We start from the raw sequence: 57,009 nt of genomic DNA on the forward strand, positions 1-57,009 counted from the left end.
ACAATATGTAAAAGTGCAGGTAATCCATGGAATATCACACTTAATGGCCGATTCTTGATCGTAAAAATGCAGGGGCAAACCCTAACAGCAGATGCCTGGTCACTGCCAGTCGCAGGCCGGCATCGACACGACGAGACAACAACAATGAAGACTCAGGTTGCAATCATCGGCGCCGGCCCGTCTGGCCTGCTGCTCGGCCAGCTGTTGCACAAGGCCGGTATCGACACGCTGATCCTCGAGCGCCAGACGCCCGACTACGTGCTCGGGCGCATCCGTGCCGGGGTACTGGAGCAGGGCACGGTCGAGCTGTTGCACGAGGCGGGGGTGGCCGCGCGCATGGCGCGTGAAGGGCTGGTCCACGAAGGGGTCGAGCTGCTGGTCGGCGGCCGTCGCCAGCGCTTGGATCTCAAGGCACTGACCGGCGGCAAGACGGTCATGGTCTATGGCCAGACCGAGGTCACCCGCGATTTGATGCAGGCTCGCCAGGAGAGCGGGGCGCCGATCATCTACTCGGCCAGCAACGTGCGACCCCATGGACTGGAAGGCGTGCATCCGTACCTGACGTTCGAGAAGGATGGCCAGGTGCATCGCGTCGACTGCGACTACATCGCCGGTTGCGACGGCTTTCACGGCGTGTCGCGCCAGAGCATCCCCGACGGTGTGCTCAAGCATTACGAACGGGTCTATCCGTTCGGCTGGTTGGGCCTGCTGGCCGATACGCCACCGGTCAACCACGAACTGATCTACGCCCACCACGAACGCGGTTTCGTACTGTGCAGCCAGCGCTCCCAGACCCGCAGCCGCTACTACCTGCAGGTACCGCTCGGCGAGCGGGTCGAGGACTGGAGCGACCAGCGTTTCTGGGACGAGCTCAAGACACGCCTGCCCGAGGACGTGGCGGCGCGACTGGTCACCGGCCCTGCGCTGGAAAAGAGCATCGCCCCGTTGCGCAGCCTGGTGGTCGAACCGATGCAGCATGGCCGGCTGTTCCTGGTCGGCGACGCCGCCCACATCGTCCCGCCCACCGGCGCCAAGGGCCTGAACCTCGCGGCCTCGGACGTGAACTACCTGTACCGGATCCTGGTCAAGGTCTATCGCCAGGGGCGTACCGACCTGCTGGCGCAGTACTCGCCGCTGGCCTTGCGGCGGGTGTGGAAGGGCGAGCGCTTCAGCTGGTTCATGACCCAGTTGCTGCATGATTTCGGCGAGCACAAGGATGACTGGGACCGGAAGATGCAAGAGGCCGACCGCGAGTATTTCCTGGGGTCGCCGGCTGGCTTGGCGAACATTGCCGAGAACTACGTGGGCTTGCCGTTCGAGGTGGTGGAGTAGGGCGGGGCTTGCCGGCGATGGGCGCGAAGCGGCCCTATCTCTCCAGCACTTGCACCATCTGCTGGTAACCCCGCTGCCGTGCATGCTCCAGCGCAGTGACACCATCCTTGTCGGCGATGGCCGGATCGGCCCCGGCGGCCAGCAGCCGGCGGACGATCTCCACATGGCGCGGGCCGCCATCGCCGAGGATCACCGCCTCCAGCAGGGCCGTCCAGTGCAGGCGGTTGAGGTGGTCCACGTCGACACCGGCGTCGATCAGCATCTGCACGGTCTGCACATGGCCGCGCTCGGCGGCGGGAATCAGCGCGGTACCGCCGTAGCGGTTGGTGCTCTCGAGGTCGGCGCCATGGTCCAGGGTCAGGCGCAAGATCTGGTCCAGGCCACGGGCGCCAGCATACAGGTAGGGGCTGTCGTGGATGTTGTCCTTGGCATTGACGTCGGCACCGGCCTCGATCAGCGCCTTGGCCGCCTGCACCTGGTTGGCCTGGGTCGCCACCAGCAACGCGGTGCGGCCCTGGGCATCGCGTGCCTCCAGGGGCGCGCCCTGGTCGAGCAATTGGGTGATGGCAGCTGTGTCGCCACGCTGGGCGGCCCCGTGCAGCCGGGTATCCAGGGCAGCGGCCCCGGCGTGGGCGACTAGGCTGGTGAACAGGGCAAGCAGAAGAACAGGCAGGCGCATGCGACGGGCTCCAAGGTGACGAGGCTTCATCCTAGGCAACCCGTGCAGCGGCTAGAAGTGAATTATCCGGATGACAGGCAGTGCGCTTTCGAATACCGGCCAGGCCGGTTGCCCGGCAGGGATGGCCGTGCTAGAAGTCAGGCTTGTCATTCAGAAGTTGAATGTGAACATGTCTATCAGCGTTAAATCGAATAGGGCCCTGTTCGACCTCGACCTGCTGCGCGCCATCGTCGTGGTGGCCGACTGCGGCAGCTTCACCACCGCAGCGGCGCGCTTGCACTCGACCCAGTCGACCATCAGCCAGAAAGTCCGCCGCCTGGAGGACATGGTTGGTCACCGCCTGCTGGTACGCGGCAACCGCGACGTGCTGCCCACCGACGCCGGCCAGACCCTGCTCGGTTACGCCCGGCACATGCTGGCGCTGAACGACCAGATGCTCGAGGCGCTGGCCGGGGCCATGGTCGGTGTGACCGTACGCCTGGGCGTACCCGAGGATTTCGTCGGCGGCCGTACCACCAATGCCCTGTCGGCGTTCAGCCGGCGCCATCCGCAGGTCAAGCTGGAAGTCACCAGCGGCCTGTGCCGCGACCTCAGCCAGGCCTACGACAACGGCGAGCTCGACCTGGTGCTGCTCAAGCAGCGGCGCAACAGCCGGGAGGGCGTAGCCTGCTGGCCGGAGCGCCTGCAATGGATCGACAGTGCGCGGATGCCGTCGTTCGAGCTCGACCCCATCCCCCTGGTGACCTTCCCCCCCCGTGGGCTGTACCGCGACGACATGATCACCGCCATCGAAGGCATGGGGCGGCGCTGGCGTATCAGTTTCACCAGTTCGAGCCTCAGCGGCATCCAGGCGGCGGTGGCCGATGGCATGGGCATCAGCCTGCTGCCGCCACGTGCCGCCACCGGTGAGCACCGGGTGCTGGGGGCCCAGCAAGGGCTGCCGGAGGTGGACAGCTACGAGATCGTCGTGGTGCACCGGCCGACGGCCGACGCGATGGTCAAGTCGCTGGCCGAGGTGCTCATGGAGCTGCTTGCGGCGCATGCGATCTGAGAACAGGTAGGAATTGGGGCCGCATAGCGGCCCCAAGACGGCTACAAAGGCTCAGGCCTGAACAGCGGCTTCTTCATCACCCCCTTGATCCAGACCACGGCGATCAACGACACCACCGCCAGCACCAGGCCCGCGGCGCCGAAGATCTGGGCGCTCATGTCCGGGCTGGGCGAGGCATTCCAGATCGCGTACAGCATGCCGCCGATGCCGAACAGCTGCGGCAGCGGGTAGAACGGCGTGCGGAACGGGCGCTCCAGGTGCGGGTAGCGATGGCGCAGGGCGATGACGTCGAGGTGAACGATGATGTAGGCCAGCAGCCAGGCCAGGGCAGCGGAAAGCAGCAGCAGGTTGATCGCGGCGGCATCCTGGCCCATCAGCAGGATCGGCAGGCCGGTGATCGCCGCGACGAACAGCACGGCCACCCAAGGTGTGCGCGCTCGCGGGCTGAGCTGCTTGAACTGAGGAAAGGCCTGGCCGTTGCACGCCATGCCGTAGAGCATCCGCGGGATGGCCGCCAGCGAGGTGTTGAGGGTGCTGCAGGTGGCGGTGACCGCGGCGATCACCAGGAACACCTCGCCGGTCTTGCCGAACACCGTGGTGGCGAACAGGTAATGGGGCAGGGCATCGCTGCCCAGAGCGTGCTGCGGTACCAGGAACAGCGCGCCCAGGCCGTACAGGGCGATGGTGGCGAAGATCACCGTGAGGCCGATGATCATCGAGCGTGGGATGTTGCGCTCGGGCTTGCGCGTCTCCTCCACCAGCGAGCAGACGAACTCGGCGCCGACGAAGCCCCATACCGCCAGGGCCGTCAGGGCCAGTACCCCTGCGCCCATGGGGTTCCAGTCGCCCTGCAGCAACGTGGTGGTGGTGCCGCTGGCATGGCCTTCGGCGATCGCCGCGATGCCCAGGATCAGCAGGACCACGACCATCACCACGGCCATGGCGTTCTGCAGCTTGGCGAAGACGTCGATGCCCATCAGGTTGAGCACGGTGAACAGGCCGAGCACCGCGAAGGCCACGCTGAACGGCGGGAACACGCCGGGGTAGACCTTGCCGACGATCAGGTCGAGCAACAGCAGCTCGGCCGAGAGGGCGAACATGGCCACCACCACATAGCCGGAAAAGGTCGCCAGGATCGCCGGAAAATGCCCCAGGGCCACTTCGGTGTAGCTCGACAGGCTGCCGGCGCGGGGCACCAGCAGGGCCAGTTCGGAGAACGAGCAGGCGTAGCTCAGCGCCAGCAGGTAGGCCAGCCCCAGCGGCACGATGAAGCCCAGGCCGGCGGCGCCGACGCCTTGCAGCATCATCACCATCACCCCCTGGGACACCACCAGGCCGACCGCCACCGCGAGCAGCGACCCCAGCCCCAGGACCCGGCGGAAGCCGGCTTGATTCGCCTGCGCGGTGGCAGGCACGGACGCACTTGCACTCATGATGTTTCCCCGCTCGTTGTTGTTGTAGTCGCGGCAGATACTGGAGCAGGGGGCGGGATCGGAAAATTATTAAAAATGTGTTCGTTGCACAGGAAAAAACTGGGTAGGCAGGGGGCCATTGCGGGCCAGCCCCGATGCCAGGTAGTTAGGCGGCGCTTTGTCATTATTGGGGCTGCAAGGCAGCCCCACCTCCCAAAGGCCCCTACAAGGGTTCAGAAGGTCGCCTTGACCTGCAACCCCACCACCAGTGCGTTGTCGATGCTCTGCCCGGAGAATGCCCCCGGCTCGATGATGTACTGCACATCCGGGCGCAGGTTCAGCCAGGGCGTGGCCTGGTAGCCATAGCTCAGCTCGATCAACTGTTCGGCGCTGTCCAGGTCGGGGAAGTCCTGGCCGGCCTCTAGTGCGGCGTCCTGCAGTACGTCGCGGCTACGCGGGTTGGGCACGGCGCGGCCATAACCCAGCGCCAGGGTATCGCGCGGGCGCCCTGCGAACGGCTGGTACAGCACCACGCCGGCGCCATACCAGCGGGTGAATGGCGAGGCGGCCTTGCTCGAGGCCGAGTACTGGCCGAAGGCATGCAGGCGACGGCCCGGTAAACCTGGATCGTTCCACACGGCCTGGTCGACCAGCAGGTAGTGCCCGCCACGGCCGGCGACCTCCTTGTCGCTGCCGATGCGCTGCACGTTCGAGCTGTCGTAGTAGTAGCCGAGCTTGTACTCGCCCGGCAGTTCGCCCTGCAGCCGGTACACCAGCTCCACCGGGACCACGGTGCCTGTGCTGTGCTTGGGCCCCAGGTGCCAGGCGCGGCTGGAGTTGCCGTTGCTTTCTGGATCGACGTTGAACGCCGCTACGCGCAACTGCCAGGACGGCGAGAAATCGTATTTGACCCGCACGCCCAGGTGGGCGTTGGGGTAGTTGGTCCAACCGCTGCCGCCGGACATGTTCAGCGGATGGCCGCAGAAGCCGGCGTTCATGAAATTGCACAGGATGCCGCTGTCCAGGCCGCCCAGGTCGTTGCCCACGGCCATGTAGCCAAGCTTGACGTTGAGTGCCGGGGTGAAGAGGGTGCGCTCGTAGCTCAGCTCGGTCAGGCGGGTATAGAGGCCGCCGTAGTTTTCCTGGATCGGCAGGCGGTTGCCCACCAGGTCCTCGGAGGCGCTGTTGCCGCGGCGGTCGTTGATGGTCAGCTGGACCTTGCCGCCGTTGTCCAGGCCGTACAGCCTGGAGAGGTCGAACTGCACGCCGAGCTTGAGGTTCTGCGAATAGCGCGCCGAGCGGTGCAGGCCGCCGTGGGCGTTGTAGGCGGTTTCGCCGCTGTAGTCGCCGGTGAAGGTGATACCGTCCTCCACGAGTTGGTGACGCAGGCCGCCCCAGTCGCCGGTCATCGTGCTACGGGTCATGAGGTTGCCGTCGGCCAGGGCGGGGGTGCTGGCCAGGGCCAGCAGAAGGGCGGTGGGGGTATAGCGAAAAGCGCGGGACATTGCGAAATCTCGGGTGATCTGTGAAGGCGCCATCGCCGGCAAACCGCCCCCCCACGAGCTGTGGAGAGCAGGTTTGCCGGCGATGGGGGTAACGCGGTCTATGGCAGTGCGTAGGCCATGACATAGTCGCCACGGTCGGTCGACTGGCGCGCGCCGCCAGCGGTGACCACGACGTACTGCTTGCCGGTCTTCGGCGACACATAGGTCATCGGGCCGCCCTGGCTACCGACTGGCAGGCGAGCCTTCCAGATCTCCTTGCCGTTACCGCTGTCGAAGGCGCGCAGGTAGAAGTCCTGGGTGCCGGCGATGAACACCAGGCCGCCCTGGGTCGACAGGGTACCGCCGAGGGTCGGCAGGCCGATCTTGATCGGCAGGTGCATGCGGATACCCAGTGGGCCGGTGTCCTCGACGGTGCCGACCGGCACCTGCCAGGCGATCTGCCGGGTCTTCATGTCGATGGCGGTGAGGGTGCCGAAGGGTGGTGCCTGGCACGGGATGCCGGCCACCGAGAGGAAGCGGTTCTTGTTCACCGCATACGGGGTGCCTTTGAGCGGCACGGCGCCCATGCCGGTGTTCAGTGCCTCGCCACCGGAGGCGGCCTGGCCCTGGTTCTGCGAGGGGATCATCTGGATCCACAGGCCCAGGCGCATGTCGTTGACGAAGATGAAACCGTGCACCGGGTCGGTGGAGATACTGCCCCAGTTCATGCCGCCCAGCGAGCCGGGGAAGCTCAGCGACAGGTCGGTGCCTGGCGCGGTGTACAGCCCATCGTAGCGCATCTTCTTGAAGTCGATGCGGCACAGCAGTTGGTCGAACGGGGTGGCGCCCCACATGTCCGACTCGGTCAGGGTCTGCGCGCCGATCTGCGGCATGCCCACCGAGCGTGGCTGGGTTGGCGCGTAAGGCTCGTTAGGGATGTTGCCCGGCTTGACCGGCACTTCGTCGACTTGGGTCAGCGGCTGGCCAGTGGCGCGATCGAGCACGTAGATCTGCCCGGCCTTGGTGCCGATCACCAGGGCGGGCACGGTCTTGCCGTCGTCCTTGGTGAAATCGATCAGGCTCGGCTGCATCGGCAGGTCGAAGTCCCACAGGTCGTTGTGCACGGTCTGGTACACCCACTTTTCGTTACCCGTAGTGGCGTCCAGGGCCAGCACCGAGGCGCCGTAGGTGTGGTCCAGTTTGCTGCGCTCCACGCCGTAGATGTCGGTGGACGAGGAGCCCATCGGCAGGAACACGGTGTTCATCGCCGGGTCGTAGGACATCGGTGCCCAACTGTTGGGGGTGCTGCGCACGTAGGTGCTGCCTTCGGCCGGGGCGTTGCGATCGTCCGGGTTGCCCGGGTCGAAAGCCCAGCGCATGGCCCCGGTGATCACGTCGAAACCACGGATCACGCCGCCTGGCATGTCGGTCTGGACGTTGTCGGCGACACGGCCGCCGACCACCACGGTGGTACCGGCCATCAGCGGTGCGGAAGACAGCTGGTAGTAGGAATCCGGCACGTCACCCAGGCCGGCTTTCAGGTCGACCTGGCCGTTGTTGCCAAAGCCCTGGCAGAACGCGCCGGTATCGGCATCGACGGCGATCAGGCGGCCGTCGATGGTGTTGGTCAGCAGGCGGCGCTGGCAGTTGGCGCCGGCCGGTACGCTGGCCACGGTGATCGGCGAGCTGTTCGGCTGGGTCGGCTGGGCGATCGGCGCGGTGGCATCGAAGTAGGCCATGCCACGGCAGCGCTGCCAGACCTTGGACTGGGCATTGATCTCGTTCTTCCACAGCTCTTTGCCAGTGTCGGCATCGAGCGCGATCAGGTTGTTGTGCGGGGTGCAGATGAACACCTTGTCGCCGACCTGCAGTGGGGTCAGCTGGTCCTCGGCGCCATTGCCGTCGCTGATGGCCACGTCACCGGTGTTGTAGGTCCAGGCGACCTGCAGCTTGTCGACATTGCCGCGGTTGATCTGGTCCAGGGCGGCGAAGCGGCTGCCACCTTCGGTATTGCCGTAGTGGGCCCAGTCCTTCTGCGCCTTGCCAGGCTCGACCGGGGTCAGGCCCGGGCCGTTGCCGGTCGGCGCGACGCTCGGGTGAGCGACGAACATGTTGCCCGCGGCAACCACCAGCGCCACCGCCAGCACCCCGGCCACGCCGTAGGCACCCCGGCCGGCGCTGGCGCCGTTGGCGCGCACCAGCATCGGGTAGACCAGCGCCACCACCAGGCCGATCGCGCCGAACATGAACAGCCGCGAGAACAACGGCCAGAACTCAAGGCCGGCGTCGATCACGGCCCAGATCGCCGTGCCGACCAGGAAGGCGGCGAACAGCCAGGCCCCGGCCGGCTTGCGGCGAGCGATGAGGATACCGGCGAGGGCCATGGCCAGGCCGCCGATCAGGAAGTACCAGGAGCCGCCCAGGCCGGCCAGCTTGATGCCGCCGACAGCCAGGAGGAGGCCGAGCAGGGCGATGATAACGCCCAGGCTGACCAGGATGAATGTCGAGGCGCCAGAGGCGCGCGGTGTGTGCTTCATTGCAGGAGTTCTCGCAGGTGGACTGCGCTCAGTTTATGCCCTTAGCAAGCTAATTAACAAGTTGGTACATAATTTCGTGAGGCTGATTGTCGCAGATGGAAAAGGGCTGCGATGATGCTAAAAGCTTGTATCGGGCTGCGAAAAGTATAGAAGACGTTGGGTTCGTGAGTGTCTTGGCGCTGTGAACTATTTGGCCTGATCCGTAGCCAGCGTTTGCTCGTAGAACACAGCCAGCCACACGGTGGTAGTACCGGCTTCGGTCCACTCCACCCGGTGTCGGCAGTGGGCCGGGATGTCCAGATGGTCGCCAGGGCGCAGCAGGCGTACCTCGGTCTCATGCTCCAGGCGCAGCCCCGCGCTGCCGCTGAGCAGCAGCACCCATTCGCCTTCGGGTTGGTCGTACCAGAAACCTGGCGGGCTGGCCTGGCCGCTGGAGACGATACGCTCGATGCGCAGGCCCGGGCGGCGCAGCAGGTCGTCGATCTGTTCGGCGGCCTGCGGATCGGGAGGGGGCAGGGCGGTGAACAGGTTGTCGGGCATGGCGCGGTCCTCGTCTTCCTGTCCTGATTGTAGGAGAGCTTCGTGGGTAGATCTTGGTGTCGGCCCGTCAGGAGATCGATCGAGGCCGCTGCGCGCCTCCAGATCTACAAAACGCCGCTTAACGAACCGGCCCCACCCTCAACGCCCCAGCGGCAAGGCCACGCCGATCAATGCGAACAAGCTCCCACAACTGCGGTTGAAGCCCCTGCCACCTTTGGCCAGCCAGGGCCGCACGCGAAACGCCAGGCGTGCCAACAGGTACTCGACAAGAAACTCCACGCTGGCGAAGGTCGCCGCCATGACCACGAACTGCAGCGCCAGCCCGCGCTGGGGGTCGATGAACTGCGGCAGGAAGGCGCCGTAGAACAGCAATACCTTTGGATTGGCCATGGCCGACAGGAAGCCCTGGCGGAACAGCCCTGCATTACCCAGGCGTGCCCCGCCGTCGGCCAGTTCCAGGCGCATCGCCGGGCTGCGCCACAGCTGGATGCCCAGCCATACCAGGTAGGCGCCGCCGACCCACTTGAGTACCTGCAGCAGCGAGGCCGAGGTGTGCAGCAGGGCGCTGAGGCCGAACATGGCCAAGGCGATCAGGGCGCTGAAGCCGAACACCCCGCCGACGATGGTGAACAGGGTGCGCCGGGCGCCGTACAGCGCGCCGTGGGTCAGGGCCAGCAGGCTGTTCGGGCCAGGGGTCAGCGACAGGCCGATGCTCGCCAGCAGGTAGATGAGCCAGGTATCCAGTGCCATGGGAAATGCCTTCGTGTTTCGGGTGGCGCCAGTCTAGGGGACGGCGGCCCGATCGAAGGGTAGTATCTGGACATTCTTGAGTAGTAACTGGACATGCCTGCCATGACCCCCGACATCCGTCTGTTGATCCTGCCGCTGCCGGAGTTCGCCTTGCTGCCGTTCGGTGCGTTCCTCGACAAGCTGCGTTTCAGCGCCGACGACGAGGACTACAGCCGCCAGCGCTACTGCAGCTGGACCTTGCTGGGCCTGACCGACGAGCCAGTGACCTCGAGCAGCGGGGCGGTGGTGCAGGTCGACATGACACCCGCGCAGCTCGACCTGCGTGGCTTCGACTACCTGGTGCTGTTCGGCGGGCGCAGTGCCGGTGCCACCGCAGCCCTGGCACCGCGCTACAAGGCCCTGCTCAAGCGTGCCGCCAAGGCCGGGGTGAGGTTGGTGGGAGTGGACAACGGCGCCTTTCTGCTGGCGGCCTGCGGCTTGCTCGATGGCCACAAGGTGGTGGTGCACTGGCGCCACGAGGCGGAGTTCCGGGCCTCTTTTCCGCATCTGCAGGTGTTGCCCGAGCAGTTGTACTGTTTCGACGGTGCGCGTATCACCTGCGCAGGCGGCACCGCGGCCATCGACCTGGCGGTAGAATTGCTGTCCCGTGCCTGCGGCCGGGCGCGGGCGCTCAAGGGGCTGGCCGACATGCTGGTGGACGAGACCCGCGACAGTCGCCATGCCTTGCGCTCGCTGGAGGCCGGGGCGGGGCAGGGGCGCCAGGTGCAGCGGGCCACGGCGCTGATGCGCCACCACCTGGGGGCTCGGCTGTCGATCGAGGAGGTGGCGGCGCAACTGGGTGTCAGCCGGCGCCAACTCGATCGCCAGTTCCAGGCCAGCCATGGCATGAGTGCCAAGGCCTGGTGGCTGGAGATGCGCCTGCAGCAGGCGCGTTGGCGGCTGCTCAACTCAAGCCATGGGCTGGCGCAGATTGCCGATGAGGTGGGGTTGGGGGATGCCAGCTACCTGGGCAAGTGCGTGCGGCGGCGGTTCGGCTGCTCGGCCCTGGCGTTGCGCCGGCATGGTGGCGGCGCATGAATCCATGCAGTTGGAGCTGCAAAGCAGCCCCGGGCTCGCGAAGAAACTCGCAGAGAACTTGCCTACTTTACTGCGGGGTGCCGAACAACCCGGTCCAGTAGATCCCGGCATCGCTCTTGGGGTCTACCGCATAGGCCGCGCCCAGTTCGCTGAAGTCCGGATTCATCAAGGTCGCGCAGTGCCCCGGGCTGGCCAGCCAGCCGTCGACCACCTTGCGCGGCGTGTCGCGGCCGGCGGCGATGGTCTCGCCGATCTGCCGGTACAGGTAGCCGGCCAGCTCCGCGCGATCGCCCGGGGTACGGCCGTCGTGGTCGATATGGTCGAAGAAGTTCTGGTTGGCCATGGCCCGCGTGTGGTTGGCGGCCACCCCGGCCAGGGTGTTGTTCCAGCCCAGGGCCGGAGCGGCGGCGAACGGTTGCCCGCCACACTGGCGCGGTACCTTGCGGGCGGCGTTGACTTCCTGCAGCAGCTTCTGGCCCTCTTGCTGCCAGTCGCCCAGACGTGCGCTGAGCAACGGGCGGGCCAGAACGATGCGCCAGTCGCGGCCTTCCTGGCTGACGCCGATGTCGACGAACTGCGGGTCGAGCACCACTTGGCAGAAGCTCTCCTCGATGGCACCCATCGCCGCCCGGGCATCGCGCGGGCCCGACAGGCTGATGGCCTGGACATTGACCATCGGGTAGGCGGCGCGCGTCATGGCCTGCTGCAGGTCGCGGGTACCCTCCGGCGACAAGGCCAGGCGGGTGTCGCTGTTGAGCGGTGGCAACTCCAGCGAGGCCTCGCCGCCGCAGGGTTGGGCCTGGCTGCGGTAGGCATTGATCGAGTCGATCAGTTGCCCTTCTTCGCCGCTGAACGCCAGGGCACTGGCGGACACGGCCAGCCCCAGCGACAGGGCGGCAAACCGGGCAACGGATGAGAGGACGCGCATGAAGATCTCCCTATGACTGGCAACGCCTAGGTGTGCGCTGCTCATCGTACACAAGCGCAGGGCTTTTGGCCCGGCCTTGTGTACGGCAAAAAACGGCCGGCAATCGATTGCGCGCGGCAAAAGGGGCAGTAGACCACTGGTCGCCGAGAAAGTGCAGTCATTTGCTAATAATTCGTAATTTCGGCTAGAAACAATACTCAGTCGCTGATGCCCGCTCATTTGCCAGGAAGGCCTCCACCCATTTGCACCAGGAGCCTTTCATGGCCCGAACCTGTCCTTCTCGTCCGACCTTGCTGGCCCTCTGCTGTTCCGTTGCCATCACCGCCCAGGGGGCCGATGGCCCCATCGAATTGGACCCCACCGCCGTCAGCGCCGACGCTGTCAAGGCCCCACCCGGCGCGCTGTCTGAGCCCTTCGCCGGTGGCCAGGTGGCCCGGGGCGGGCAGATGGGCGTGCTGGGCAACCAGGACATGATGGACGTGCCGTTCACCATGACCAGCTACACCTCGCAACTGATCGAGGAGCAACAGGCCGAGGACATCGGCGACGTGCTGCTCAACGACCCCTCGGTGCGCCAGTCGTTCGGCTTTGGCAACCAGTCGCAGATCTTCGTCATCCGCGGCTTGCCGCTCAATGGCGACGACGTGGCCTTCAACGGCCTGTACGGTGTGCTGCCACGGCAGATGATCGCCCCCGACGCGCTGGAGCGGGTCGAGGTGTTCAAGGGCCCCAACGCTTTCCTCAACGGTGCCAGCCCCACGGGCTCCGGCCTGGGCGGCAACGTCAACCTGCAGCCCAAGCGTGCCGGCGACACCCCGACCCGGCGCTACACCCAGGACATCAGCACCGATGGACGTCTGGGCGAGCACTTGGACCTCGGCCAGCGCTTCGGCGCCGACAACCGCTTCGGCGTGCGCCTGAACCTGTCCCAGCGCGAGGGCGAGACCGCCGTCGACGACCAGAACCAGCGCAGCAAGCTGTTCGTCGCGGGCCTGGACTACCGTGGCGAGGCCCTGCGCCTGTCCGCCGACATCGGCTACCAGAAGCAGCGGGTCAACCACATGCGCAACTCGGTGCGCCTGAACGCGGGCCTGGATGACATCCCACGGGCACCCGACGCCGACCACAACTACGGGCAGAAGTGGGCCTGGACCGAGACCGAGGACACCTTCGGCATGCTGCGCGGCGACTACGCCTTCGACGACAACTGGAGCGGCTACCTGGCCGGCGGCGTCAAGCACACCCACGAGAACGGTTTCTACGGCACGCCGATCCTCACCGATGCCGGCACTGGCGCGGCCACCATCGGCGGTTCGAAGATCCCCCACAACGAGGACAACACCAGCTTCATGGGCGGCATCAACGGCCGTTTCCAGACCGGCCCGGTCAGCCACCAGCTCAATCTCGGCGCGGCGATCATCTGGACTCAGCAGGAAAACGCCTTCGTCTTCTACAACTCGCAGGCCACCAACCTCTACCGCACCGACCCACTGCCCAAGCCGACCACGCCGTCCTTCGTCGGCGGCAAGCTGGACGACCCGGGCGTGACCGGCAAGACCCGCAACCGCAGCATCGCGCTGTCCGACACCGTGGGCCTGTTCGACGACACCCTGCTGCTCACCGCCGGTGTGCGTCGCCAGCAACTGCGCGTGGAGGGCTATGCCTATGACGGCGAGGGCCCGGATGCCGGCCGTACGGCGTTCTACGACGAGTCGGTCACCACGCCGGTGTACGGCATCGTCTACAAGCTCAACCCGTCGATCTCGTTGTACGCCAACCGCATCGAAGGCCTGGCCCAGGGCCCGACCGCCTCGGGCGAGGTGGTCAACGCCGGCGAAGTCTTCCCGCCGGCCAAGACCAAGCAGATCGAGGCCGGCGTCAAGTTCGACTACCAGACCTTCGGCGCCAACCTGGCGCTGTTTCGCATCGAGCGCCCCACTGACGGCTTCGTCCAGGGCAACGTGTTCGTCCAGGATGGCGAGCAGGTCAACAAGGGCATCGAGCTGAGCGTGTTCGGCGAGCCAGTGCGGGGTTTGCGCCTGATGGCCGGCGGCACGCGCATGGACACCGAGCTGAAGAACACCCTGGACGGTGCCAACGATGGCAACCATGCGGTCGGCGTGCCGACCTTCCAGCTCAACGCCAGCGTCGACTGGGACGTCCCGGGCCTGGACGGAGTATCGCTCAATGCCCGCATGCTGCGTACCGGCGGGCAATACGCCGACCCGGCCAACAACCTCAGCCTGCCGACCTGGAACCGTTTCGATGTCGGCGCCCGCTACCGCTTCAAGGTGCAGGAAAAGGACATCACCCTGCGGGTCAACGTCGAGAACCTCAGCGACAAGAACTACTGGGCCTCGGCCAACGGCGGCTATCTGACCCAGGGCGATCCGCGCTTGGTCAAGTTCTCCGGCAGCATCGACTTCTGAGGGCGCCGCAAGCTTCAAGCCGATCGGCGCAGGATGTGATGCCTATGCCCGGCCCCCACAAGCGCCGCCTGCTTTTTCTTGCAGATAAAAAAAGCCCCGCAGACCAAGGCCGGCGGGGCAAAGCGGTTGGGGGAGGAGCCAACCAAAGGAGTCGTTGAGGCGTTGAAGATCAGTGCGCGCTGGCCAGTGTCTCAGGCTGCCAGCCGCCACCGAGCGCCTTGTAGATGGCCACGATGCCCTGGTACAGCTCGACCTCGCCCTGGGCCTGGGCATCCTCGGCGCCCAGCCGTTCGCGCTCGGCATCGAGCAGCACCAGGTAGTCCACCGTACCCTCGCGGTAGCGCACCGAGGCCAGGTCCGCCGCCTTGCGGCTGGCCTCGCTCTGGCGTATCAGCGCCAACAGGCGTTGCTGGCGCTTGCCGTAATCGCTGAAGGCATTGGCCGACTCTTCCAAGGCCAGCAGCACCTGCTGCTCGTAGTTGGCCAGGGCGCCCTCGGCATCGGCCTTGGCGCCGCGCAGGCGGGCGCGCACGCTGCCCAGGTCGAAGGCCGCCCAGGTAATGCTCGGGCCCAGTGCCCAGGCATTGGCCGCCGACGAGCCGATCTGCGAACCACGGGCGGCGGTAAAGCCGAGAAAGCCGCTGAGGCTGACCCGGGGGAACAGGTCGGCGGTGGCCACGCCGACAGTGGCCGTGGCCGCGGCCAGTTGCCGTTCGGCGCTGCGGATGTCCGGGCGGCGGCGCAGCAGTTCGCCCGGGTCGCCCACCGGCAGGGCCTTGGCGATCGCCGGCAACTGCCGGGGCGAGAGGTCGACACCCAGGTTGTCGGGGCGCTGGCCAAGCAGGGTGGCGATGCGGTTGCGCGCGCGCACCTGCTCGGCCTGCAACTGCGGCACGGTGGCCTCGACGGCCGCCAGACGCGCATCGGCACGGACCACGTCCAGTTCGTTGCCGACCCCGGCATCGCGCAGGGTTTCGGTGATGCTGCGCGATTCCTGCTGGGTCTTGAGGTTGGCCAGGGCGATCTTTTCACGCAGCTGCGCACCACGCAGTTGGCCATAGGCGTCCACCAGCTCGGCGATCAGGCTGACCTGCAACTGCTGCAGATCGGCCGCGGCCGCGGCTTCCTGGGCTTCGCTGGCCTCGATCTGGCGTTGGATGCGGCCGAACAGGTCGAGCTCCCAGGCCATGTCCAGGCCCAGGTCATAGCGCTCGCTGTTGACCCGCCGCTCGGTCTGGCCTGGCACCTGGCCCTTGCCGATCTCGCTGCTGGCGCGGCTGGTGACCACCGGGAACGGGTCGTTCTCGGCATCCTCGCGGATCGCCCGCGCCGCCTTGAGCCGGGCGAAGGCCACGCGCAGGTCGCGGTTGCCTTGCAGCGAGGCCTGCACCAGCTGGTTCAGCACCGGGTCGTCGAACTGCTTCCACCACAGGCGCTCGAAGCGGTCGCGGTCGAAGGCCTTGGCCTGCACCGCGCTGTCGAAACGCGCAGGCTCGGTGGCCGGTGCCTGGTAGTCCGGGCCCACCGCGCAGGCTGCCAGGGCCAGCGCCAGCAGGCTCGGGGTCAGGGGTTTGAGCAGGTTCATGCATGGCTCTCCAGCGGTTGCGCGTGGGCGGCCTTGCGGGCCTGCCGGCGCTCGACGAAACGGCGGATCAGGAAGAAGAACACCGGGGTCAGGAACAGGCCGAACACGGTCACCCCGATCATCCCCGAGAACACCGCGACCCCCATGGCATGGCGCATCTCGGCACCGGCGCCGGAGGAGAACACCAGCGGCACCACCCCCATGATGAAGGCGATCGAGGTCATCAGGATCGGCCGCAAGCGCAGGCGGCAGGCTTCCAGTACCGCGGCCAGCGGGTCGAGGCCCTCGGCCTGCTTGTCCTTGGCGAACTCGACGATGAGGATGGCGTTCTTGCACGCCAGGCCCACCAGCACGATCAGGCCGATCTGGGTGAAGATGTTGTTGTCGCTGCCAGAGAGGATCACCCCGGTGATGGCCGACAGCAGGGTCATCGGCACGATCAGGATCACCGCCAGCGGCAGGCTCCAGCTCTCGTACTGGGCGGCCAGCACCAGGAAGGCCAGCAGCACGCAGAGCGGGAAGACGAACAGCGCGGTGTTGCCCGCCAGGATCTGCTGGTAGGTCAGGTCGGTCCATTCGAAGGTCATGCCGTTGGGCAACTCCTCGCGCAGCAGTTTCTCCATCGCCGCCTCGGCCTGGCCGGAGCTGTAGCCGGGCGCCGCGGCGCCGTTGATCTCGGCGGTGATGAAGCCGTTGTAGTGCATGACCCGGTCAGGCCCGGAGGTGTCGCTGACCTTGATGAAGGTCGCCAGTGGAATCATCTCGCCCAGGTTGTTGCGCACCTTCAACTGGCCGATCTGCTCGGCATCGAGGCGGAACTGCTGTTCGGCCTGGACGTTGACCTGGTAGGTACGGCCGAAGCGGTTGAAGTCGTTGGTGTACAACGAGCCCAGGTAGATCTGCAGGGTCTCGAAGATGTCGTTGATGGCCACGCCGTGGGTCTTGGCCTTCTCCCGGTCGATGGCGGCATCGACCTGCGGCACGTTGACCTGGTAGCTGGTGAACAGGCCCGCCAGTTCCGGCACCTCCTGGCTCTTGGCGATGATGTGCTGGGTCTCCTTGTACAGCGCCTCGTAGCCCAGGTTGCCGCGGTCCTCGATCTGCAGGCGGAAGCCGCCGATGGTGCCCAGGCCCTGCACGGGCGGTGGCGGGAAGATCGCGATGTAGGCGTCCTGGATGTCGGCGAACTTGGCGTTCAGCGCCGCGGCGATGGCAGCGGCCGACTGGCTCGGGTCCTTGCGCTCGTCGAACGGCTTGAGCGGGGTGAACACGATGCCGCTGTTGGGGCTGTTGGTGAAACCGTTGATCGACAGGCCCGGGAAGGCCACCGAGTCGGCCACCCCCGGTTGTTCCAGGGCGATCTCGCTCATCTTCTTGATCACCGCCTCGGTGCGGTCGAGGCTGGCGGCATCCGGCAGTTGGGCGAAGGCCACCAGGTACTGCTTGTCCTGCGCCGGGACGAAGCCGGTCGGGGTGGACGAGAAGCCCAGGTAGGTCAGGCCCATGAGCCCGGCATAGACGAACAGGGCGATGCCGCTGGAGCGGATGACCCGGCGCACGCCGCCGACATAGCGGTTGCTGGCGCGATCGAAGAAACGGTTGAACGGGGCGAACAGCCAGCCGCCGAACAGCCGCTCGAGCAGGCGCGAGAAACGGTCCTTGGGCGCATGGTGTTCCTTGAGCAGCACGGCGGCCAAGGCCGGCGACAGGGTCAGCGAGTTGAACGCCGAGATCACTGTGGAAATGGCGATGGTCAGGGCGAATTGCTTGTAGAACTGCCCGGTGAGGCCGGAGATGAACGCCGCCGGCACGAACACCGCACACAGCACCAGGGCGGTGGCGATGATCGGCCCGGTCACTTCGCTCATGGCCTTCTGCGTCGCCTCCAGGGGCTTGAGGCCCAGGCCGATGTTGCGCTCGACGTTCTCCACCACGACGATGGCGTCGTCCACCACGATACCGATGGCCAGCACCAGGCCGAACAGCGACAGGGCATTGAGCGAGAAGCCGAACAGGTGCATCACCGCGAAGGTACCGATCAGCGAGACCGGCACGGCCATCAGCGGGATGATCGAGGCGCGCCAGGTCTGCAGGAACAGGATCACCACCAGCACCACCAGCACCAGGGCCTCGAACAGGGTGTGCACCACCGCCTCGATGGAGCCGCGGACGAACACGGTCGGGTCATAGACGATGCTGTAGTCCATGCCTTCGGGGAAGTCCTTCTTCAGCTCGGCCATCTTCGCCCGCACCTCGTCGGAGATCTCGATGGCGTTGGAGCCCGGGCGCTGGAAGATCGGAATGGCCACCGCCGGCTGGTTGTTCAGCAGCGAGCGCAGGGCGTACTGGCTGGAGCCCAGCTCGATGCGGGCGATGTCCTTCAGGCGGGTGATCTCGCCGTCGCTGCCGGCGCGGATGATGATGTTCTCGAATTCTTCCTCGTTGACCAGGCGGCCCTGGGTGTTGATCGACAGCTGGAAGCTGGTCGAGCCTGGGGCGGGCGGTGCGCCCAGCTGGCCGGCGGCGACCTGGCGGTTCTGCTCGCGGATCGCCGCGACCACGTCGCTGGCGGTCAGGTTGCGCGAGGCGGTCTTGTTCGGGTCGAGCCATACCCGCAGGGAGTAGTCGCCCATGCCGAACAGTTGCACGTCACCCACGCCGCCCAGGCGCGCCAGCTCGTCCTTGATGTTGAGGATGGCGTAGTTGGACAGGTACAGCATGTCGTAGCGGTCGTCCGGCGAGGTCAGGTGCACGACCATGGTCAGGTCGGGCGAGGCCTTGTCGACGGTGATGCCGATGCGCGTCACTTCCTCGGGCAGCTTGGGCTGGGTCCGGGTGACGCGGTTTTGCACCTGCACCTGGGCGTTGTCCAAGTCGGTGCCCAGGGCGAAGGTGATGGTCAGGGTCAGCTTGCCATCGGCGGTCGATTGGGAGGACATGTACAGCATGTTCTCGACGCCGGTGATGGCCTGCTCCAGGGGCGCGGCGACGGTCTCGCCGATCACCTTGGGGTTGGCGCCGGGGAAGTTGGCGCGCACCACCACGGTCGGCGGCACCACTTCTGGGTATTCGCTGATCGGCAACTGGAACAGCGAGATGCCCCCGGCGATCACCAGCACCAGCGAGAGGACGGCGGCGAAGATCGGCCGGGTGATGAAGAATTTCGAAAAGTTCATGGGTGTCGTTCCTTAACCGCGCGGTGCCTGGGCACTGGCGACTTTCACGCTGGAACCGGCCACCGCTGGCGCCGGGTTGCTGGCCTCCAGGGCCTGGCGCTGGCGGGCGAGGGTGGCGAGGGTTTCCTCGCTGGCCATCGGTGTTTCCTCGGGGGTGACCGGCGAGCCGGGGCGCACCCGCTGCAGGCCCTTGACCACGATGCGGTCGTCCTTGTGCAGGCCGTTGCGCACGATGCGCAGGCCTTCGAGTTTCGGGCCCAGCTCCACGGCGCGGTAGGTCGCCTTGTTGTCCTCGTCCATGACCAGTACGAACTTCTTGCCAAGGTCGGTACCCACGGCCTCGTCGTTGATCAGTACCGCCGAGTAGGTGGCGCTGCCGACCAGCTTCAGGCGCGCGTACAGGCCCGGGGTGAACTGGCCGTCGCGGTTGTCGAACACCGCCCGGCCACGGATGGTGCCGGTGCGCGGGTTGACCTGGTTGTCGACGAAGTTCATCTGGCCCAGGTGCGGGTTGCCAGCCTCGTTGGACAGGCCCAGGTACACCGGGGTGCTCTGGCCGCGCTGGCCGTTGCGGGCCAACTGGCTGTACTTGAGGTAGACGCGCTCGTCGGCGTCGAAGTAGGCATACACCTTGTCGGTGGACACCACCGTGGTCAGCGGCGTGACGTCGGCGGTGACGATGTTGCCGGCGGTGTACTCGGCGCGGCTGACGCGGCCACTGATCGGCGCGGTGACACGGGTGAAGCTCAGGTTCAGGCGGGCCAGGTCCAGTTGTGCCTGGATCGCCGCGACACCGGCACGGGCTTCGGCGGCGGCGCTGCTGCGCGACTCGGCAAGCTCTGCGGAGATGGCGTTGCTGTCGCGCAGGCGTTCGCCACGGCGGGCCTCGTTCTCGCTGCGAATGGCGGTGGCGCGGGCCTGTTGCAACTGCGCCTCGAGGCGGCGGACCTCGGCCTGGAACGGGCGTGGGTCGATCTGGAACAGCAGGTCGCCTTGCTTGACCTGGGCGCCTTCGGTGAAGGCCACCTGGTCGATCTGCCCGGAGACGCGCGGGCGTACCTCGACGGTTTCCGGTGCCTCCAGGCGGCCGGTGAACTCGTCCCATTCATTGATCGGCTGTTCGATCACCTTGGCTACGCTGACCTTGGGCGCGGCGGGGGCCTGCGCGGCGTCCGGGGTTCGGCCGCAGGCACTGATCACCAGCACTGCCAGGACAGCGAGGGGATAGCGCAAGGGTTTGAGTGATTGTTCCATGGAGAACTCCGCCAATGTATAGAGATAGTGGGCGGATTCTGCGGGGCTGGCGCGTGGGGAACGAATCGAATGGGGCGAAGGTTATTATCACGCGCAATGATATGTCCGCTGGTGGGTAGGTCTGTTAGGAGTTCGGCGCCAAGGGCGTGCTCTATACGCTGTGCGGGTTGGCGTTGGTGAACCTGGTTGCAGATCGTGCGCAGGCAGGGCTGAGCTGGGGTTGAGGTTCCAGTCTAGTGGTGCCAGGGGCGGCGCTGTCTGTCAGCGGAGGATTTGGTGAACTTGCAGCCCCTTCGCGGGCAAGCCCGCTCCCACATGGTCCTGCAAATCACATCATCTGTGAACGACTCAGCCCTGTGGGAGCGGGCTTGCCCGCGAAGGGGCTGGAAGCAGCCGCCATCCTATGAACGCTCAACCCTCGGCAAAGCGCACCAGGCGTTCCCCGTCCAGCCGGTAGCGGACCCACTCGTCCTGCGGCTCGGCCCCGAGCGACTGGTAGAAGCCGATCGCCGGCTCGTTCCAGTCCAGCACGCTCCACTCCAGGCGGCCGCAGCCGTTTTCCACGGCCTCGCGGGCGATGTGCCGCAGCAACTGGCGGCCAGCACCATCCCCACGCTGTTCAGGGGTCACATACAGGTCCTCCAGGTAGATACCATTGCGCCCCAGCCAGGTGGAATAACTGTAGAAATACACGGCAAAGCCAATGGCCCGACCATCCCGTTCGCAGATCAGGCTGCGCACCGTGCTGCCTTCGCCGAACAGGCTGTGCTCGATGTCGGCGAGGGTCGCCACCACCTCGTGGCGGGCACGCTCGTAGTCGGCCAGCTCGGTGATGAAGGCCAGGATCTGTGCGGCATCGGCAGGCACGGCGGGGCGAATGGTCAGGCTCATGGGGCTTCCTTGTGCTGGGGCAGATTCTATCTCTGGCTCTGAAACTGTAACGGTACAGTGAGGTGTATTGGTTTAATTTCTTGTAACTGTATAGGTTGTAGGGAAAATCACTCCGCTAGTGTGGCAACACAACCCTCCTTCTGGAAGCCCGCCATGCTCGGTTCTCTCGATCTGCTCACCGCCTTCGTGCTCTTCGCCTTCGTCTCTTCGATCACTCCCGGGCCGAACAACACCATGCTGCTGGCCTCGGGGGTGAACTTCGGGGTGCGGCGTTCGATCCCGCACGCCCTGGGTATCAGCATCGGCTTCATGGTCATGGTGCTGGCGGTGGGCTTTGGCTTGGGCGAGTTGTTCAAGGCCTGGCCGCCGCTGTACAGCATCCTGCGCTACGTGGGCGCCACCTACCTGCTGTACCTGGCCTGGAAGATCGCCACCGCCGGGCCGATCGGCGGCGAGGCCGCGGGCACGGGCAAGCCGCTGGGCTTCTGGGGCGCGGCGGCGTTCCAGTGGGTCAACCCTAAAGCTTGGGTGATGGCGGTGGGGGCGATCACCACCTACACGCCGGCCCAGGGCTATGTCCTCAACGTCATCGTCATCGCCGGGTTGTTCGCCCTGGTCAACCTGCCCAGTGTCGGGGTCTGGGTGATGTTCGGCAGCGCCTTGCGCAACTTCTTGCAGAACCCGCGTTGGCTGATGCTGTTCAATGTCCTGATGGCCCTGTTGCTGGTGATTTCGCTATACCCGCTGCTGTTTGTAGAATCGGCGTTTTCTTGAACCGATGAGTACAGCAGGACGATGCAGCTGATCCCCTGGTCCCATGATTGCGCCGAAGGCTTCACCCTGCGTGGCTGGCGTTCGCCGGCAAGCGGCCGGCCATTGCTGCACTTTCTGCATGGCAACGGCTTCTGCAGCCTGTCCTACCAGCCTTTGCTGATGCGCCTGGGCGAACACTTCGACCTGTGGCTGAGCGATGTCCAGGGCCACGGCGACAGTGACCATGGCGGTGCCTTTCGTGGCTGGAACCGTAGCGCTGCGCTGGCGGTGGAGGCCTTCGAGTCCGGGCGCGGCGAGTACGGCGAGGTGCCGCGCATGGCGCTCGGCCACAGTTTCGGCGGCGTCTTGACGGGTCTGATCCTGGCGAGCAAGCCGCAGCTGTTCAGCCGCGCCGTGCTGCTCGACCCGGTGTTGTTCAGCCGGCGCATGATCGGCGTGATGGGCGCTGCCGCCCTGGTCGGCCTGCATCGGCGCCATGCCCTGGCACGCAAGGCCGCCACCCGCCGCAGCCACTGGCCCGACCGCGAGGCGGCGCTGGCTTCGCTGCAGGGGCGGGGCATCTTCAAGGGCTGGAGCGATGCGGCATTGCAGGCCTATGTGGAACACGCCATCGGCGACTGCGGCGAAGGCGTGGTGCTCAAGTGTCGTCCCAGCCGCGAGGTGGAGATCTTCAGCTCGTTCCCGGCGCGGATGTGGCCGAGCCTGGCGCAAATCCGCACACCGACGCACATCCTGCATGGCGAACAGAGCTACCCCTTCGTCGCGCACTCGGTGCGGCGCCTGGCGGCCATCAACCCACAGGTGAGCGCCCAGCAGGTGCCCGGCGGGCACTGCTTCATGCAGGAAGATCCCGTGGCGGCGGCGGAGCAGGTGCTGGCCTTTCTGCAGCCTTGAGCACGTGAAAGGTCGGCTGTCCATTCGTCCCATTTTTGGAACGAACAATGCCATTTAGGCTATCTAGCGAAAGATTGGTGCCGCCGATAAGGTTATACCCAGCCAAGAGAGGAGACTTCTCATGAAAAAGATCCTGGGTATCCACCGCAGCCCCCATGCCCATTGGGTGGGTGACGGCTTTCCGGTGCGCAGCCTGTTCACCTACGACAACCTGGCCCGGCATATCAGCCCGTTCCTGCTGCTCGACTACGCCGGCCCCCACGACTTCACGCCGACCGACGCCCGCCGTGGGGTCGGCCAGCATCCGCACCGGGGCTTCGAGACCGTCACCATCGTCTACCAGGGCGAGCTGGAACACCGTGACTCCACCGGCGCCGGCGGCCTGATCGGCCCGGGCGATGTGCAGTGGATGACCGCCGCCAATGGCATCCTTCACGAGGAGTTCCATTCGCCGGCCTTCGCCCGCAGCGGCGGTACCCTGGAGATGGTGCAGCTATGGGTCAACCTGCCGGCCCGGGACAAGCGCGCCGCCGCGGGCTACCAGACCCTGCTGGCGGCAGACATCCCGGTGCTGGCGCTGGAAGGCGATGCCGGCAGCCTGCGGGTGATCGCTGGTAGCTACCAGGGCCACCCCGGCCCGGCGCGGACCTTCACCGCCATGGATGTCTGGGACCTGCGCCTGAAAGCCGGTGCCCGCGTGCAACTGCCGGTCGCCGAGGGGCGCAATGCCGCCCTGGTGGTGTTGCGCGGTACCGTGCAGGTCAACGCTGAGCGCGAAGCCGGGCCGGCCAGCCTGGTGCTGCTGCAGCGCGAGGGGGAGCATGTGCAGGTCGAGGCCTTGGAGGATGTCAGCGTGTTGCTGCTCAGCGGCGAGCCGATCGACGAACCCATCGTCGGCTACGGACCGTTCGTGATGAACAGCCAGGCGGAAATCGCCGAGTCGTTCGACGATTTCCACGCCGGACGTTTCGGCCAGATGGCCGGCGCCGGAGAGGGGGCTCGCCACTGAGGCATCGCCCCGCTGGCGCCACGAGTTGATCAACCCGACTGGCGCCAGTGCACCTCGCTGATGCCGTAGCGCTCGGCCACCGGCTTGCTGACCTTTCTGATCTTCTCCCGCCCATAGCGACCGATGCGGCCAACCCCCGCATCGCAACTGGCCCAGTGCCAGGCCTCGGCGTTGTCCATGCGCTCGGCACGAATCACGAAGGATTTGTGCTGGCCGTGCAGTTGGTAGTCGATCACGAAGAGTTTTGCGTCGATCATCGGGCATCCACATCCTTTGCGCAGGCTCGGTCACAGGCCAGGTACGGACGTACCCTGGCCCTGTCCGTGGGAATGCGCAAAGCCCGCAAAAGTTTGAAAAATATTCCCAGGGCACGACGAATGGCAACGCGGCGACCGCCCGTCGTCCCGTGCAGGCATCCGATCGAACAGTCGCCGCGCGCCTGGGTTCTTCCACTAAGGTGCTAGAGGATTCGTGCACGATCATTGTCCTGGCGCATGGTCCGCCGCTTGGATATGTGCAATATCAATTGGCACCCCGCCCGCTTAAGGCGTACTCACACACAACAGGCCATCCAGTACAGAGAGGGTCGTACCATGTCGTTGATCGGAGTTTCGATGCTAGAGCTGCGTCAGTTGATCGAGCAGGCCTGCCTGCCGGACCGCTGCGAAGTCACCTGCCCGGACGGTGTCAGCCTGACCATCCGCCTCGGCCAGGGCGACAGCCTGGACGATTGCCTGACCGTGAGCGGGATCGCGCTCGACAGCCTCAACAGCTGCCGGGACATCGCGGAGCTGGTGGCGCAGTTGCGCAAGGAACAGCGCGCGAACCACAAGCCACCGCTCAAGGCCATCGCCTGACGGCGGCCGCAGCCCGGTCAGCCAAGGCTGGCCGGGCGCACGTACTCTGGCATCAAGCCGTTGAACCAGAACAGGATCATCGACACCAGGATGGTCACCAGCACCAGCAGGCCCACGCCCCAGACGCAGGTGGCCAATAGCATGGCCTGTTCCTTGCGCAGCCGCAGGAAAGTCTGCAACCCGCCATACAAGAGCACAGTGGCATAGGCCGAGGCGGCCAGCAGGGCCACGACCGCCAGCCAACGCATCGGCACCAGGCCGACGACCCCGGCGATGAACCAGGGGGTGGCGCAGTAGGCGGCGAAGCCGATGCACCGGTTCAGGCTGGGCTGCGCATCGAACCCCCGGGACATCCAGCGGATCATCACGCCCATCAGCATCACCCCGACCACGGTGGTCGCATACAGCAGGCCGGCCAGTTGCGCGGCGCTGGCCATGCTCAGGCGCACCTGTTCTTCCCCTGCCAGGCTCCAGCCGAAGGTGGTGGTGCCGACGAACAGGCACAGGGCAGGGATCAGCGCCAGGGCCAGCAGGCGGGGCAGGTATTGTTGCGGGTGGGCTTCCTCGGCGCGGCGGATGTCCAGCCAGGCTTCGGCGGGGTGGGTGAAGAGCTTGAGCAAGGGACTGTTCATGGCGTTCTCCTCGGGACGCTTGGCGAGCGTGTCCTCTTGTTATGGAGAAGCGGGTGCCCTTGGGGGTTCAGACTGTTTCGCCGCCGTTGATCGCTTCACTGCAGTTCCAGCACCAGGTTCAGGCTGCCGTCGCCACATTTGCCATGATCGCGTACCACGCCATGATAGCTGCGCCCGTCCCAGACGAAGGCGACGCTGTGGGCGCGCTCAAGCTTGTCTGGCAGTGGCGGGTTGATATGCAGGCGCAGGGCGGGGCAGCCCTGCAGGTTGAGGGCGGCGACCTGGACATGGCACTCGGCACGCTGGGCCACGGGGCCGAACAGGGTGTCGCGGACGAAGTCCAGTTCCAGGCAGGCGCTGGGCGCGCGGCAGCTCATTTTCATGGCAGCAGGCCCCGGGCATGGCACTGGGGTGACGGCATGGGCTGGCTCCTTGCGTGAAAAAATGGGCTATCTCTATTTCGATAGCCTGCTCTGGGGTGGCGTTCAAATTATTTCTGCCCATCAGGGGGCGGGGCCTGATATCGCCTGTGCATGGCAAGGGCCCTCAGGGTTGCCGCTCGGCCACGGCCCTGAGCGTGCGCAGGGTCACCATGGGGGCATCCACCACGAAGCGGTTGGCCAGCCAGCCCGGCACGTCCCCGGCAGGGTCGGCCTGCAGCTGGTAGGTCACCTCGGTCTCGCGCGCGCCCAGGGGGCGCATGATCCACTCCCCGCGCAACCGCCGTACGCGGATCTGCCCAGGCACTGCCGGCACCTTGCCCGGCTCGGCGCTCAGGTGGCGCAACAGGGTGCCGTCGTCCAGCCGTTCGCTGCGTACCCGCAGCACCATGTCACGCGGGCGTGCCGGCCAGGGCAGCTCGGTGGTCAGGTAGACCCAGGTCGTGTCGCCATCGACCTCCAGCAGGCGCATCGTGGCGCAGGCGTACAGCCATTTGCAGGCGACCCGCAGATTCTCCTGCAGGCCGGCCAGGGTGTGTACGCTGGCCTTGATGCGGGTGACGCCGCGAAACCGCTGGTAGGGCGAGCCGGGTACCGCGCTCAGGTAGACATCGATGCCGTCTTCCTGGTGCGCCAGGCGCCAGTCGTCGGCCAGCAGCGTGGGCGCTGCCAGCAGGAGCAGCACGGCGAGCAATCGGTGCAAGGAGGGCATGGGGCGGCGGCCGGGTGGGAAGGCGTCAGGCAAGTATGGCCGCTGGAGGCAGAGGTGCCATGAAGATCTGCGCTGTCGAGCTGTTGGGCTGTGTTGCAGCCCGCGAACAGGGCGCCAAGCGCGCCCTGTTCGCTTACCTCAACGTTGGGGGTTGAGGGTCAGGTGCACGTGGCGGTTGACGTCCTTGTACAGCAGGTAGCTGAACGGGCCCGGGCCGCCAGAGTAGCAAGCCTGCGGGCAGAAGGCGCGCAGCCACATGAAGTCGCCGGCCTCGACCTCGACCCAGTCCTGATTCAGGCGGTACACCGCCTTGCCTTCCAGCACGTAGAGGCCGTGTTCCATGACATGGGTCTCGGCGAACGGAATCACGCCGCCGGGCTGGAAGGTCACGATGTTCACGTGCATGTCATGGCGCATGTCGGCCATGTCGACGAAGCGGGTGGTGACCCAGCGGCCTTCGGTGCCCGGCATCTCGATGACCTGGGCCTTGTCGCGGTGGGTGACGAAGGATTCCGGAACGGCCAGGCCCTCGACCTTCTGGTAGTGCTTGCGCAGCCAGTGGAAGGTGACGTTGGCCTTGCTGTTGTTGCGCAGGCTCCACTCGGCGCCTGGGGCCAGGAAGGCATAGCCGCCCGGGACCAGGGTGTGGTGCTTGCCTTCGACGGTGATGTCGATCTCGCCTTCGACCACGAACAGCACCGCTTCGGCGTTCGGGTCCAGTTCCGGCCGCTCGCTGCCGCCTTCCGGGGCGACTTCGACGATGTACTGCGAGAAGGTCTCGGCGAAGCCGGTCAATGGGCGAGCGATGACCCACATGCGCATCTTGTCCCAGAACGGCAGGTGGCTGGTGACGATGTCACGCATCACGCCCTTGGGGATGACGGCATAGGCTTCGGTGAACATGGCACGGTCAGTCAGCAGCTCGGTCTGGGCTGGGTGCCCACCGTGGGGGGCGAAGTAGGAATGGTTCGACATGGAGGGTCTCGACTTGTTGTTCTGTCCCCGTGCCGTAAGCCGCACCGGCCGGTGCGCCGCAGGGGATGCACGGACAGAATATGAGCCTTTGCCGGGTATCCACAAATTAAATGTTGAAATATCCGGTATTCATTCACTGAATGTCGACCTGGCGCCCCGCGTGCTGTTCCGGCAGCCGGTTGCCACGGCCGAACAGCTTGTGGCGCAAGGTGCCGTCGGTATAAGCCCGAGGGTAGCGGCCACGGCGTTGCAGCTCGGGCACCAGCAGCTCGACCACGTGGCGCAGGTCGTCCGGCTGTACGGCGTAGGTCAGGTTGAAGCCGTCGATGCCGGTCTGGTCGAGCCAGTGTTCCAACTGGTCGGCGACCTCTGCGGGCGAGCCCACCAGTACTGGCCCGCGTCCGCCGAGGCCGACGAACGCGGCGGCCTCGCGCACCGTCCAGCGGCGGTTCGGGTCGGCGGCGGTGAACGCGGCCAGGGCGGCGCGGCCGGCATCGTTCTCCACGTACTCGATGGGCGCGTCGGGGTCGAGGCCGGCGAAATCGATGCCGGTCCAGCCCGACAGCAAGGCCAGGGCGGCATCCAGGTCCACGTGCCGGCGGTAATCGGCAACGCGCGCCTGGGCCGCTTCGCGCGTGTCGGCGACGATCAGCAGTGCCTGGGCATAGATCAGTACGTCGTCGCGGCCCCGGCCGGCCGCTTCGCTGGCCTGGCGGATACCGTCGGCGTAGCGGTGCAGCACGGTGGGGGTCGGCCCGCTGATGAACACGCACTCGGCGTGCCGCGCGGCGAACTGTTGGCCACGGGCCGAGGCGCCGGCCTGGAACAGCACCGGCGTGCGCTGGGGCGAGGGCTGGCACAGGTGCATGCCGGGCACCTGGAAGTGCTCGCCATGGTGGCCGATGGGGTGCACACGAGCAGGGTCGAGGTAGCGGCCAGTCTCGCGTTCCAGCAGCACGGCGTCGTCGTCCCAGCTTTTTTCCCAGAGTTTGTACAGCACCTGCAGGTACTCCTCGGCCAGGTCGTAGCGCTGGTCGTGGCCGAGCTGGCGCGCCAGGCCCAGGTTGCGGGCGGCGCTGTCCAGGTAGCCGGTGACGATGTTCCAGCCGACCCGGCCATCGCTCAGGTGATCGAGGGTCGACATGCGCCGAGCGAAGGGGTAGGGGTGCTCGTAGGTCAGCGAGAAGGTCACGCCGAAGCCCAGGTGCCGGGTGACGCCGGCCATGGCCGGGACCAGCAGCAGCGGGTCGTTGACCGGCACCTGCACGCCGCCGCGCAGGGCCGCCTCGGGGCTGCCCTGGTAGACGTCGTAGATGCCCAGCACGTCGGCGATGAACAGGGCATCGAACAGGCCTTGCTCGAGCAGGCGGGCCAGGTCGGTCCAGTAGTCCAGGCGGTTGAAATCCACGCTGGTGTTGCGGGGGTGGCGCCACAGGCCGGGGGACTGGTGGCTGGCGGCGTTCATGCTGAAGGCGTTGAAGCGGATCGGGCGTGGCATGCGCATCTCCTTGGCGTCAGGGCAGCACGGAAGCCGGGTAGACCGCGTCGGCCACCTGCAGCTTGCGTGGGATCAGGCCCAGGCCCTGGAAGGTATCGGCCAGCTTCTGTTGCTCGGCGACGATCTGCGGGGTGATGGCCACGGCGTTGTAGTTGCGCCGCTCGCTGGCCACTTCCAGGATGTCGGCGCTGATCCCCAGTTGTGGTGCCAGCAGGCTGGCGACTTCGGCAGGCTTGGCATTGGCCCACTGGCTGACCTTGCCCAGTTCGGCGAAGAAGGTCTTGAGCAGTTCGCGGTGCTGGTCGGCGAAGCGGGCGGTGGAGAGGTAGAAGGTGCGGTTGTTCGACAGGCCGCTGCCATCGCGCAGGTTCTTCAGACCTGGCTGTCGCTGCGCGGCGGCGAGGAACGGGTCCCACAGGGTCACGGCCTGCACGCTGCCCGACTGCAGCGCCGCCACGGCATCGGCGGCGTTGTTGACGTAGGCGGGGGTGATGTCCTTGTAGCTCAGGCCGGCCTGCTCCAGGGCGACGGCCAGCAGGTACTGGGCGTTCCAGCCGCGGCCGGTGGCCACGCGCTTGCCCTTGAGGTCCTGGACGCTGGCGAGGTGGTCCTGCTCGCGCACCACCAGGCCGATGCCGCGCGGGTAGGGCTGCTCTGCCGCCAGGTAGACCACCGGCTTGCCGGCTGCCTGGGCGAACACCGAGGGGGCGTCGGCGGCATGGCCCAGGTCGATGGCGCCGGTGCTCAAGGCTTCGAGCAACTGCGGGCCGGCGGCGAACTCGTGCCAGCTGACCTTCACGCCCTGTGGGGCGAGGGCCTTCTCCAGGGCTCCACTGCCCTTGAGGATATTGATGCTGTTGAACTTCTGGTAGCCGATGCGCAGGGTCCTGACCTCATCGGCCAAGGCGTTGGACCAGGGTAGCAGGGCGCTGGCGACACCGGCCAGCAGGCCGCCGAGGAGCAGGCGGCGCAGGGGAGAGAAGGCACGGGCAGGCACGGGAAGATCTCCTGGAGGGCAAGGAAAATGGCCTGCCCAGCCTAAGGAGGCGTCTGGGTGCTTTCAATTTTTTAATTCCAATTTGTTAGATTGTTTTGTTCTTTATATATCGTTTTGTTTTTCAAGGTATCCCTGCCTCCGGTGCTGCTACTGCCGTGAGCAGCAACGATTGCGGCAGTGCACGCTGCGGGTGTTGCGGCTCCTGCAGGCCGGCAAGGCGATAGCCCGCCATCTCCAGGGCGTTCAACCAACTGGACAAGGTGCGGAAATACCACGGCATGGGTGCCCACTGCCCGGCGAGCGCCACGAACGTCTCTTCGCGCCAGCCATCCTGGTAATCGCCCTCGGCCATGCTCCACGGATGCAGCGTCTGGATGATCAGCGCGCCGTCTGCGGCGAGCAGCGCGTTCAGGGCGGCGAGCAACGGAATGATGTCCTGGTGCAGCAAGGCGAAGTTGGCACAGACCAGGTCGTAGCCGCGACCAATATCCACCTGGGACTTGGTCAGTTGCGCGTAGGTAGCCAGGTGCACGCTGGCCGGACCCGCCGCCCGCGCGGCCTCGACCAGCGTCGCATCGCCGTCCACGCCCACCGCCTCGATGCCGCGCTCGCCCAGGGCACGTAGCAGCCAACCCTCACCGCAGCCGAGGTCCAGTACCCGTTGTGGCTGCCGGCCGAGTATGGCCAGCAGGATGGCCTGGTCGGTGACTTGGCGCCGGCTTTCGATGCCGCCCTCGCGCACGGCCTGGATCCAGGCCTGCGCGTTGTGGTGCCAGGTGTGCAGGACCGTGGTTTCGCTAGGTGACATGGCGGGCGCCCGATCTGGAGGGTTGGCTGCAAAAGGATAGGCCAGGTTCGTGACCTCGTCGCAGTCGTGCCCTGGCGTCTGGGGCGTTATACTCGCGGCCCCGTTCCACTGTATCTGAGTATTCCGATGGGTCTTTGCGCAACTGCCACACCCGAACCGCGCCGCCTCGGCGCGCCGCTGATCGCCCTGGCCCTGCTGCTGGCCGGCGCCTGGTTCCTCAACCTCAACGCCGGCGCCAAGCAGGTGCTGCTGCTGATCGTCGGTGCCGCCCTGGGCTTGACGCTCTACCATGCCGCCTTCGGCTTCACCTCGGCCTGGCGGGTGTTCATCAACGAGCGCCGTGGCGCCGGCCTGCGTGCGCAAATGGTCATGCTGGCCCTGGCCGTGCTGCTGTTCTTCCCGGCGCTGTCGGCTGGCAGCCTGTTCGGCACCCCGGTCACCGGGCTGGTGGCGCCGGCAGGGGTGTCGGTGGTGTTCGGTGCGTTCATCTTCGGCATCGGCATGCAACTGGGCGGCGGTTGCGCCTCCGGCACGCTGTTCACCGTCGGCGGCGGCAATGCCCGGATGCTGGTCACCTTGCTGTTCTTCATCATCGGTTCGGTGACCGCCACCCACCATGTCGACTGGTGGTTCGCCCTGCCTTCGTTCCCGGCCACGTCGATCGTCCAGACATGGGGCGTGGCGCCGGCGCTGCTGGCAAGCCTGGCGCTGTTCGGGCTGATCGCCTGGGCCACCGTGGTGCTGGAGAAACGCCGCCACGGCCAGCTCGAAAGCCCGGTGCGCAGCGAGCACCAGGGCCTGCGCCGCTTCCTGCGCGGGCCGTGGCCGCTGCTGTGGGGCGCCGTTGCCCTGGCGTTGCTCAACTACGCCACCCTGGCCCTGGCCGGGCGCCCTTGGGGCATCACCTCGGCCTTCGCCCTGTGGGGCGCCAAGACCCTGGGCGGCCTGGGCATCGATGTCGGCAGCTGGGCCTTCTGGCAGATGCCGGGTAACGCCAAGGCCCTGGCCGCGCCCCTGTGGCAAGACATCACCACCGTGATGGACATCGGCATCGTCCTCGGCGCGCTGCTGGCCGCGGGTCTGGCCGGGCGTTTCGCACCGAGCCTGAAGATCCCGCTGCCGTCGCTGGTCGCCGCGGTGATCGGCGGCCTGTTGCTCGGCTATGGCTCGCGCCTGGCCTATGGCTGCAATATCGGAGCCTATTTCAGCGGCATCGCCTCGGGCAGCGTGCACGGCTGGCTGTGGTTGGTAGCGGCCTACACCGGCAACCTGGTCGGCGTACGCCTGCGACCGCTGTTCTTCGCGGGCGAGCGACGAGCACCGGCGCTGAGCGGCTGCTGAGCCTTCCCCCGCGCGCGGGCCGTTCAGGGCCAGCGCCACCCCGCGAGCCTGACCTGTGAGGTCAGGCTTGAGTGGAGCATTTTGAGAAATTACATTAACTAAATCTCGTAATTACTTTATAAAAATCAATTAACTTATTGTTTTTATAGAGAATTATCTTCTGGCGACAGCATGCTGGACGCACTGCTCGTAGTACGTCTGCTTGATCGCTGCCGGCTTGAGCCGCGAGCGGCTGTTGTAGGTTTGTTCGGTAATCCCGAAGGCGGTCATACGCATCCATGGCTTGGGGAACTTGCGTGCCTGCAGTTTCTTGCGTGTGGCATACAAGGTAACGCCAGAGAGCTTGGCGTGCTGCGCCTCGGCGGCGATCTGCGAACCCCAGTTGCAGACATGGCGATCGTTCTGGTTCAAGGCCCTGGCCTGGACACCGGAAGCCACCGTGATCAACAGGCAGCCGGCGACCGTTGCTAGAAATACCCGCATGTTGCTGTCCTAAGCTTATGAAGGAAAAGGGAGTTTGCCTTCGCTTGGAGTGGCCGGGGGCCAGCAATTTGCCGTCAGGGGCCTACCAGCAGCATCGTCAGCAACACGATCCCCAGCAGTACCAGGTAGGCGCGCGCGTGCAGGCCATCGGCGATCCGCCCGACCAGCGGTGCGGCCAGGCGCATGCCCAGCCAGGCGCCGAGCACCAGGGCAGCCGCGGCCGGCAGGTCGATGAAGCCAAGATAACCATCGCCCAGGCCTCGGCCCGATGCCGGCAATACGGCATAGACCAGCGTGGCCGCCAGCGCCATGGGCAGGGAGAGCGGGTTGGCCATGGCCGTGGCGCTGAGCATGCTCGCGCCACGCCTGCGCATCAGCGGCACGGTCATCACGCTGCCGCCCACGCCGAGCAAGGCTGCCAGCGCGCCAATGGGCAGGCCAGGGTCGCACCCGCTCGGCCCAAGGGGCGCAGCCTGGCCCCTTCGTGGAGGAAGCCTGGGCGCAGCCAGCCATCGAGCAGGCTGGCCACCAGGTAGGCGACGAACACCCAACGCAGCCAGGTGCTGTCGAGGTGCAGTGCCGCGAAGGCACCGAGCAGGGCGCCCAGGGCGATGCTGGGCGCGAGCGGGCGGACCAGGCCCCAGCGCAGGCTACCCGCGCGATGATGGCGCCAGGTCGCCAGGGCGCTGCTGACGATCATCACGGCGGAGGAGGTCGCGACGGCGACCTGCATGGCGTGCTGGCCGACCAGCGAGCTGGCTTCATGGTTGGCCAGCAGCAGGGCATACAGCAGCGGTACGGCGAAGAAACCACCGCCGAAGCCGAACAGCAGGGTGGTGATACCGGCACACAGGCCGAATGCACCGAGCAATGGATACAGCATCGATCTGCCTCCCAGGCGTATGGAGGCCGGCAGCGTAGAGCGAGCAGGCTTGGCCGGCATGCGCGAATCGGCCAATAATCATCGTGTTCAGGCCAGAGGCTTCAGCCATGCGCAACATCCCCTTGGCCCAGGTCGATGCCACCCCACGGCCTGTGTTGGCGATCGGCACCGATTACGCGCCGGGCACGCTGTTGCCCAGCCACACCCACCGGCGGGCCCAGTTTCTCTATGGCATGAGTGGGCTGATGGAGGTGCAGACCGACGATGGCTCCTGGGTCATTCCGCCGCACAACGGCGTCTGGATCCCGCCGGGCAAGCCGCACCAGGTGCGCATGCAGGGGGTGAGCACGCGCAGCCTGTACATCGAGCCGCAGGCGGCGCCGCGCGCGGGCACCTCGTGCGAGGCGCTACGGGTCAGCCCGTTGTTGCATGAGTTGCTGCTGGCCAGCGTGGAGATATCGCCGTTGTATGACGTGCAGGGGCGGGACGGGGTATTGCTGGCACTGATTCTCCATGAGCTGAGCCTAGCGCCGCGCCTGCCACTGTTCGCGCCGATACCCGCCGAGCCTCGGCTGGCGGGGCTGTGCCGGGCGTTCCTGCGTGCCCCGGACATCCGCGTCGATGCCGAGGGCTGGGCCCGGCAATCGAACCAGAGCCTGCGCACCTTCAATCGCCGGTTTCGCCAACTGACTGGATTGTCGTTCGGTGCCTGGCGCCAGCAGGCGTGTGTGATGGCGGCAGTGACCCGGTTATCGGCGGGCGAGGCGGTCACCCGGATTGCCCTGGACCTGGGCTACGACAGCCCCAGCGCTTTTTCCAGCATGTTCCGCCGGGTCATGGGGCGGGCGCCGTCGGCGTTCAGCCGGCGCGAGGGGGGCTGAGCGAGCATTTGGGCCGCCTTGCAGCCCCAGGAGCAGGGCATTGGCAGTAGGGATAAAAAAAGATCGCGCAGACAGGCACAAGCCCGCCGCCCGTTTCCACAGGAGATGTTCTGGGACCAGCAGAGGGTGACCTGGGGAAACGGGGGCGACCTTGCGCCGCCCCGCGATCAAAGCTAACGAAGAACGGGTCAGGCCGCCTGGTTGCGCTTGACCTGGGCCTTGCGCACCTGGGCGCGGCAGGCGTCGCCGAAGGCCTGGAAGATCCTGATCGAGTCAGGGTTCTTCGCGGCCTGCCATTCCGGGTGCCACTGCACGGCGAACAGGAACGGCGAGATGCCCGGGGCGTGGATCGCCTCGACCAGGCCATCCTCGGCATGGGCGATCGGCTCGATGCCCTTGCCCAGGTTGCGCAGGCCCTGGCCATGCAGCGAGTTGACGCGGATCTCGTCGGTGCCGAGGGTCTCGCGCAGCCAGCTGCCAGGCTGGATCTTCACGCTGTGTACGGCCTGGTACTGGATCTCGACCGGGTCCTCGGGGTTTTCCCGATGGTCGTTGAAGCCAGGCTCGGCGTAGACCTTCTGGTAGATGTCGCCGCCCAGGGCGACGTTGATTTCCTGCATGCCCCGGCAGACGCCGAAGATCGGCAGGCCACGGGCGATGGCCATCTTCACCAGGGGGATGTCGAACAGGTCGCGGTCCTTGTCCTGGGCCTTGCCCGGGGTCAGGTTTTCCTGGCCGTAGAGGGCCGGGTCGATGTTGCTGCCCGCGCCGGTGAGGTAGACGCCGTCGGCCATGTCGAGGTAAGTCTCGAGGTCTTCGGTCCCGCAGCAGGTGGGGACCAGGACCGGGACGCAACCGGAGAATTCGACCAGCGGGGTGATGTATTTGTGGGTCATGACCTGGTAGTCATGGCCTTTGCGCTCCTGGGTGCCCATGGTCATCAGGACGACGGGTTTGCGCAGGGTGGGTTGCTTGTTGCCAATGTTGCTGTTGGACATATGTCACCTTAGGACAGGTTCTACCTGTCGTTGTTGTGCAGGCGCACGGCCTGGGCCTTGTGTGCGGCCTGGGGCCCCGAGCACTGCCGGCTCGCCGGAGGGGCGTTTCCGGTCGGGGCTTGATTCATAGCTTGCCAGAGCCGTTCGATATGTCAAACGACTGGCAGGGCGGTCTGGCGCCGGTTTTCGGGGGCTGCAGGGCGTACAAGCCTGAGGTGGCAAGGGTTTGGCGGAGGTTGAGGTCAATAATATTTAACGATGCAGTTGGGTCTTTGCGTGGCTGCAATGAAAGGGCGGTGCGGGCTCATTCCTGGCGGTTCGTCGGCCCGACAAGCTTGGGGCTGCTTTGCAGCCCCCCTGGTCAGTGCAGGATCTGCTTGAGAAACGCCTGCGCCCGCACCGTGCGGGGCTGGTTGAAGAACACCTCCGGCGCGCTGTCCTCGATGATCTGCCCACCTTCGAGGAACAACACGCGCTCGGCCACCTGGCGGGCGAAGCCCATCTCGTGGGTGACGCAGAGCATGGTCATGCCGGTCTGCGCCAACTGCACCAGCACGTCCAGCACCTCGGCGACCATCTCCGGGTCGAGCGCCGAGGTGGGCTCGTCGAACAGCATGATCCGCGGCTTCATGCACAGCGCCCGGGCGATGGCCACGCGCTGCTGCTGGCCGCCGGACAGCTGGCTGGGGTACTTGTGCGCCTGGTTCTCGATACCGACCTTGCGCAGGTACATCCGCGCCCGCTCCTCGGCGTCCTTGCGCGACAGGCCACGCACGCTGGTGGGCGCCAGCAGGCAGTTGTCCAGCACGCTCATGTGCGGGAACAGGTTGAAGTGCTGGAACACCATGCCGATCTCGCTGCGCACCTGGGCGGCCTGGCCAGTGGTGGCGGCCAGGTCGGTGCCGGCAACCCGGATGCTGCCTTGCTCGGCGATCTCTAGGCGATTGATGCAGCGGATCAGCGTCGACTTGCCCGAGCCGGATGGGCCGCAGAGCACGATACGCTCGCCTTCGCGTACCTCCAGGTCGATATCGCGCAGCACGTGGAAGGCGCCGTAGTGCTTGTTCAGGCCCTCGATACGGATCAGCACCGGGCGCGGGTCGGTTTCAGGGGCGAGGCTGGCAAGGCTCAGTGGGGCGGTCATCTTGTTGTTCTCCCGCATAGGTTCAGTCGAAGCGAGTGGCGCTGTAGGGCGCCGGGTCGGTGAAGGGCGCCTGCCCGGTGACCAGCTCGGCCAGCAGGCGGCCGCTGACCGGGCCCAGGGTCAGGCCGTGGTGGGCATGGCCGAAGTTGAACCACAGGTTGGCGTGGCGCGGCGCCGGACCGATTACCGGGCGCATGTCTGGCAGGCACGGACGCCGGCCCAGCCAGGGCCTGTCGTCGAGGCGTTCGCCCAGCGCCGGGAATAGCTTGCGCGCCAGGGCTTCGCAGCGGCCTAGCTGGATCTCGTTGCCCGGCGCATCCGCGGCGGCGAACTCGATGCCGGTGGTTAGGCGCACGCCCCGGGCCATGGGCGCCAGCACATAGCCGCCCTGGGTATCGCAGATCGAGTGGCCGAGCTCGGCACCGTCGCGGGTGGCGTAATGCATGTGGTAGCCGCGCTTGATCGCCAGCGGGAAGCGGTAGCCCAGCGGTTCGAACAGCTCGGCCGACTGTGGGCCGAGGCAGGCCACCACTTCGTCGGCCTCAAGCGGGCCACGGCGGCTGTCCACCTGCCAGCGCTCGCCGAGCCGGCGCAGGCTGCGCGCATCGCCCTGCAGGAACTGCCCGCCACGCTGGACGAACAGTGCGGCATAGCCGCGGGTCAGGGCGCCGGGGTCGCTCACGGTCTTCGGGTCGAGCCAGTGGATGCCGCCCAGCACGTCGCCCTCCAGGCGCTGCTCGCGGGCTTGCAGTTGCTCGCGCTCGAGGATTTCGTACTGCAGGCCGTAGCGTGCCAGGCCGTGCAGGTCGGCCTTGGCCCGGTCGAACAGGCGTGGGTCACGGTACACCTCGATCCAGCCCTTGGCCTGCACCAGTGCACCGAGGCCGGCGGCCTCGATCAGGGCGTCGTGCTCCTCGACGCAACGTTGCACCAGCGGCAGCATGTCGGCCGCCGCGCCGGCCAGGCGCCCTGGGGCCGATTGCTGCCAGTAGCGCAACAGCCAGGGCGCGGCCTTGGGCAGGTGGACCAGGCTGTAGCGCACGTCTGGCTGGCGGTTCAGGCCATAGCGCAGCAGGGCGCCGAGGTTGCGCGGGAAGGCATAGGGAATCACGCTGGAACGCTCGATCAGCCCGGCGTTGCCATGGCTGGTGCCGCTGCCGGGCGTGTCGCGGTCGAGCAGGATCACCTGGCGTCCGCGCGCCTGCAGGTGCAGCGCGGTGCTGACGCCGACGATGCCGGCGCCGAGGACAAGGGTTTGGCAGTGCATGGGGCGTATCCTTCGGTCAGTTCAGGTGGCGGCCCAGGCGGGCTTCCAGGTGTTTCAGGGCGCGCCGCACGAGTTCCACGATCACCAGGTAGAGCACGGCGGCCCACAGGTAGATCTGGAAGTCGAAGCTGCGCGAGAAGGCCAGCTTGGTCACGCCCATCAGGTCGTAGATGGTCACTAGCGAGGCGATGGCGCTGGCCTTGATCATCAGGATCAGCTCGTTGCCCAGTGGGCCGATGGCCACCAGCAGCGACTGCGGCAGGATCACCTTGAAGAAGGTGGTCGAGCGCTTCAGGCTCAGGGCCCGCGCCGCCTCGTACTGGCCGGGGGCGATGGCCAGCAGACTGGCGCGGAAGATCTCCGCCTGGTAGGCGGCGGTGTTCAGGGTGAAGGCCAGCAGGGTGCAGTACCAGGCTTCGCGGAAGAACCACCACAGGCCCAGCTCCTGCCAGAAGCCCTTGAGCGAGCCGAGGCCGTAGTACAGCAAGAACAGCTGGGCCAGCAGCGGCGAGCCACGGAAGAAGTAGATGTAGCCGGCGGCCAGGCGTTGCAGCAGTTGGCTGCGCGACAGGCGCGCCAGGGCCAGCAGCAGGCCGAGCGCCGCGCCCAGGCTGAAGGAGATCGCCACCAGCTTGGCGGTCACCAACAGGCCGTCGAGAAAGCGCGGGCCGTAGCGCTCCAGCAGGTCGGGGTCCAGCACCATGGCCAGCCATTGTTCGACGCTCATGCCCGGGCTCCTTGCAGGTGGCGGTTGCAGCGCCGTTCGATGAGGGCGAAGACCCTGCCCGACAGCGCCGAGAACAGCAGGTAGCCCAGGCAGGCCACGCCGTAGAAGAACATCGGCTCCTTGGTCACGCTGACCGCCAGGTTGGTCTGGCGCATCAGGTCGACCAGGGAGATGGTCGACACCAGCGAGGTGTCCTTGAGCAACGACAGCCAGTTGTTGGACAGACCAGGCAGGGCGATGCGGGTGAGTTGCGGCAGCACCACCTTGAAGAACCCCGTGCGCCGGCTCAGGCCCAGGGCGGCGCAAGCCTCCACCTGGCCCTTGGGCAGGGTCTTGAAGGCGGCCAGCCAGATCTCGCTGGAAAAGGCGGCGAACACCAGGCTGAAGGCGATCATCGCGGCGAGGAAGGTGTTGATCAGCACCTCGCCTTCATAGCCCAGGGCCGCCAGCAGCGTCTGCGCGGCGATCTGGCAGCCGTAGTAGATGATCAGTAGGGTCAACAGCTCGGGCAGGCCACGGAACACGGTGGAGAACGTGGTCGCCCAGGCGCGGGGCAGGCGCTTGCGCGAACGCGCGGCGAGGGCCACGAGCAGGCCCAGGGGCAGGCCGATGGGCAGGCAGGCCAGGGCCAGCGACAGGGTCACCAGGGCGCCGGCCAGCAGCGCCTGGCCCCAGCCGCCACTGGCGAAAGACAGCAAGGACAATTGATCGAGCATGGTGTATCTCCACACTGTCGCTATCGGGGGCGCTTCGTGCCCCTTTCGCGACGCAAGGCCGCTCCCACAGGGGCGGCGCCGAGCTCAAGAGCGGCGCAGCCTCCATGGGAGAGGGCGGTCGCAGGTCAGTTGTAGATATCGAAGTCGAAGTACTTGCTGGCGATCTTCTGGTAGGTGCCGTTGGCGACGATCTCGGCCAACGCCTGGTTCAGGCGCTGGCGCAGGGCGTCGTCGTCCTTGCGCACGGCGATGGCGGCGTTGGCCTTGGTGCCGGCGACGTCGCCGAGGATCCGGCAGCAGGCCTGGCCGTTCTTGTCCATCCACTCGTGCAGGGGGAACTTGTCGGCGATCACCCCGTCCAGGCGGCCGGAGGCCAGGTCGGCGTTGGCCTCGTCCATGGTGGGGTAGAGCTTCACGTCGGCGCCGGCCCTGGCGTAGACGTCCTCGGCGTAGATGGCCTGGGTCGAGGAAGACTGGGCGCCGATGGTATAGCCCTTGAAGTCGGTCTGGGCATCGGTGATCGGGCTGTCCTTGGCCACCGCGACGGCCAGCGGGGTGCGGTAGTAAGGGTCGCTGAAGGCGATTTTCCTGCGCCGTTCCTCGGTATCGATCATCGAGGCGACCACGGCATCGTACTTGCGGGCCATCAGCGCCGGGATGATGCCTTCCCAGTCTTGGGCCACCAGGGTGCACTCGACCTTCATCTGCGCGCACAGGGCATGGGTGATATCGATGTCGAAGCCATGCAGCTTGTTATCGGCGTCGACATAGTTGAAGGGCGGGTAGGCGCCCTCGGTGGCGAACCGCAAGGTCTCGGCACTGGCGGCGCCCGCCAGCAGCAGGGCGCACGCACCCACCACAGCCATGGTCTTTTTCATTTCGCACCTCTGTACTTGCACTCTTGCTATTGTTGTTTGCCCGCTGGCCACGAGGTGTAGCCGACGAACTCGTTATGTAGAGCGGCAGTCGCTTCCAAGCGTCTTTCAACATCGGGCCCGAGTTTCCTGCAGACCTCGTTGACCATCAGGTGCACCCACGACAGCATCGCCGAGGTGGACTCCCAGAACAGGTTGAATTCGGTGGGGATGCGGAACACCTCGTCGGCGTTGGCCTCGGCCCAGTCACAGAAGGTGTCGGTCACCAAGGTGACCGGAATGCCGGCCTGGCGTGCCTTCTGGCACAGCTGCAGGGCATGGCGTGAATAGCGGCGCGCCTCGAACACCAGCAAGGCGCTGTCCTCGGCGCGGCCAAGCAAGACCTCGCCGAAGTGCCCGGCGCTGCCATCGACCAGTTGCACACCGTCGCGCAGGTACTGCATCAGGTGACTCATGCACATGGCGATGCCGCGTTCGGTCTGGAAACCGGCGACGAACACCCGCGGCTTGTCCGCCAGGCGCTGGGCCACCTGCTGCCAGGCCTGGCCACGGCTGTATTCGTGCACCCGCACCAGTGCCGCGATCTCCAGCTCCAGGCTGCCGGCGCTGTCGGCAGCTTCGCGGTTCTGGCGGTAGGCTTGCAGGCGATCCCCCACCAGCCAGGGGCCGTCGCCCAGGTCGCTCTGCAGGTCTTGCTTGAGCGCCTTGAGGTGGGCATAGCCCAGGGCGCGGCAGAAGCGGCCGACACTGGACTCGCTGACGCCCAGCTTGGCGGCGACGCTGGCCGAGGTCTGGAACGGCAGCTCGTGCAGGTTGGCGAGCATGTAGCTGGCGATCTTGCGGCCCGAGGCGGTGGCGCCGTGCAGGCTGTTCTCCAGGCGTTGCTTGATCGGTTGGCTCATGTCGCGGCTCCGGGCTGGCTGAGGCGTGGGATAGAAAATGGATGTTTTCTGTCACTAAGTCAATATTTGACAGATAACTGCCATTCGCGGGAAAGTCTTCGCCATTGCCTTACGCTGTAGCCATTCCAATGCCAAGAAAGGAGCTCCAGATGTCCGCACCTTCCGCCAGCCCCGTCGTGCGCGTGCCTTTTGCCGAGCTGCAGGCGCTGCTGCAACGTATCTTCCTGCGTCACGGCTGTTCCGAGGCGGTGGCCGCGGTGCTCGCCCACAACTGCGCCAGCGCCCAGCGCGATGGCGCCCACAGCCATGGCGTGTTCCGCATGCCCGGCTACGTCTCGACCCTGGCCAGCGGCTGGGTCGATGGCCGTGCCCAGCCCCAGGTGAGTGACGTGGCGTCGGGGTACGTGCGCGTCGACGCCGCTGGCGGTTTCGCCCAGCCGGCCCTGGCGGCGGCCCGGGCGCTGCTGGTAGAGAAGGCTCGCAGCGCCGGGATCGCGGTGCTGGCGATCCACAACTCGCACCACTTCGCCGCCCTTTGGCCGGACGTGGAGCCCTTCGCGGACGAAGGGCTGGTGGCGCTCAGCGTGGTCAACAGCATGACCTGCGTGGTGCCCCATGGGGCGCGTAAGCCGCTGTTCGGCACCAACCCCATCGCCTTTGCCGCGCCTTGCGCAGGGCATGATCCGATCGTCTTCGACATGGCCACCAGCGCCATGGCCCATGGCGACGTGCAGATCGCCGCCCGGGCGGGCGAGACGTTGCCGCCGGGCATGGGCGTGGACGCCGAGGGCCAGCCGACCTGCGACCCGGCGGCGATCCTCGAAGGCGGCGCGCTGCTGCCGTTTGGCGGGCACAAGGGCTCGGCGCTGTCGATGATGGTCGAGTTGCTGGCGGCGGCGCTGACCGGTGGGCATTTCTCCTGGGAGTTCGATTGGTCCGGGCATCCGGGGGCGAAGACGCCCTGGACCGGGCAACTGATCATTGTCATCGACCCGAGCAAGGCACAAGGGCAGCGGTTTGCCCAGCGCAGCCGGGAGCTGGTGGAGCAGATGCAGGCGGTGGGGCTGACCCGTATGCCGGGGGAGCGGCGCTACCGCGAGCGGGAGGTGGCCGAGCGGGAAGGCGTGGCACTGAGCGAGCAGGAGTTGCAGGGGCTCGAGGCGCTGGCTGGCTGACACGGCCCAATGGCCGCTCAGAGCATACCGCTGTCCTTATGTCGTGCAGGCCTGCACTGAACACCTTGCACATCAGTGATGTTCCTGTGGCGCCACTGCAGGTATCCTCGGGGGCAGCATTTCCCGAACTGTCCTGATCCAAGGAGCTGTGCGCTGTGTTCAAACATGTCGATGCCTATGCCGGCGACCCGATTCTCTCGCTGATGGAGACCTTCAAGGCCGACCCACGTGCCGACAAGGTCAACCTGAGTATCGGCCTGTACTACGATGAGGCTGGCGTGGTGCCGCAACTGGCGGCGGTGGGCGAGGTGGAGAAGCGCCTGGCCGGCCAGCCCCACGAGGCTTCCCTGTACCTGCCGATGGAAGGTCTGGCCAGCTATCGCCAGGCGATCCAGGCCCTGCTGTTCGGTGCCGATCACCCGGCGGTGGCAGGCGGTCGCGTGGCCACCGTGCAGACCGTGGGCGGCTCCGGGGCGCTGAAGGTCGGTGCGGACTTCCTCAAGCGTTACTTCCCGCAGTCCGAGGTCTGGGTCAGCAACCCGACCTGGGACAACCACCGGGCGATCTTCGAGGGCGCGGGCTTCAAGGTCCACACCTACCCGTACTTCGACCCGGCCAGCCGTGGCCTGGACTTCGCCGGCATGCTCGCCACCTTGCAGGGGCTGGCGCAGAACAGCATCGTCCTGCTGCACCCGTGCTGCCACAACCCCACTGGCGTCGACCTGGACCAGAACCAGTGGCAGCAGGTGGTCGAGGTGGTCAAGGCGCGCCAGCTGATCCCGTTCCTCGACATCGCCTACCAGGGCTTCGGCGAAGGCCTGGTGGAAGACGCCTACGCCATCCGCGAAATGGCCCGCGCCGGGGTGCCGTGCCTGGTCAGCAACTCGTTCTCGAAGATCTTCTCGCTGTACGGCGAGCGGGTAGGGGGCCTGTCGGTGGTCTGCGACGACGACGCCACCGCTCAGAGCGTGCTCGGCCAGCTCAAGGCCACCGTGCGCCGCAACTATTCCAGCCCGCCCTGCCACGGCGCCCAACTGGTCGCCGGCGTGCTCGGCGATGCCGCACTCAATGCCCAGTGGGTGGCGGAAGTGGAAGCGATGCGCAAGCGTATCCTCGACATGCGCCAGGGGCTGGTGGACCTGCTCGGTGAACTGCTGCCGGGCCAGGACTTCCAGTTCTTCCTGCGCCAGCGCGGCATGTTCAGCTACACCGGTTTGAGCGTCGAGCAGGTACGTCGCCTGCGGGACGAGTTCGGCGTGTACCTGATCGACAGCGGCCGGGTGTGCATGTCGGGCCTGCGCCCGGCCAACCTGCGCCGTGTGGCCGAGGCATTCGCGGCCGTTCAACAGGGTTGATGCAGGCGGGCACCCTTTCGGGGTGCCTGGTCGATCACATTCGCGGGCAAGCCCGCTCCCATGATCCTGCCAGTCGTATCGTTGGCGACCGGCTCGGCCCCTGTGGGAGCGGGCTTGCCCGCGAGTGCGTTCGCCGCCAGGCTTCCTGGGTGAAGGTGCAACCCATTCCTCCAATCAGGTAACGCCTGGTTTCAGAAAATTCCCACCCAAGGTGCAACCGTCCCTCGGGCAGGGCTATGCAAGTGCAACCCAATCAGCGCACAATCGCGCCCCTCTTTTTCGGTTGAGGTGCGCGAGGCCTTGTGTTTCGCCGCTCTCAGCCTGTTGCAGTCTTGCGAGTGGAGTTGCACCCGGAATGAATGAGCAGGCCCCAAGCGTCGAACGGCGCTTCGAAGAATCGACCCCCGCCACCCTCGGCAGCTGGTCGCGACAAGACACCACCTGGATGCTGGGCCTGTTCGGCACGGCGATCGGCGCCGGAACCCTGTTCCTGCCGATCAACGCCGGCCTCGGCGGTTTCTGGCCGCTGCTGATCCTGGCCGTGCTGGCCTTCCCCATGACCTACTACGCCCACCGCGGGCTGACCCGCTTCGTGCTCTCCGGGCGCAACGGCGGCGATATCACCGAGGTGGTCGAGGAACACTTCGGCATCACGGCCGGTGCCCTGATCACCGTGTTGTACTTCTTCGCCATCTTCCCGATCCTGCTGATCTACAGCGTGGCCTTGACCAACACCGTCAGCAGCTTCATGGAACACCAGTTGCACATGACCCCGCCACCGCGGGCGCTCCTGTCGTTCCTGCTGATCTTCGGCCTGCTGCTGGTGGTGCGCTGCGGTGAACAGGCCACGGTCAAGGTCATGAGCCTGCTGGTGTACCCGTTCATCGTCGCCCTGGCGCTGCTGGCCCTGTACCTGGTGCCGCACTGGAATGGCGGCATCCTCGACAGCGCCACCCAACTGCCGTCAGGCTCGGCCTTCCTGCACACCTTGTGGCTGGCGATCCCGGTGATGGTGTTCTCCTTCAACCACTCGCCGATCATCTCGGCCTTCGCCGTCGACCAGAAGCGTCGCTACGGCGAACATGCCGATGAGCGCAGCGGCCAGATCCTGGCACGCGCCCATCTGCTGATGGTAGCCATGGTGCTGTTCTTCGTCTTCAGCTGCGTGCTGACCCTCAGCAGCGCCCAACTGGCCGAGGCCAAGGCGCAGAACCTGTCGATCCTGTCGTACCTGGCCAACCATTTCAGCAACCCGACCATCGCCTTCGCCGCGCCGTTGATCGCGTTCATCGCCATCGCCAAGTCGTTCCTGGGGCACTACATCGGGGCCAGCGAAGGCCTCAAGGGCATCATCGCCAAGACCGGCCTGCGCCCAGGCGCCAAGGCCATGGACCGTGTAGTCGCTGCGCTGATGTTGGTGGTGTGCTGGATCGTCGCCACCCTCAACCCGAGCATCCTGGGCATGATCGAGTCCCTCGGCGGCCCGATCATCGCTGCGCTGCTGTTCCTCATGCCGATGTATGCCATCCGCCGCGTGCCGTCGATGCGCAAGTACAGCGGCGCGCTGTCCAACGTCTTCGTCGTGGTGCTTGGCCTGATGGCCATGTCCTCGGTGGTCTACTCGGTGGTCGATAGCCTGCTGGGGTGAGGGGGCGGCTTCGAGCTGCAAGCTTCAAGTAAAAGCGACGTGGTGCGCCTTGGCTTGTCGCTTGCAGCTCGAGGGGCCACTAGGCACCCGGGCGCCTTCGTGCTTAACTCGGTGTCCTTTTCAAACCTCGCATAAGGATTCATGTCATGGCTCAAGTGACCCTCAAAGGCAGCCCCGTACAGGTCAACGGCAACCTGCCGCAGGCCGGTGCCCAGGCGCCGGCCTTCTCCCTGGTTGGCGAAGGCCTGGCCGACAAGTCGCTGAAGGACTACGCCGGCAAGCGCAAGGTGCTGAACATCTTCCCGAGCGTCGACACCCCGACCTGCGCCACCTCCGTGCGCAAGTTCAATGCCCAGGCCAACGACCTGGCCAACACCGTGGTGCTGTGCATCTCCGCCGACCTGCCGTTCGCCCAGGCGCGCTTCTGCGGCGCCGAAGGCCTGGAGAACGTGAAGAACCTGTCGACCCTGCGTGGCCGTGAGTTCCTCGAGAACTATGGCGTGGCCATCGCCGACGGCCCCCTGGCCGGCCTGGCTGCCCGCGCCGTGGTGGTGCTGGACGAGAACGACAAGGTCCTGCACAGCGAACTGGTCGGCGAAATCGCCGACGAGCCGAACTACGACGCGGCGCTGGCTGTATTGAAATAAATGTACCGGGGCTGCCGTGCAGCCCCCTGGGGTTACACCCTGTAACGGCCTGGAACGCTTTCCAGGCCGTTTTCATTTAAAGTTCAGCGTCTTGGCAACGTAAGCCGAAGGTAAATCCCTGGTAAAGGCCCTTTGCTAAAACGGTGCCAGTGCTTATCGTTCAACCTCCCCAAGCCGCCATTTCCTGAACAAGGTTCGTTCAACCCATGCAAGCTTCCGTCTCCCGTTCCCCTCGTCGCTGGCTCGTCGGCCTGCTGATCCTGCTGCTGGTGGCCCTGCTGGCCTGGTGGCTGTGGCCTGCATCGCCGGCCAACAAGGAAGCGAGCGGGCGCCCAGGCGGGCGTCCTGGCTTCGGCGCCTCCGCCGACCCGGTGCCGGTGCGCGTGGAGCCGGTGCGCGTCGGTGACTTCCCGCTGTACTACAAGGCCCTGGGCACGGTAACGGCGACCAACACGGTCAACGTGCGCAGCCGGGTGGCCGGCGAGCTGGTCAAGATCCACTTCAAGGAAGGCCAGCAGGTCAAGGCCGGCGACTTGCTTGCCGAGATCGACCCGCGCCCCTACCGCATCGCCCTGCAGCAGGCCGAAGGCACCCTGGCGCAGAACCAGGCCCAGTTGAAGAACGCCCAGGTCGACCTGGCGCGCTACAAGGGCCTGTACGCCGAGGACAGCATCGCCAAGCAGACCCTGGACACCGCCGAGGCCCAGGTGGCGCAGTTCCTGGGCCTGGTCAAGACCAACCAGGCGCAGGTCAACGATGCCCGTCTGAACCTCGAATTCACCCAGATCCGCGCGCCGATCAGCGGCCGCGTGGGCCTGCGCCAGCTCGACCTGGGCAACCTGGTGGCGGCCAACGACACCACCGCGCTGGCGGTGATCACCCAGACCGAACCGATCAACGTCGCCTTCACCCTGCCGGAGACGGAACTGGCCACCGTGCTCGAGCGCTACCGCAGCGGCGCCAGCCTGCCGGTCGAGGCCTGGGATCGTGGCGATGCCAAGCTGCAGTCCACCGGCGTGCTGGGCAGCCCGGACAACCAGATCGACACCACCACCGGCACCCTGAAGTTCAAGGCCCGCTTCGAGAACAAGGACCAGGCCCTGTTCCCCAACCAGTTCGTCAACGTGCGCCTGCTGGCCGATACCCTCAAACAGGTGGTCCTGGCCCCGGCCGCGGCGATCCAGTTCGGCAACGACGGTACCTTCGCCTACGTGGTCAATGCCCAGAACAAGGTCAACATCCGCAAGCTCAAGGTGGGTGCCAGCGATGGCGAGCGCAGCGTGATCCTCGAGGGCCTGGCCGCCGGCGATCGCCTGGTGCTCGAAGGCACCGACCGCCTGCGCGAGGGCAGCCTGGTGGACGTGGTGGAAGACAGCTCGCAAGTCCCGACCACCCCCGGCCAGCACCTGCAGGGCCAGGACGCCAAGGGCTCGGCCCAGGCCGATGAGCCGCGCAAGGCGGGCGCATGAACCTGTCGCGCCTGTTCATCCTCCGTCCGGTCGCCACCACGCTGAGCATGCTGGCCATCGTCCTGGCCGGCCTGATCGCCTACAAGCTGCTGCCGGTCTCGGCCTTGCCCCAGGTCGACTACCCGACCATCCGGGTCATGACCCTGTACCCCGGTGCCAGCCCCCAGGTGATGACCAGCGCGGTCACCGCGCCACTGGAGCGCCAGTTCGGACAGATGCCGGGGCTGACCCAGATGGCCTCGACCAGTTCCGGCGGCGCCTCGGTGCTGACCCTGCGCTTTAGCCTGGACATGAACATGGACGTCGCCGAGCAACAGGTGCAGGCCGCGATCAATGCCGCCAGCAACCTGCTGCCCAGCGACCTGCCGGCACCGCCGGTGTACAACAAGGTCAACCCGGCCGACACCCCGGTGCTGACCCTGGCCATCTCGTCGAAGACCATGCCGTTGCCCAAGCTCAACGACCTGGTCGATACCCGCGTGGCCCAGAAAATCGCCCAGATCAGCGGCGTGGGCATGGTCAGCATCGCCGGCGGCCAGCGCCAGGCGGTGCGGATCAAGGTCAACGTCGATGCCCTGGCCGCCAACGGCCTGAATCTGGACGATGTGCGCACCCTGATCGGTGCCTCCAACGTCAACCAACCCAAGGGCAACTTCGACGGCCCGACCCGGGTGTCGATGCTCGACGCCAACGACCAGCTGCGCTCGCCCGAGGAGTACGCCAACCTCATCCTGGCCTACAACGACGGTGCACCGCTGCGCCTGAAGGACGTCGCCGAGATCGTCGACGGTGCCGAGAACGAGCGCCTGGCGGCCTGGGCCAACGAGAACCAGGCGGTGCTGCTGAACATCCAGCGCCAGCCGGGGGCCAATGTCATCGAGGTGGTCGACCGGATCAAGCAGATGCTGCCGTCGATCACCGACAACCTGCCGGCCGGCCTGGATGTCATGGTCCTCACCGACCGTACCCAGACCATCCGTGCCGCGGTCAAGGACGTGCAGCACGAGCTGCTGATCGCCATCGCCCTGGTGGTGATGGTCACCTTCGTCTTCCTGCGCCGCGTCAGCGCCACGATCATCCCGTCGATCGCCGTGCCGCTGTCGCTGATCGGCACCTTCGGCGTGATGTACCTGGCCGGTTTCTCGATCAACAACCTCACCCTCATGGCCCTGACCATCGCCACCGGTTTCGTGGTGGACGATGCCATCGTCATGCTGGAGAACATCTCCCGGCACATCGAGGAGGGCGAGACGCCGATGCAGGCGGCGCTCAAGGGCGCCCGGCAGATCGGCTTCACCCTGGTGTCGCTGACCTTCTCGCTGATCGCGGTGCTGATCCCGCTGCTGTTCATGGCCGACGTGGTCGGCCGGCTGTTCCGCGAGTTCGCCATCACCCTGGCGGTGGCGATCCTGATCTCCCTGGTGGTGTCCCTGACCCTGACGCCGATGATGTGCGCCCGCCTGCTCAAGCGCGAGCCCAAGGCCGAGGAGCAGGGGCGCTTCTACCGCGCCAGCGGCGCCTGGATCGACTGGCTGATCGAGCACTACGGCAGCGCCCTGCAGTGGGTACTCAAGCACCAGCCGCTGACCCTGATGGTGGCGGTGGCGAGCCTGGCGTTGACCGTGTTCCTCTACCTGATCGTGCCCAAAGGCTTCTTCCCGGTGCAGGACACCGGGGTGATCCAGGGCATCTCCGAGGCGCCGCAGTCGACGTCGTTCGCCGCCATGAGCGAGCGCCAGCAGGCCTTGAGCAAGGTGATCCTGCAGGACCCGGCGGTACAGAGCCTGTCGTCCTACATCGGCGTCGATGGCGACAACGCCACCCTCAACAGCGGCCGCCTGCTGATCAACCTCAAGCCCCATACCCAGCGTGACGTCACCGCCAGCGACGTGATCGACCGCCTGCAGCCGCAACTGGACAAGCTGGTGGGCATCCGCCTGTTCATGCAACCGGTGCAGGACCTGAGCATCGAGGACCGGGTCAGCCGCACCCAGTACCAGTTCAGCCTGTCCTCGCCCGATGCCGACATGCTCGCCGAATGGAGCGGCAAGCTGGTCCAGGCCCTGCAGCAACGGCCCGAGCTCATGGACGTGGCCAGCGATCTGCAGGACAAGGGCCTGCAGGTCTACCTGGTGATCGACCGCGACATGGCCAGCCGCCTCGGCATCAGCGTGTCGCAGATCACCAACGCCCTGTACGACGCCTTCGGCCAGCGGCAGATCTCCACCATCTATACCCAGGCCAGCCAATACCGCGTGGTGCTGCAGTCCCAGGCCGCGTCGAGCATCGGCCCGCAGGCGCTGGAGTCGATCCACGTCAAGGCCAGCGATGGCGGCCAGGTGCGCCTGTCGGCCCTGGCGCGCATCGAGCAGCGCCAGGCGCAACTGGCCATTTCCCATATCGGCCAGTTCCCGGCGGTGATGATGTCGTTCAACCTGGCCCACGGTGCGTCCCTGGGCGAGGCGGTCCAGGTGATCGAGCAGGTGCAGCAGCAGATCGGCATGCCGCTGGGCGTGCAGACCCGCTTCCAGGGCGCCGCCGAGGCGTTCCAGGCGTCGTTGTCGAGCACCTTGCTGCTGATCCTCGCCGCCGTGGTGACCATGTACATCGTGCTGGGCGTGCTCTACGAGAGCTACATCCACCCGGTGACCATCCTCTCGACCCTGCCATCGGCGGCGGTGGGCGCCTTGCTCGCGCTGCTGCTGAGCGGCAACGACCTGGGGATGATCGCCATCATCGGCATCATCCTGCTGATCGGCATCGTCAAGAAGAACGCGATCATGATGATCGACTTCGCCCTGGAGGCCGAGCGCCAGCAGGGCATGAGCCCGCGCGATGCGATCTACCAGGCGGCGCTGCTGCGCTTCCGGCCGATCCTGATGACCACCCTGGCCGCGCTGTTCGGCGCCGTGCCGCTGATGCTCGCCACCGGCTCCGGCGCCGAGTTGCGCCAGCCCCTGGGCCTGGTGATGGTCGGTGGCCTGCTGGTCAGCCAGGTGCTGACGCTGTTCACCACCCCGGTCATCTACCTCTACTTCGACCGCCTTGCACGGCGCTTCGGCAAGCAGCGCCTGACGGAGGAGCCGGCATGAGCAACGGCAAGCTGATCGGTGTGCACGTCGAGCTTGTGGCTGGCCTGGTTTTCTCGTGCGGCTTGCAGCTTGACGCTTGCCGCTTGCATTTCGCCGCCCGGGGCCGCCCATGAACCTGTCCGGCCCGTTCATCCGCCGGCCGGTGGCGACCATGCTGCTGAGCCTGGCGATCATGCTGCTCGGTGGCGTCAGTTTCGGCCTGTTGCCGGTTTCGCCGCTGCCGCAGATGGATTTCCCGGTGATCGTGGTGCAGGCCAACCTGCCGGGCGCGAGCCCCGAGGTCATGGCTGCCACCGTCGCAACGCCCCTGGAGCGCAAGCTTGGCAGCATCGCCGGGGTCAGCACCCTGACCAGCAGTTCCAACCAGGGCTCCACCCGGGTGATCATCGGCTTCGAGATGGGGCGTGACATCGACGGTGCGGCACGCGAAGTGCAGGCGGCCATCAACGCCACCCGCAACCTGTTGCCCAGCGGCATGCGCAGCATGCCCACGTACAAGAAGATCAACCCGTCCCAGGCGCCGATCATGGTGCTGTCGCTGACCTCCGACGTGCTGCAGAAAGGCCAGCTCTACGACCTGGCCGATACCATCCTGGCCCAGAGCCTGGCCCAGGTCAGCGGGGTAGGGGAAGTGCAGATCGGCGGCAGTTCCCTGCCGGCGGTGCGTATCTCCCTGGAGCCGCAGTTGCTCAACCAGTACGGCCTGTCCCTGGACGAGGTGCGCACCGCCGTGGCCAACGCCAACCAGCGCCGGCCCATGGGCTTCGTCGAGGACGCCGAGCGCAACTGGCAGGTGCGCGCCAACGACCAGCTGGAGAAGGCCAAGGACTACGAGCCCCTGGTGATCCGCCAGGAGAATGGCTCGATCCTGCGCCTGTCGGATGTCGCCAGCGTCACCGACGGCGTGGAGAACCGCTACAACAGCGGCTTCTTCAACGACCAGAGCGCCGTGCTGATGGTGGTCAACCGCCAGACCAACGCCAACATCATCGAGACCGTCGAGCAGATCAAGGCCCAGTTGCCTGCCCTGCAGTCGCTGCTGCCGGCCAGCGTCAAGTTGGACGTGGCCATGGACCGTTCGCCGGTGATCAAAGCGACCCTCAAGGAAGCCGAGCACACCCTGCTGATCGCTGTGGCCCTGGTGATCCTGGTGGTCTACCTGTTCCTCGGCAACCTGCGTGCCTCGCTGATCCCGAGCCTTGCGGTACCGGTGTCGCTGGTAGGCACCTTCGCGGTCATGTACCTGTGCGGCTTCTCCCTGAACAACCTGTCGCTGATGGCCTTGATCCTCGCCACGGGCCTGGTGGTGGACGATGCCATCGTGGTGCTGGAGAACATCTCCCGGCACATCGAGGACGGCCAGCCACCGATGCGCGCGGCCTTCCTCGGCGCCAAGGAGGTGGGCTTCACCCTGCTGTCGATGAACGTCTCGCTGGTGGCGGTGTTCGTCTCCATCCTGTTCATGGGGGGCATCGTGCGCGGCCTGTTCCAGGAGTTCTCGATCACCCTGGCGGCGGCGATCATCGTCTCGCTGGTGGTGTCCCTGACCCTCACGCCGATGCTCTGCGCACGCTGGCTCAAGCCGCACCGCGAGGAGCAGAACCGCCTGCAGCGCTGGAGCGAGCAGGTGCACCAGCGCATGGTCGGCGCCTACGACCGCAGCCTGGGCTGGGCCCTGCGCCACAAGCGCCTGACCCTGGTCAGCCTGCTGGTGACCATCGCCGTCAACATTGCCTTGTACGTGGTGGTGCCCAAGACCCTCATGCCGCAACAGGACACCGGCCAGCTGATGGGCTTCATCCGTGGCGACGACAGCCTGTCGTTCACCGTGATGCAGCCGAAGATGGAGGTCTATCGCCGGGCATTGCTGCAGGATCCGGCGGTACAGAGCGTGGCGGGCTTCATCGGTGGCAACAGCGGTACCAACAACGCCATGGTGCTGGTGCGCCTCAAACCGATCAGCGAACGCCGGATATCGGCCCAGCAGGTGATCGAGCGCCTGCGCAAGGAACTGCCCAAGGTGCCTGGCGGGCGCCTGTACCTGATGGCCGACCAGGACCTGCAACTGGGTGGCGGTGGCCGCGACCAGAGCACCTCGCAGTACCTGTACACCCTGCAGAGCGGCGACCTGGCGGCCCTGCGCGAGTGGTTCCCGAAAGTCACCGCGGCCCTGCGCGCCTTGCCGGAGCTGACCGCCATCGACGCCCGTGACGGCGCCGGCACCCAGCAGGTGACCCTGGTGGTGGACCGCGACCAGGCCAAGCGCCTGGGGATCGACATGGACATGGTCACCACGGTGTTGAACAACGCCTACAGCCAGCGCCAGATCTCGACCATCTACGACAGCCTCAACCAGTACCAGGTGGTGCTGGAGATCAACCCGAAGTACGCCTGGGACCCGAGCACCCTGGAGCAGGTCCAGGTGATCACCGCCGAGGGGGCGCGGGTGCCGCTGTCGAGCTTCGCCCGCTACGAGAACAGCCTGGCCAACGATCGGGTCAGCCACGAGGGGCAGTTCGCCTCCGAGGACATCGCCTTCGACGTCGCCGAGGGCTACAGCCCCGACCAGGCCATGGCCGCACTGGAGCGCGCGGTGGCCAAGGTCGGCCTGCCGGAGTCGGTGATCGCCAAGCTCGGCGGCACCGCCGATGCCTTTGCCAAGACCCAGGAAGGCCAGCCGTTCATGATCCTCGGCGCCCTGGTGCTGGTGTACCTGGTACTGGGCATCCTCTACGAGAGCTACATCCACCCGCTGACCATCCTCTCGACCTTGCCCTCGGCCGGCGTCGGCGCTTTGCTCGCGCTCTACGCCACAGGCGGGGAGTTCAGCCTGATTTCGCTGCTGGGGCTGTTCCTGCTGATCGGCGTGGTGAAGAAGAACGCCATCTTGATGATCGACCTGGCCCTGCAGTTCGAACGCAACGACGGCATGAGCCCGGAGGAATCGATCCGCCGCGCCTGCCTGCTGCGCCTGCGCCCGATCCTGATGACCACCCTGGCCGCCATCCTCGGCGCACTGCCGCTGCTGCTCAGCCGCGCCGAGGGCGCCGAGATGCGCCAGCCCCTGGGCCTGACCATCATCGGCGGCCTGGTCTTCAGCCAGGTCCTGACCCTCTACACCACGCCTGTGGTCTACCTGTACCTCGACCGCCTGCGCCACCGCTTCAACCATTGGCGCGGCGTGCGCACCGACGCCGCACTGGAAACCCCGCTATGAACTTTGCCCAGACCCCACTTCATCGTGCCTTCACGCGGCTGACCCGCGGGCGCGGCTCGCGCCTGCTCGGCGCCGGGCTGTGCGTGGCGATGCTCAGTGCCTGTACCTTGAGCCCGGACTACCATCGGCCCGAACTGAGCACGCCGGCCCAGTTCAAGCAGGCCGAAGGCTGGACCCAGGCCAAGCCGTCCGACGCCCTGGCGCGTGGAGCCTGGTGGGAGATCTACGGCGATGCCGGGCTCAACGCGCTGGTCGAGGAGCTCAACCGCAACAACCAGACTGTCGCGCAGTACGAAGCCCAGTACCGCCAGGCCCAGGCACTGGTACGCAGCAGCCGTGGCGCGCTGTTCCCCAGCCTCGACCTGTCCGTGGGCAAGACCCGCTCGGCCCAGGGCACCGGCAGCAGCAGCTCGAGCCTGTCGAACAACAGCAGTGGTATCCGCAATACCTACAACGCCCAGCTCGGTGTGAGCTGGGAGCTGGATCTGTGGGGCAAACTGCGCGAAACGCTCAACGCCAACGAGGCCAGCGCCGAAGCCAGCTTCGCCGACCTTGCGGCGATTCGCCTGAGCCTGCAGTCGGAGCTGGTGCAGAACTACCTGCAACTGCGGGTGATCGATGAGCAGAAGCGGCTGCTGGAAGCGACCGTCGCCGCCTACGCGCGTTCGTTGCGGATGAACGAGAACCAGTACCGCGCGGGCGTCGCCGGCCCGGATGCGGTGGCCCAGGCGCGGACCCAGCTCAAGAGCACCCAGGCCGACCTGATCGACCTGGCCTGGCAGCGCGCCCAGTACGAGAACGCCATCGCCGTGTTGCTGGGCAAGGCACCGGCCGATTTCGCCCTGGCCGACAGCAACGACATCCCGGCCTTGCCGCAGATTCCCCTGGCGCTGCCGTCGCAGTTGCTGGAGCGGCGCCCGGACATCGCCTCGGCCGAGCGTAATGTGATGGCGGCCAACGCCAATATCGGCGTGGCCCGTGCGGCCTACTTCCCAGACCTGACGCTGAGCATGAGTGGCGGTTACTCCAGCAGCAGCTTCAGCAACTGGATCGAGCTGCCCAACCGCTACTGGTCGGTAGGGCCGCAACTGGCCATGACGCTGTTCGATGCCGGCAGGCGCAGTGCCGAAGTCGACCGCACGGTCGCGGTGTATGACCAGACCGTGGCGCAATACCGGCAGACCGTGCTCGATGGCTTCAGGGAAGTGGAGAACTACCTGGTGCAACTGAAGGTGTACGGGGACGAGGCGGTGGTGCGCCAGGAGGCGCTGGATGCCGCCCGCGAGTCGCTGCGCCTGACCGAGAACCAGTACCGTGCCGGGCTGATCGGCTACCTGGACGTGGTCAATGTGCAGACCACGGCGCTGAGCAACGAACGCAGCGTGCTGACCTTGCTGCAGGGGCGGTTGGTGGCCAGCGTGCAACTGATCGCCGCGCTGGGCGGCGGATGGGAAGCGCAGCAGGCGTTTGCCGAGGCGCAGGAGAGCGGACAGGACTGAGCCTGGGTTTTTGGGGGGCGAAGCGGCCCCAATCCCCTTCCTAGAATGGATCCATTCTCATTCGCGAAAACCCGTGCGTTTCAGCAAGGCTTGAGTACAATCATCGGCTTTTTCCGGACCCACTCCGGGCCTGCCGCTGGAACTGCAAATGCTGATCGGTAGCTACTCCTCTTCGCTGGTGTTGATCTCGCTGTGCGTGGCCATCCTGGCGTCCTATACCGCCCTTGATCTCACCGGACGCATCGCCACGGCCAAGGGCCAGGCGGCCTGGCTGTGGATGGGCGGGGGCGCGTTCGCCATGGGCATCGGCATCTGGTCGATGCACTTCATCGGCATGCTCGCCTTCAGCCTGCCCATCGACCTGGGCTATGACCTGGCCCTGACCGCGCTGTCTTTGCTGATCGCCATGCTGTCGTCGGGCTTCGCCCTGTGGCTGGTCAGCCAACCGAGCCTGCCCTGGCCGTCGTTGGCGTTCGGCGCGCTGATCATGGGCGGCGGGATCGCCAGCATGCACTACACCGGCATGGCCGCGTTGCGTATGCAGCCGGGCATCGACTACGACCCGACGCTGTTCGGCGCCTCCCTGGCCATCGCCGTGGGGGCGTCGGCGGCGGCGTTGTGGATCGCCTTCCGCTTGCGCCGGCACACGCCCTACGTGCGCCAGGTACGTGGCGCGGCGGCGGTGTTGATGGGCATCGCCATCGTCGGCATGCACTACACCGGCATGGCGGCGGCCAACTTCCCCGAGGGCAGTTTCTGCGGTGCACTGGCCGGTGGCCTGCGCGGCGATGGCCTGGACTACCTGGTGCTGATCACCACCCTGGCGGTGCTCGCCGTGGCACTGCTCACCTCGGTGCTGGACGCCCGCCTGGAAGCGCGTACCGCGGAGCTGGCCCAGTCGCTGACCCTGGCCAACCAGGAACTGATCCAGCTGGCGCTGCACGACACCCTGACCGGGCTGCCCAACCGCACCCTGCTGGCAGACCGCATCGAGCAGGCCATCGGCAAGGTGGCGGAGCAGGGCGGTTGTTTCGCCCTGATGTTCATCGACCTGGATGGCTTCAAGCCGGTCAACGATGCCTTCGGCCACCATGTCGGCGACCAGTTGCTCAAGGCCGTGGCGGCGCGCCTGCGCGGCCACCTGCACAGCCAGGACACCCTGGCACGCATCGGCGGCGATGAGTTCGTCCTGCTGGTGCAACTGCGCGAGCCGGACGATGCCATGGACGTGGCGGTCAAGCAGGTCAACCTGGTGTCGCGCCCGTTCCGCGTGGCCGAGCACGACCTGCAGCTGTCGGCGAGCCTGGGCATCGTGCTCTACCCGGGCAATGGCCAGGACCAGCACGAACTGCTGCGCAACGCCGATGCCGCCATGTACCACGCCAAGAGCGCCGGCAAGAACGGCTACAGCTTCTTCGACAGTTCGATGAACAGCAACGCCCGCCAGCAGCTGCAGTTGCTCCAGGACCTGCGCGCGGCCCTGGAGCTGGGCCAGTTCCGCCTGCACTACCAGCCCAAGTTCGATGCCGTCGCCCGCCAGCCGATCGGTGCCGAGGCATTGCTGCGCTGGGAACACCCGCAGCACGGCCTGTTGCTGCCGGAGCGCTTCATCGGGCTGGCGGAGAAGACCGGGCTGATCATTCCCATTGGCGAGTGGGTGCTCGACGAGGCCTGCCGGCAGATGCGTCAGTGGCTCGACCAGGGGCACGAGGGCTGGCGCATGGCGGTCAACCTCTCGGCCATCCAGTTCTGCCACGCTGGCCTGGTCGCCAGCGTGGCCCGCGCCCTGGAGGCCAACCGCCTGCCGCCGAACCACCTGACCCTGGAGATCACCGAGACCACCGCCATGCGCGATGCCGACGCCAGCCTGACCGTGCTGCAGAAGCTCGCCGACATGGGCGTGGACCTGTCCATCGACGATTTCGGCACGGGCTATTCCAGCCTGATGTACCTCAAGCGCCTGCCGGCC

Annotated in this window: 46 protein-coding genes and 1 pseudogene (1 of these 47 cut by a window edge); 19 read left to right on the top strand and 28 right to left on the bottom strand. The window is 66.5% G+C overall.

From position 1 onward, the window contains the following. The first annotated feature begins 144 nt into the window (after positions 1–144). On the top strand, positions 145–1,332 hold the full coding sequence (pobA, locus tag WCE05_RS05490; RefSeq protein WP_225789044.1) for a 4-hydroxybenzoate 3-monooxygenase: 1,188 nt from the start codon (positions 145–147) through the stop codon (positions 1,330–1,332). Positions 1,333–1,366: 34 nt separating this feature from the next. Here the strand turns inward: pobA and WCE05_RS05495 are convergent, their stop codons facing one another. Then, positions 1,367–2,011 carry an ankyrin repeat domain-containing protein gene (locus tag WCE05_RS05495; protein WP_225789045.1) on the bottom strand — a complete coding sequence of 215 codons (645 nt, stop codon included), beginning with the start codon at positions 2,009–2,011 and terminating at the stop codon, positions 1,367–1,369. A gap of 169 nt (positions 2,012–2,180) precedes the next feature. Between WCE05_RS05495 and WCE05_RS05500 the strand changes: the two genes are divergently transcribed. Beyond that, a complete protein-coding gene (locus WCE05_RS05500) occupies positions 2,181–3,062 on the top strand; it encodes a LysR substrate-binding domain-containing protein (protein ID WP_225789046.1) in 882 nt (293 codons plus the stop codon). Positions 3,063–3,103: 41 nt separating this feature from the next. On the opposite strand, the gene WCE05_RS05505 is transcribed toward WCE05_RS05500, so the two are convergent. The 5 genes from WCE05_RS05505 to WCE05_RS05525 form a co-directional block, all read right to left on the bottom strand. Then, complete coding sequence (locus WCE05_RS05505) at positions 3,104–4,495, bottom strand: APC family permease (protein ID WP_225789047.1); 1,392 nt, start codon at positions 4,493–4,495, stop codon at positions 3,104–3,106. Between the two features lie 212 nt (positions 4,496–4,707). Continuing rightward, positions 4,708–5,979: a carbohydrate porin gene (locus WCE05_RS05510; RefSeq protein WP_368815563.1), complete on the bottom strand. Its 1,272-nt coding sequence runs from the start codon at positions 5,977–5,979 to the stop codon at positions 4,708–4,710. A 98-nt stretch (positions 5,980–6,077) separates the two neighbouring features. Then, positions 6,078–8,495: a glucose/quinate/shikimate family membrane-bound PQQ-dependent dehydrogenase gene (locus WCE05_RS05515; RefSeq protein ID WP_368815564.1), complete on the bottom strand. Its 2,418-nt coding sequence runs from the start codon at positions 8,493–8,495 to the stop codon at positions 6,078–6,080. A gap of 186 nt (positions 8,496–8,681) precedes the next feature. After that, positions 8,682–9,035 carry a cupin gene (locus tag WCE05_RS05520; RefSeq protein ID WP_368815565.1) on the bottom strand — a complete coding sequence of 118 codons (354 nt, stop codon included), beginning with the start codon at positions 9,033–9,035 and terminating at the stop codon, positions 8,682–8,684. A gap of 138 nt (positions 9,036–9,173) precedes the next feature. Further along, the gene (locus WCE05_RS05525) at positions 9,174–9,785 is read right to left on the bottom strand and encodes a LysE family translocator (protein ID WP_225789051.1); all 612 of its coding nucleotides are present in this window, start codon (positions 9,783–9,785) and stop codon (positions 9,174–9,176) included. A gap of 102 nt (positions 9,786–9,887) precedes the next feature. Between WCE05_RS05525 and WCE05_RS05530 the strand changes: the two genes are divergently transcribed. After that, complete coding sequence (locus WCE05_RS05530) at positions 9,888–10,862, top strand: GlxA family transcriptional regulator (protein ID WP_368815566.1); 975 nt, start codon at positions 9,888–9,890, stop codon at positions 10,860–10,862. A 67-nt stretch (positions 10,863–10,929) separates the two neighbouring features. On the opposite strand, the gene WCE05_RS05535 is transcribed toward WCE05_RS05530, so the two are convergent. After that, positions 10,930–11,790: a CAP domain-containing protein gene (locus tag WCE05_RS05535; protein WP_368815567.1), complete on the bottom strand. Its 861-nt coding sequence runs from the start codon at positions 11,788–11,790 to the stop codon at positions 10,930–10,932. 260 nt (positions 11,791–12,050) lie between these two features. Here WCE05_RS05535 and WCE05_RS05540 point away from each other — a divergent pair, with 260 nt between their 5' ends. Continuing rightward, positions 12,051–14,219 (top strand): TonB-dependent receptor, encoded by a 2,169-nt coding sequence (locus WCE05_RS05540; protein ID WP_368815568.1) that lies wholly within the window; start codon positions 12,051–12,053, stop codon positions 14,217–14,219. Between the two features lie 169 nt (positions 14,220–14,388). Here the strand turns inward: WCE05_RS05540 and WCE05_RS05545 are convergent, their stop codons facing one another. From WCE05_RS05545 to WCE05_RS05560, 4 genes are all read right to left on the bottom strand, one after another. Continuing rightward, positions 14,389–15,804, bottom strand: a complete 1,416-nt coding sequence (locus tag WCE05_RS05545; protein ID WP_225789055.1) for an efflux transporter outer membrane subunit — start codon at positions 15,802–15,804, stop codon at positions 14,389–14,391. Beyond that, positions 15,801–18,980, bottom strand: a complete 3,180-nt coding sequence (locus WCE05_RS05550) for an efflux RND transporter permease subunit (protein ID WP_368815569.1) — start codon at positions 18,978–18,980, stop codon at positions 15,801–15,803. Before WCE05_RS05550 ends, WCE05_RS05545 begins: the two co-directional genes overlap by 4 nt. A 12-nt stretch (positions 18,981–18,992) precedes the next feature. After that, positions 18,993–20,234 carry a multidrug efflux RND transporter periplasmic adaptor subunit MexE gene (gene mexE, locus WCE05_RS05555; RefSeq protein ID WP_225789057.1) on the bottom strand — a complete coding sequence of 414 codons (1,242 nt, stop codon included), beginning with the start codon at positions 20,232–20,234 and terminating at the stop codon, positions 18,993–18,995. Between the two features lie 411 nt (positions 20,235–20,645). Next, positions 20,646–21,125 carry an N-acetyltransferase family protein gene (locus WCE05_RS05560; RefSeq protein ID WP_368815570.1) on the bottom strand — a complete coding sequence of 160 codons (480 nt, stop codon included), beginning with the start codon at positions 21,123–21,125 and terminating at the stop codon, positions 20,646–20,648. Between the two features lie 153 nt (positions 21,126–21,278). On the opposite strand from WCE05_RS05560, the gene WCE05_RS05565 reads away from it, so the two are divergent. The 3 genes from WCE05_RS05565 to WCE05_RS05575 all read left to right on the top strand — a co-directional run bounded on the left by WCE05_RS05565 (position 21,279) and on the right by WCE05_RS05575 (position 23,802). Continuing rightward, on the top strand, positions 21,279–21,899 hold the full coding sequence (locus tag WCE05_RS05565; RefSeq protein WP_225789059.1) for a LysE family translocator: 621 nt from the start codon (positions 21,279–21,281) through the stop codon (positions 21,897–21,899). A 21-nt stretch (positions 21,900–21,920) separates the two neighbouring features. Then, complete coding sequence (locus WCE05_RS05570; RefSeq protein ID WP_368815571.1) at positions 21,921–22,793, top strand: alpha/beta fold hydrolase; 873 nt, start codon at positions 21,921–21,923, stop codon at positions 22,791–22,793. A gap of 121 nt (positions 22,794–22,914) precedes the next feature. Beyond that, a complete protein-coding gene (locus WCE05_RS05575) occupies positions 22,915–23,802 on the top strand; it encodes a pirin family protein (protein ID WP_253080235.1) in 888 nt (295 codons plus the stop codon). A 29-nt stretch (positions 23,803–23,831) separates the two neighbouring features. Here WCE05_RS05575 and WCE05_RS05580 read toward each other — a convergent pair whose 3' ends face one another. After that, positions 23,832–24,059 (bottom strand): DUF6555 family protein, encoded by a 228-nt coding sequence (locus WCE05_RS05580; protein WP_225789062.1) that lies wholly within the window; start codon positions 24,057–24,059, stop codon positions 23,832–23,834. Between the two features lie 336 nt (positions 24,060–24,395). On the opposite strand from WCE05_RS05580, the gene WCE05_RS05585 reads away from it, so the two are divergent. After that, entirely contained in the window at positions 24,396–24,659 is a 264-nt protein-coding gene (locus WCE05_RS05585; protein WP_225789063.1) for a DUF1652 domain-containing protein, read from the top strand. 17 nt (positions 24,660–24,676) lie between these two features. On the opposite strand, the gene WCE05_RS05590 is transcribed toward WCE05_RS05585, so the two are convergent. The 7 genes from WCE05_RS05590 to WCE05_RS05620 form a co-directional block, all read right to left on the bottom strand. Then, positions 24,677–25,291 (bottom strand): Yip1 family protein, encoded by a 615-nt coding sequence (locus WCE05_RS05590; RefSeq protein WP_368815572.1) that lies wholly within the window; start codon positions 25,289–25,291, stop codon positions 24,677–24,679. A gap of 95 nt (positions 25,292–25,386) precedes the next feature. Continuing rightward, complete coding sequence (locus WCE05_RS05595) at positions 25,387–25,674, bottom strand: hypothetical protein (protein WP_253080236.1); 288 nt, start codon at positions 25,672–25,674, stop codon at positions 25,387–25,389. A 163-nt stretch (positions 25,675–25,837) separates the two neighbouring features. Continuing rightward, positions 25,838–26,434, bottom strand: coding sequence for an START domain-containing protein (locus WCE05_RS05600; RefSeq protein ID WP_368815583.1), 597 nt, complete (start codon positions 26,432–26,434; stop codon positions 25,838–25,840). 147 nt (positions 26,435–26,581) lie between these two features. Next, positions 26,582–27,418, bottom strand: coding sequence for a bifunctional allantoicase/(S)-ureidoglycine aminohydrolase (locus WCE05_RS05605; RefSeq protein ID WP_225789066.1), 837 nt, complete (start codon positions 27,416–27,418; stop codon positions 26,582–26,584). Positions 27,419–27,551: 133 nt separating this feature from the next. Then, positions 27,552–28,916, bottom strand: coding sequence for an LLM class flavin-dependent oxidoreductase (locus tag WCE05_RS05610; protein ID WP_368815573.1), 1,365 nt, complete (start codon positions 28,914–28,916; stop codon positions 27,552–27,554). Between the two features lie 16 nt (positions 28,917–28,932). After that, complete coding sequence (locus tag WCE05_RS05615) at positions 28,933–29,913, bottom strand: aliphatic sulfonate ABC transporter substrate-binding protein (RefSeq protein ID WP_368815574.1); 981 nt, start codon at positions 29,911–29,913, stop codon at positions 28,933–28,935. 121 nt (positions 29,914–30,034) lie between these two features. Then, a complete protein-coding gene (locus WCE05_RS05620) occupies positions 30,035–30,721 on the bottom strand; it encodes a bifunctional 2-polyprenyl-6-hydroxyphenol methylase/3-demethylubiquinol 3-O-methyltransferase UbiG (RefSeq protein ID WP_225789069.1) in 687 nt (228 codons plus the stop codon). Positions 30,722–30,847: 126 nt separating this feature from the next. On the opposite strand from WCE05_RS05620, the gene WCE05_RS05625 reads away from it, so the two are divergent. After that, the gene (locus tag WCE05_RS05625) at positions 30,848–32,062 is read left to right on the top strand and encodes a YeeE/YedE family protein (protein WP_225789070.1); all 1,215 of its coding nucleotides are present in this window, start codon (positions 30,848–30,850) and stop codon (positions 32,060–32,062) included. A 153-nt stretch (positions 32,063–32,215) separates the two neighbouring features. Here WCE05_RS05625 and WCE05_RS05630 read toward each other — a convergent pair whose 3' ends face one another. Both WCE05_RS05630 and WCE05_RS05635 read right to left on the bottom strand, forming a co-directional pair. After that, the gene (locus tag WCE05_RS05630) at positions 32,216–32,545 is read right to left on the bottom strand and encodes a hypothetical protein (RefSeq protein ID WP_225789071.1); all 330 of its coding nucleotides are present in this window, start codon (positions 32,543–32,545) and stop codon (positions 32,216–32,218) included. A 74-nt stretch (positions 32,546–32,619) separates the two neighbouring features. Further along, a pseudogene (locus WCE05_RS05635) lies at positions 32,620–33,428 on the bottom strand (sulfite exporter TauE/SafE family protein). 107 nt (positions 33,429–33,535) lie between these two features. Here WCE05_RS05635 and WCE05_RS05640 point away from each other — a divergent pair. Then, on the top strand, positions 33,536–34,309 hold the full coding sequence (locus WCE05_RS05640) for a helix-turn-helix domain-containing protein (RefSeq protein WP_368815575.1): 774 nt from the start codon (positions 33,536–33,538) through the stop codon (positions 34,307–34,309). 188 nt (positions 34,310–34,497) lie between these two features. On the opposite strand, the gene WCE05_RS05645 is transcribed toward WCE05_RS05640, so the two are convergent. The 7 genes from WCE05_RS05645 to WCE05_RS05675 all read right to left on the bottom strand — a co-directional run bounded on the left by WCE05_RS05645 (position 34,498) and on the right by WCE05_RS05675 (position 40,938). Continuing rightward, a complete protein-coding gene (locus WCE05_RS05645; RefSeq protein ID WP_225789074.1) occupies positions 34,498–35,307 on the bottom strand; it encodes a gamma-glutamyl-gamma-aminobutyrate hydrolase family protein in 810 nt (269 codons plus the stop codon). A gap of 361 nt (positions 35,308–35,668) precedes the next feature. Next, a complete protein-coding gene (locus tag WCE05_RS05650) occupies positions 35,669–36,451 on the bottom strand; it encodes an amino acid ABC transporter ATP-binding protein (protein ID WP_317235045.1) in 783 nt (260 codons plus the stop codon). Positions 36,452–36,473: 22 nt separating this feature from the next. Continuing rightward, a complete protein-coding gene (locus WCE05_RS05655) occupies positions 36,474–37,718 on the bottom strand; it encodes an FAD-binding oxidoreductase (protein WP_225789075.1) in 1,245 nt (414 codons plus the stop codon). A gap of 16 nt (positions 37,719–37,734) precedes the next feature. Beyond that, complete coding sequence (locus WCE05_RS05660; RefSeq protein WP_368815576.1) at positions 37,735–38,445, bottom strand: ABC transporter permease; 711 nt, start codon at positions 38,443–38,445, stop codon at positions 37,735–37,737. Continuing rightward, a complete protein-coding gene (locus tag WCE05_RS05665) occupies positions 38,442–39,161 on the bottom strand; it encodes an ABC transporter permease (RefSeq protein WP_253080239.1) in 720 nt (239 codons plus the stop codon). Before WCE05_RS05665 ends, WCE05_RS05660 begins: the two co-directional genes overlap by 4 nt. A 125-nt stretch (positions 39,162–39,286) precedes the next feature. Continuing rightward, complete coding sequence (locus WCE05_RS05670; RefSeq protein WP_368815577.1) at positions 39,287–40,039, bottom strand: transporter substrate-binding domain-containing protein; 753 nt, start codon at positions 40,037–40,039, stop codon at positions 39,287–39,289. Between the two features lie 26 nt (positions 40,040–40,065). Then, a complete protein-coding gene (locus tag WCE05_RS05675; protein WP_368815578.1) occupies positions 40,066–40,938 on the bottom strand; it encodes a MurR/RpiR family transcriptional regulator in 873 nt (290 codons plus the stop codon). A gap of 149 nt (positions 40,939–41,087) precedes the next feature. Here WCE05_RS05675 and WCE05_RS05680 point away from each other — a divergent pair, with 149 nt between their 5' ends. The 9 genes from WCE05_RS05680 to WCE05_RS05720 all read left to right on the top strand — a co-directional run. After that, positions 41,088–42,113 (top strand): Ldh family oxidoreductase, encoded by a 1,026-nt coding sequence (locus WCE05_RS05680; RefSeq protein ID WP_225789080.1) that lies wholly within the window; start codon positions 41,088–41,090, stop codon positions 42,111–42,113. Between the two features lie 155 nt (positions 42,114–42,268). Then, positions 42,269–43,468: an amino acid aminotransferase gene (locus WCE05_RS05685; RefSeq protein ID WP_225789081.1), complete on the top strand. Its 1,200-nt coding sequence runs from the start codon at positions 42,269–42,271 to the stop codon at positions 43,466–43,468. Positions 43,469–43,823: 355 nt separating this feature from the next. After that, a complete protein-coding gene (locus WCE05_RS05690; RefSeq protein WP_253080242.1) occupies positions 43,824–45,116 on the top strand; it encodes a serine/threonine transporter in 1,293 nt (430 codons plus the stop codon). Positions 45,117–45,262: 146 nt separating this feature from the next. After that, positions 45,263–45,763 carry a thiol peroxidase gene (gene tpx / locus WCE05_RS05695; protein ID WP_225789083.1) on the top strand — a complete coding sequence of 167 codons (501 nt, stop codon included), beginning with the start codon at positions 45,263–45,265 and terminating at the stop codon, positions 45,761–45,763. 206 nt (positions 45,764–45,969) lie between these two features. Further along, a complete protein-coding gene (locus WCE05_RS05700; RefSeq protein ID WP_225789084.1) occupies positions 45,970–47,232 on the top strand; it encodes an MdtA/MuxA family multidrug efflux RND transporter periplasmic adaptor subunit in 1,263 nt (420 codons plus the stop codon). Further along, positions 47,229–50,324 (top strand): MdtB/MuxB family multidrug efflux RND transporter permease subunit, encoded by a 3,096-nt coding sequence (locus WCE05_RS05705; protein ID WP_225789085.1) that lies wholly within the window; start codon positions 47,229–47,231, stop codon positions 50,322–50,324. The genes WCE05_RS05700 and WCE05_RS05705 overlap by 4 nt, the downstream gene beginning before the upstream one ends. A 109-nt stretch (positions 50,325–50,433) precedes the next feature. Beyond that, positions 50,434–53,541: an efflux RND transporter permease subunit gene (locus WCE05_RS05710; protein WP_225789086.1), complete on the top strand. Its 3,108-nt coding sequence runs from the start codon at positions 50,434–50,436 to the stop codon at positions 53,539–53,541. Further along, complete coding sequence (locus WCE05_RS05715; protein WP_225789087.1) at positions 53,538–55,040, top strand: efflux transporter outer membrane subunit; 1,503 nt, start codon at positions 53,538–53,540, stop codon at positions 55,038–55,040. Before WCE05_RS05710 ends, WCE05_RS05715 begins: the two co-directional genes overlap by 4 nt. Positions 55,041–55,188: 148 nt before the next feature. Then, positions 55,189–57,009, top strand: the 5' portion of a protein-coding gene (locus WCE05_RS05720; RefSeq protein WP_225789088.1) for a bifunctional diguanylate cyclase/phosphodiesterase. The gene runs 261 nt beyond the window's last position; 1,821 of the gene's 2,082 nt are visible here — the first part of the coding sequence; it begins with the start codon at positions 55,189–55,191; the stop codon falls past the right edge of the window.

The organism is Pseudomonas sp. I2 (genome assembly GCF_040984075.1).
GTDB lineage: Bacteria > Pseudomonadota > Gammaproteobacteria > Pseudomonadales > Pseudomonadaceae > Aquipseudomonas > Aquipseudomonas guariconensis_B.

Coding starts and splice junctions, on each gene's coding strand:
- pobA (WP_225789044.1), top strand. CDS start 145: ATGAAGACTCAGGTTGCAATCATCGGCGCCGGCCCGTCTGGCCTGCTG.
- WCE05_RS05495 (WP_225789045.1), bottom strand. CDS start 2,011: ATGCGCCTGCCTGTTCTTCTGCTTGCCCTGTTCACCAGCCTAGTCGCC.
- WCE05_RS05500 (WP_225789046.1), top strand. CDS start 2,181: ATGTCTATCAGCGTTAAATCGAATAGGGCCCTGTTCGACCTCGACCTG.
- WCE05_RS05505 (WP_225789047.1), bottom strand. CDS start 4,495: ATGAGTGCAAGTGCGTCCGTGCCTGCCACCGCGCAGGCGAATCAAGCC.
- WCE05_RS05510 (WP_368815563.1), bottom strand. CDS start 5,979: ATGTCCCGCGCTTTTCGCTATACCCCCACCGCCCTTCTGCTGGCCCTG.
- WCE05_RS05515 (WP_368815564.1), bottom strand. CDS start 8,495: ATGAAGCACACACCGCGCGCCTCTGGCGCCTCGACATTCATCCTGGTC.
- WCE05_RS05520 (WP_368815565.1), bottom strand. CDS start 9,035: ATGCCCGACAACCTGTTCACCGCCCTGCCCCCTCCCGATCCGCAGGCC.
- WCE05_RS05525 (WP_225789051.1), bottom strand. CDS start 9,785: ATGGCACTGGATACCTGGCTCATCTACCTGCTGGCGAGCATCGGCCTG.
- WCE05_RS05530 (WP_368815566.1), top strand. CDS start 9,888: ATGACCCCCGACATCCGTCTGTTGATCCTGCCGCTGCCGGAGTTCGCC.
- WCE05_RS05535 (WP_368815567.1), bottom strand. CDS start 11,790: ATGCGCGTCCTCTCATCCGTTGCCCGGTTTGCCGCCCTGTCGCTGGGG.
- WCE05_RS05540 (WP_368815568.1), top strand. CDS start 12,051: ATGGCCCGAACCTGTCCTTCTCGTCCGACCTTGCTGGCCCTCTGCTGT.
- WCE05_RS05545 (WP_225789055.1), bottom strand. CDS start 15,804: ATGAACCTGCTCAAACCCCTGACCCCGAGCCTGCTGGCGCTGGCCCTG.
- WCE05_RS05550 (WP_368815569.1), bottom strand. CDS start 18,980: ATGAACTTTTCGAAATTCTTCATCACCCGGCCGATCTTCGCCGCCGTC.
- mexE (WP_225789057.1), bottom strand. CDS start 20,234: ATGGAACAATCACTCAAACCCTTGCGCTATCCCCTCGCTGTCCTGGCA.
- WCE05_RS05560 (WP_368815570.1), bottom strand. CDS start 21,125: ATGAGCCTGACCATTCGCCCCGCCGTGCCTGCCGATGCCGCACAGATC.
- WCE05_RS05565 (WP_225789059.1), top strand. CDS start 21,279: ATGCTCGGTTCTCTCGATCTGCTCACCGCCTTCGTGCTCTTCGCCTTC.
- WCE05_RS05570 (WP_368815571.1), top strand. CDS start 21,921: ATGCAGCTGATCCCCTGGTCCCATGATTGCGCCGAAGGCTTCACCCTG.
- WCE05_RS05575 (WP_253080235.1), top strand. CDS start 22,915: ATGAAAAAGATCCTGGGTATCCACCGCAGCCCCCATGCCCATTGGGTG.
- WCE05_RS05580 (WP_225789062.1), bottom strand. CDS start 24,059: ATGATCGACGCAAAACTCTTCGTGATCGACTACCAACTGCACGGCCAG.
- WCE05_RS05585 (WP_225789063.1), top strand. CDS start 24,396: ATGTCGTTGATCGGAGTTTCGATGCTAGAGCTGCGTCAGTTGATCGAG.
- WCE05_RS05590 (WP_368815572.1), bottom strand. CDS start 25,291: ATGAACAGTCCCTTGCTCAAGCTCTTCACCCACCCCGCCGAAGCCTGG.
- WCE05_RS05595 (WP_253080236.1), bottom strand. CDS start 25,674: ATGAAAATGAGCTGCCGCGCGCCCAGCGCCTGCCTGGAACTGGACTTC.
- WCE05_RS05605 (WP_225789066.1), bottom strand. CDS start 27,418: ATGTCGAACCATTCCTACTTCGCCCCCCACGGTGGGCACCCAGCCCAG.
- WCE05_RS05610 (WP_368815573.1), bottom strand. CDS start 28,916: ATGCCACGCCCGATCCGCTTCAACGCCTTCAGCATGAACGCCGCCAGC.
- WCE05_RS05620 (WP_225789069.1), bottom strand. CDS start 30,721: ATGTCACCTAGCGAAACCACGGTCCTGCACACCTGGCACCACAACGCG.
- WCE05_RS05625 (WP_225789070.1), top strand. CDS start 30,848: ATGGGTCTTTGCGCAACTGCCACACCCGAACCGCGCCGCCTCGGCGCG.
- WCE05_RS05630 (WP_225789071.1), bottom strand. CDS start 32,545: ATGCGGGTATTTCTAGCAACGGTCGCCGGCTGCCTGTTGATCACGGTG.
- WCE05_RS05640 (WP_368815575.1), top strand. CDS start 33,536: ATGCGCAACATCCCCTTGGCCCAGGTCGATGCCACCCCACGGCCTGTG.
- WCE05_RS05645 (WP_225789074.1), bottom strand. CDS start 35,307: ATGTCCAACAGCAACATTGGCAACAAGCAACCCACCCTGCGCAAACCC.
- WCE05_RS05650 (WP_317235045.1), bottom strand. CDS start 36,451: ATGACCGCCCCACTGAGCCTTGCCAGCCTCGCCCCTGAAACCGACCCG.
- WCE05_RS05655 (WP_225789075.1), bottom strand. CDS start 37,718: ATGCACTGCCAAACCCTTGTCCTCGGCGCCGGCATCGTCGGCGTCAGC.
- WCE05_RS05660 (WP_368815576.1), bottom strand. CDS start 38,445: ATGAGCGTCGAACAATGGCTGGCCATGGTGCTGGACCCCGACCTGCTG.
- WCE05_RS05665 (WP_253080239.1), bottom strand. CDS start 39,161: ATGCTCGATCAATTGTCCTTGCTGTCTTTCGCCAGTGGCGGCTGGGGC.
- WCE05_RS05670 (WP_368815577.1), bottom strand. CDS start 40,039: ATGAAAAAGACCATGGCTGTGGTGGGTGCGTGCGCCCTGCTGCTGGCG.
- WCE05_RS05675 (WP_368815578.1), bottom strand. CDS start 40,938: ATGAGCCAACCGATCAAGCAACGCCTGGAGAACAGCCTGCACGGCGCC.
- WCE05_RS05680 (WP_225789080.1), top strand. CDS start 41,088: ATGTCCGCACCTTCCGCCAGCCCCGTCGTGCGCGTGCCTTTTGCCGAG.
- WCE05_RS05690 (WP_253080242.1), top strand. CDS start 43,824: ATGAATGAGCAGGCCCCAAGCGTCGAACGGCGCTTCGAAGAATCGACC.
- tpx (WP_225789083.1), top strand. CDS start 45,263: ATGGCTCAAGTGACCCTCAAAGGCAGCCCCGTACAGGTCAACGGCAAC.
- WCE05_RS05700 (WP_225789084.1), top strand. CDS start 45,970: ATGCAAGCTTCCGTCTCCCGTTCCCCTCGTCGCTGGCTCGTCGGCCTG.
- WCE05_RS05705 (WP_225789085.1), top strand. CDS start 47,229: ATGAACCTGTCGCGCCTGTTCATCCTCCGTCCGGTCGCCACCACGCTG.
- WCE05_RS05710 (WP_225789086.1), top strand. CDS start 50,434: ATGAACCTGTCCGGCCCGTTCATCCGCCGGCCGGTGGCGACCATGCTG.
- WCE05_RS05715 (WP_225789087.1), top strand. CDS start 53,538: ATGAACTTTGCCCAGACCCCACTTCATCGTGCCTTCACGCGGCTGACC.